Below are 57,671 nucleotides of genomic sequence, written 5' to 3' on the forward strand. Positions count from 1 at the left end.
GGCGAGGAGCACCCCGCGCACGACGTGCTCGCCGCGATCGGCGCCGCCCCGCGCACGGCGCTCGCCGAGTCCGCGGGCCTGGAGCTCGCCGACCGCGCGCACGGCGGCGGCATCGCGGTCGACGCCTCGCTGCGCACCTCCGACCCGGACATCTACGCGGCGGGGGACGTGGCGGCCACCGCCCACCCCCTCTACGGCGACCGGCTCCGCGTGGAGCACTGGGCGAACGCGCTGAACGGCGGCCCCGCGGCGGCCCGCGCCATGCTCGGCCAGGACGTCACGTACGACCGGGTGCCGTACTTCTTCTCCGACCAGTACGACGTCGGCCTGGAGTACTCGGGCTGGGCGCCCCCCGGCTCGTACGACCAGGTGGTGGTCCGCGGCGACACCGGCAAGCGCGAGTTCATCGCGTTCTGGCTGCGCGACGGGCGGGTCCTCGCCGGGATGAACGTGAACGTGTGGGACGTCACCGAACCCATTCAGGAGCTCATCCGAAGCGGCCACAAGCCCGATCCGGACGCCCTCGCGGACCCTTCCACCCCCTTGGCTTCGCTCCTGGCGTGAAGGCACGGGCAGGAGTGTCACAGGGGCGCCGTAGTATTCCTACGTGGCCGGCAGGATCAATGACGAGGACGTGAAGGCGGTTCGGGACGCGGTCCCGATCGACGCCGTGGTCTCCGACTACCTCCAGCTGCGCAACGCGGGCGGTGGAAACCTCAAGGGCCTGTGCCCCTTCCACGACGAGAAGTCCCCGTCCTTCCAGGTCAGCCCGAGCAAGGGTCTCTTCCACTGCTTCGGCTGCCAGGAAGGCGGCGACACGATCGCCTTCGTGATGAAGATCGACCACCTCACGTTCTCGGAGACGGTCGAGCGCCTCGCCGCCAAGGCGGGCATCACGCTGCGGTACGAGGAGGGCGGGTACAACCCCAGCCACCAGCGCGGCGAGCGCATCCGCCTGGTGGAGGCCCACAAGATCGCCGCGCAGTTCTACGTGGACCAGCTGGAGAGCCCCGAGGCCGAGATCGGCCGCGCCTTCCTCGCCGAGCGCGGCTTCGACCAGGCGGCGGCCGCGCACTTCGGCGTGGGCTACAGCCCGGCGGGCTGGGACCACCTCACCCGCTTCCTGCGCGGCAAGGGCTTCACCGACAAGGAGCTGACCCTCTCCGGCCTCTCCCAGGAGGGCCGCCGCGGCCCCATCGACCGTTTCCGCGGCCGCCTGATGTGGCCGATCCGCGACATCGGCGGCGAGGTCGTCGGCTTCGGCGCCCGCAAGCTCCGCGACGACGACAACGGTCCGAAGTACCTGAACACCCCCGAGACCCCGATCTACAAGAAGGGCCAGGTGCTGTACGGCGTCGACCTGGCCAAGAAGGACATCGCCAAGACCTCCCGCGCGGTCGTCGTCGAGGGGTACACGGACGTCATGGCCTGCCACCTGGCCGGCGTCCCCACCGCCATCGCGACCTGTGGCACGGCCTTCGGCGGCGACCACATCAAGATCCTCCGCCGCCTCCTGATGGACAACGGCTCGGCGCGGGTGATCTTCACCTTCGACGGCGACGCGGCGGGCCAGAAGGCCGCGCTGCGCGCCTTCGAGGACGACCAGAAGTTCGCCGCCGAGACGTACATCGCCATCGCGCCCGACGGCATGGACCCCTGCGAGCTGCGTCTCGCCAAGGGCGACGAGGCCGTCGCCGATCTGGTCGAACCCCGTACGCCGCTCTTCGAGTTCGCGCTCCGCCAGATCGTCTCGCGCTACGACCTGGAGACCCCCGCGGGCCGCGCCGCCGCCCTGGACGAGGCGGCGCCCGTGGTGGCCCGCATCAAGAACAGCGGCGCGCAGCACGAGGTGGCCGTACAGCTCGCGGGCATGCTCGGCATCCTGGACACCCAGTTCGTGGTCAAGCGGGTCGCGCAGCTGGCCCGCTGGGCCCGCGACCGCGGCGGCCGGGGCCCCGCCCCGCAGCAGAGCAGGCCCCAGCAGGCGTACGGGGAGGGCCCGCCCGCGCCCAGCGGCCCCGCGCTCACCCTGCGCAGCCCCGCCCACCGCACCGAGCGCGAGCTGCTCAAGCTGGCCCTGCAGTACCCGCAGTTGGTCTCCCCGGCCTTCGACGCGTACGGCATGGACGAGTTCACCGCGCCGCCCTACGCGGCCGTGCGCCAGTGCGTGGAGGAGGCCGGCGGCGCCGAGGCGGGCATCGCCGAACCGCAGGCCTATCTGGGCCGCGTGCTCGACGCGGCCCCGGACGACACGGTGCGCCGCATGGTCACCGAGCTGGCCGTCGAGGCGATCCTGCGCAAGACGGTCGACGAGATGTACGCGGGCATCCAGCTCGTCCAGGTCCGGCTGCGCGCGGTGGACCGCCGCATCCGGGACGTCCAGGGCAGCCTGGCCCGGCTCGGCGCGGGCGGCGATCCGCAGCATCTGGCCGCCGTCCAGAACGAGTTGTGGGTCCTCCAGCAGTACGGCCAGGCACTGCGCGAACGGGGTTCCGACGCCCTCTGAGGCGTGACGCTCGGGCCAACGGTTACCCGTCGGGTAATCACGCGGTCACGGAACGGACTCAAAAAGTCACCGCACGCCCCTCGTGGCGGCCGCGTGTCGTGCCCCACACTGGGTTCCGGTGCCTGAGTCCTCGGAGCGCGGCCGGCCCGCTGACAGCGGATCCGACACCCCCGCGGTTCCACACATCGTGTCCGGGACGGACAGCGGCGAGGCCGTCGTCCCTCTCCCGTTGCCGCACGCCTCAGCAGCGATCACCCTGGAGGTCGCCCCCGTGCAGACCCAGACCCTCACCCAGACCGACACCGCCGCGCGCGCGGATGCCGACGCGGACGTCCTGGAGGCAGTCCCACCGCAGAGCCGGGCCACTCGGCACCCGGAGGTCACGGCGGTGCAGGAGACACAGGAGACACAGGAAACGCAGGAGCCGCCGGAGACACAGCCCTCCGAAGAGGCCGATGCGCCGGGCCCGCAGGACGTCCGCGAGACGCTGGAGCCCGAGACCATCGAGGTCCCGGTCCCGCGCGGCCGTGCCGACACCGGCGGCCCCTCCTCCGACCTGTTCCGTCAGTATCTGCGCGAGATCGGGCGGATTCCCCTGCTGACCGCGGCGGAGGAGGTGGAGCTCGCGCGCGGCGTGGAGGCGGGCCTCTTCGCCGAGGAGAAGCTGAGCAACACCCCTGACCTGGACTCCCAGTTGGCCCTGGACCTCGACAAGCTGGTCGTCATGGGCCGGATGGCCAAGCGCCGCCTCATCGAGGCGAACCTGCGCCTGGTCGTCTCCGTCGCCAAGCGGTACGTGGGCCGCGGGCTCACCATGCTCGATCTCGTCCAGGAGGGGAACCTGGGCCTGATCAGGGCGGTAGAGAAGTTCGACTACGCCCGGGGCTACAAGTTCTCGACGTACGCGACCTGGTGGATCCGTCAGGCGATGTCCCGCGCCCTGGCGGACCAGGCCCGCACCATCCGCGTCCCGGTGCACGTCGTGGAGCTCATCAACCGGGTCGTACGCGTCCAGCGCCGCATGCTCCAGGAGCGCGGCTACGAGCCCACGCCCGAAGAGGTCGCCGCCCACCTGGACCTGCCGCACGAGCGCGTCAGCGAGGTCCTGCGCCTGGCCCAGGAGCCGGTCTCGCTGCACGCGCCCGTCGGCGAGGAGGACGACGTCGCGCTCGGCGACCTCATCGAGGACGGCGACGCGACGTCTCCCGTGGAATCAGCGGCGTTCCTGCTGCTGCGCGAGCACCTGGAGGCGGTCCTCTCCACGCTCGGCGAGCGCGAGCGCAAGGTCGTCCAGCTCCGCTACGGCCTCGCGGACGGCCGCCCCCGCACCCTGGAGGAGATCGGCCGCATCTTCGGCGTGACCCGCGAGCGGATCCGCCAGATCGAGTCCAAGACCCTCAACAAACTCCGCGACCACGCGTTCGCGGACCAGCTGAGGGGCTACTTGGACTGACGGGGGAGCGCCCCTAAGGGGCGCGGGGAGCTGCGCGACCAGCCACGACGAACCGGCACGCGCAGACCCCCCAACACCCCAACGGCGCTAGTCGACTTCGGCCACGGCCTGCGCGAACTGGGCGGCATACAGACGCGCATACGCCCCGTCCGCAGCCAACAGCGCGTCATGCGTGCCCTGTTCCACGATGGACCCGTTCTCCATCACCAGGATGGTGTCGGCGTCACGAATCGTGGACAGCCGGTGCGCGATGACGAACGACGTTCGCCCATGCGCGAGTCGAGCCATCGCCTTCTGGATGAGGACTTCCGTACGCGTGTCGACGGAGCTCGTCGCCTCGTCGAGCACCAGGATCACCGGGTCGGACAGGAACGCCCGCGCGATGGTGATGAGCTGCTTCTCGCCCGCGCTGACCCCCGTGCCGTCGTCGTCGATCACGGTGTCGTACCCGTCGGGAAGCGTCCGTACGAAGCGGTCGGCGTGGGCGGCGCGGGCCGCCTCCTCGATCTCCTCGCGGGTGACGTCCTTCGCCGCGCCGTACGCGATGTTCTCCGCGATGGTGCCGCCGAACAGCCAGGTGTCCTGGAGCACCATGCCGATCCCGGAGCGCAGCTCGTCGCGCGACATCTTGGCGACGTCGACGCCGTCCAGCGTGATGCGCCCGCCCGTGACCTCGTAGAACCGCATGAGCAGGTTGACGAGCGTCGTCTTGCCCGCGCCCGTCGGACCGACGATGGCCACCGTGTGCCCGGGGTCCACGACCAGGGAGAGGTCCTCGATGAGCGGCTTGTCCTTCTCGTAGCGGAAGGACACGTGCTCCATCTCGACCCGCCCGGTCAGCCGGTCGGGGCGCTCGCCGGGCACCGGGTCGGCCTCCTGCTCGTCGGCGTCGAGGATCTCGAAGACGCGTTCGGCGGAGGCGACGCCCGACTGCACGAGGTTGGCCATCGAGGCGACCTGCGTGAGCGGCATCGAGAACTGCCGGGAGTACTGGATGAACGCCTGCACGTCGCCGATGGACAGCGACCCCGACGCCACCCGCAGACCGCCCACCACGGCCACGAGCACATAGTTCAGGTTCGAGATGAAGAACATCAGCGGCTGCATGACACCGCTGTTGAACTGGGCCTTGAACCCGGCCTCGTACAACTGCTCGTTCTGCTCGGCGAACGCCTTGGCCGACTCCTCCTGGCGCCCGAACACCTTCACCAGGGTGTGCCCGGTGTACATCTCCTCGACGTGCGCGTTCAGCTGGCCGGTGGTCTTCCACTGCTGCACGAACTGCGGCTGCGACCGCTTGCCGACCTTGGTCGCCACGAAGAACGACAGCGGCACCGTGACCAGCGCGACGAGCGCGAGCAGCGGCGACACCCAGAACATCATCACCAGCACGCCGATGATCGTCAGCAGCGAGTTGATGAGCTGGCCCATCGTCTGGGTCAGCGTCTGGTTGATGTTGTCGAGGTCGTTGGTGGCCCGGCTCAGCACCTCGCCGCGCTGGCGCTTGTCGAAGTACGACAGCGGAAGCCGCGACAGCTTCGCCTGTACGTCGCCGCGCATGCGGAACACCGTCTTGTTGATGGCGTGGTTGGAGAGCCGGGTCGCCACGGCCATCAGCAGGCCCGCCGCGAGGAACGTGCCGAGCGCGAGCAGCAGGACCTCGCCGACCGCGTCGAAGTCGATACCCTTGCCCGGGGTGAAGTCGACGCCGGAGAGCATGTCGGCCATGCCGCCGTCGCCCTTGTCGCGCAGGCCCTTGATGGCCTGCTCCTTCGTGAGGCCCGCGGGCATGTCACGGCCGACGATGCCCGCGAAGAGCAGGTCGGTCGCCTTGCCGAGGATCTTCGGGCCGACCACGGTCAGCGCGACGCTGAACACACCGGCCGCGAGCATCCCGAGCATCGTGGCGCGCTCCGGCCTGAACTGCGCGAGCAGTCGCTTGCCGGAGTTCTTGAAGTCCATCGAGCGGGAGTTGGGGCCCATCATGGCCCCGCCGTGACCAGCCATTACGCGGCCTCCGCTTCCGTGAGCTGGGAGAGCACGATCTCCCGGTAGGTCTCATTGCTCTCCATCAGCTCGTGATGGCGCCCGGTGCCCACGACGCGGCCCTCGTCGAGGACCACGATGCGGTCGGCGTCCCGGATCGTGGCGACGCGCTGGGCGACGATGACGACGGTCGCCTCCGCGGTCTCCCTGCCGAGGGCCGCGCGCAGCGCCGCGTCGGTGGCGTAGTCGAGTGCCGAGAAGGAGTCGTCGAAGAGGTAGATCTCCGGGCGCTGGACGAGCGTGCGGGCGATCGAGAGGCGCTGGCGCTGACCACCGGAGACGTTCGTGCCGCCCTGGGCGATCGGTGCCTCCAGACCCTCGTCGAGGCCCTCCACGAAGCTCTTGGCCTGGGCGACGTCGAGCGCGTGCCAGAGCTCCTCGTCGGTGGCGCCGGGATTGCCGTACCGCAGGTTGCTGGCGACCGTGCCGGCGAAGAGGTACGGCTTCTGCGGCACCAGGCTCACGGACCGCGCGAGCAGCGCGGGCTCGACGGTGCCCACGTCCACGCCGCCGACCAGGACCTGGCCCTCGGTCGCGTCGATGAGCCGCGGCACCAGGCTGAGCAGCGTCGACTTGCCGCTGCCGGTCGAGCCGATGACGGCGGTCGTCTCACCGGGCCGCGCGACCAGGTCGACGGCCTTGAGCACGGGCTCCTCGGCACCGGGATAGCGGAAGCCCGCGCCCCGGATCTCCAGGTGGCCGTGGCTGCGCAGTTCGTGCACCGGGGCGGCCGGGGGCACCACGCTGCTCTCGGTGTCCAGGACCTCCTCGATGCGCTCGGCGCAGACCTCCGCGCGCGGCACCTGCATGAACATGAAGGTGGCCATCATCACGGACATCACGATCTGCATCAGATACGCGAGGAACGCGGTGAGCGCGCCGATCTGCATGCCGCCGCTGTCGATGCGGTGCGCGCCGAACCACACGACCGCGATCGAGGACACGTTCACGACCGTCATGACGATCGGGAACATCAGCGCGAGCAGCTTGCCGGTGCCGAGGGAGACCTCGGTCAGGTCGGCGTTGGCCTTCCGGAACCGGTCCTTCTCGTAGGTGTCGCGGACGAAGGCGCGGATGACGCGGTTGCCGGTGATCTGCTCGCGCAGCACCCGGTTCACCGCGTCCAGGCGCACCTGCATGGTCCGGAACAGCGGCCGCAGGCGCCGCACGATCAGGCTGACGCTGATGGCGAGGACGGGCACCACGGCGACGAGCACGGCGGACAGCGGCACGTCCTGGCCGAGCGCCATCACGATGCCGCCGACGCACATGATGGGCGCCGTCACCATCAGCGTGAACGACATGAGGACCAGCATCTGCACCTGCTGGACGTCATTGGTGGTGCGGGTGATCAGCGAGGGGGCGCCGAAGTGGCCCATCTCGCGCGCGGAGAAGGACTGCACGCGGTCGAAGACGGCGGCCCGGACATCACGCCCGAGGGCGGACGCGGTCCGCGCGCCGTAGAAGACGGCACCGATGTTGCAGACCATCTGGGCGATCGTGACGGCGATCATGATGCCGCCGAAGCTCAGGATGTAGCCCGTGTCCCCCTTCACGACACCGTTGTCGATGATGTCGGCGTTGAGGGTGGGCAGGTAGAGCGCGGCGCAGGTCTGCAGGAACTGCAGCAGCACCAGCAGGGCGATGGGTTTCTGGTACGGACGCAGGTGCGTCCGCAGAAGTCGTATGAGCACGCTCGGTCTCTCGAGGAGTCGGGTGTCGGCCGGTGGGCGAGGTCGCCCCCATACTCCGACACCCGACCGGTCGCCGTGCAACCGATTAACCCATGACCGGGTCAAATTTCAGCCCGGGTACAGAACTGGGCTCACTTAAGGATCTACGTCGATCCGCGCGCCTTACGCCGATCCGTGCGCCTCAGGAGGCGGGCGGTGCGAAGGCTCCGGGATGGGACTGCTCCCGCACCGTCGAGTACTGCTGCCGCACCGCCTGGCCCACCGCGAGCTCCTCGCCCGGTTCAAAGACCTGCGCCGCCGCCCCCTGCCAGTACGGCAGCCGGCCGGTCAGCGCCCACGCGGCCTGCCGCGCGGCACCGATCGCCGCGTAGTCGGCGGGCTGCGGCACCACGACCTGGGTGCCGAGCAGCATCGGCGCCGCGGCCTGCACGGCCGGCAGCTCGGCGGCGGCCCCGAGCAGGAACACCCGCCGGACCTCGACACCGCGCCCCCGCAGTACGTCCAGCGCGTCACCGAGCCCGCAGAGCATCCCCTCGAAGGCGGCCCGCGCCAGGTGCTCGGGCTTCATCGACTCGCGCCGCAGCCCGGTGAGCGTGCCCGCGGCGTGCGGCAGGTTCGGCGTCTTCTCGCCCTCCAGGTAGGGCAGGAACACCAGGCCGTGCGCGCCCGGCGTCGACTTCATCGCGAGCGCGGAGAGCTCCTCCAGGTCCGTGACCCCGAGCATCTCGGCCGAGCCGCGCAGCACCCGCACGGCGTTCAGCGTGTGGACCACCGGCAGGTGCATCCCGGTGGCGTCCGCCAGCGAGGTGATCATCCCGCCCGCGTCGGCGAGCGCCTCGTGGTGCACGGCCATCACGGACCCCGAGGCCCCGAGCGAGACCACGGCGTCGCCCTGCTGCACCCCGAGCCCGAAGGCCGCCGCCATCGTCTCGCCGGTGCCCGCCGAGATCAGCAGCCCCTCGGGCGTGGTCCCCGCGGCCTCCGCGGGACCGATCACCTCGGGCAGCATCGCCTGGTGCCCCAGGGCCAGTTCGACGAGATCGGGCCGGTACGTACCGGTCGCCGCCGACCAGTAGCCGGTGCCGGAGGCCCCGCCGCGGTCGGTGGTGCGCCGCGCGGGCCTGCCGAGCAGCTGCCACACCAGCCAGTCGGGGGCCTGCATCAGGGAGGCCACGCGCTGCGCGGCCTCCGGTTCGGTCCTGGCCAGCCAGCGCAGCTTCGTCACGGGCAGCGCGGCCTGCGGCACACAGCCCACGGCCTGCGCCCAGGCCTCCCGGCTGCCCAGCCCGTCGACCAGGTCGACGGCGGCGACCTGCGCCCGCCGGTCGTTGCCGACGAGCGCGGGACGCACGGTGTTGCCGTGCTGGTCGAGCGCCACGAGCGCGTTCTGCTGCGCGGAGACGCCGATGGCCTGGACGCCTTCGAGCAGCCCGCCGCCCGCGGCCTCGCCGAGGGAGAGCAGCCAGGCCTGTGGATCGACGTCGACCGGCCGGCCGCCACCCTCGGTGCTCTCCAGCGGATGCGGGGCATAGCCCTGCTTGAGTACGGCGCCCGTGTCCGTGTCACAGACCACGATGCGCGTGAAATCGGGCGAACTGTCCAACCCTGCGACTATCCCCATGCCTGGGATTCTGCCGCACCGCGAGACGTAAGCCGTACCCCTGTTCCCGTCGGGCGCCTCCCTCGGGTGCTCACCTCAGGCGTTCCCCTCGGGCGTTCCCCTCCGGCGTTCCCCTCAGGTGTTGCTCGTGCCCCAGTCGTCCTCGGCGTCGCCCTGTCCGCGCTGGCGCAGCGAGCGGACCCGCTCGGCCACCGAGTCGGGCATCTTCTCCCCGACCTTGTCCGAGACCGAGTGGAAGGCCTTGCCCGCCACCTCGCGGCCCTGCTGCGTCGCGGACTCGACGGTGTTGCGCACGGCCGGGTTCTGGGAGATCTCCCTGGCTGACTTCTTCAGCTGCTCGTAGCGCTCGCGTCCGGCCCGGGTCCCGAGTACGTACCCGAGAGCCAGTCCCGCGACGAATGTGAGCCGGTAGCGCATGACTGCACCCTTTCCTTGCGTCGACGTCGCTCGTCTGTCGCTCGTCTGTCGCTCGTTGTTGATCGGCTGGCGATCGGCCAGCGGTCGGCCGGGGGGATACCGATTGGCGGAGCACCCCCCTGCTTGCGCTAATGTATGTGTCGCAGCGAACGCCCGCCGCCTGGAGAGTTCCCAGGTAGGTGCGTTCGATGCGAACGAGACGATCCCCTGTAGCTCAATTGGCAGAGCAGCCGGCTGTTAACCGGCAGGTTACTGGTTCGAGTCCAGTCGGGGGAGCTCGGTCTCCTGTAGCTCAATTGGCAGAGCAGCCGGCTGTTAACCGGCAGGTTACTGGTTCGAGTCCAGTCGGGAGAGCTGTGACGAAGGGCCCCTGAGATGACTCTCAGGGGCCCTTTTTCGTGCCTGATGGAACCATGCGGGCAGCCCTGCGGTCCTCATGGTCGAGCGATGCCGACCATCCGAAGCAGGAGATCGTATGAGCGGCTATGCTGCGGCAGACGGCGCGCACAAATGTGCGCGACGCGCCGTTAGGGGCGGTAGCTCAGCCGGTTAGAGCAGCGGACTCATAATCCGTCGGCCGTGGGTTCGAGTCCCACCCGCCCCACCTCAGCGTCGTGGCGCAGGAACGATTCCACCTGCGTCAATCGCGCAAACCCGTAGCCTCTCCTCGTTCGAGTGGCGCTCGGGTGATCGATGGCTCGGCCGTCGCGGGCCCTCCAGGTACCTCTCCAGGGATCGTTCTCGCGGGCGAGCGGGCGAGCGGGCCGCGGCAGAGGCGCGGACACGGGGCGTCGACCTGGCCGGGCTCCTACAGCTGGTGTGCGCTGTGTGCCCTCACTCATCCCGGACGGCCTCCCGCGGCTCGGTCCGTGTTGCCTGGAGCTCCGTGCTCTCGCGCTCCAAGCCGTGCCCGGCGTTCCTCGGGGCACTCGGTCTGCGTGGTCACCGTTGGGCTCCGCTGAGGGTGGCGCTGCCGGTGACGATGAGGCCCTCGACGGTTTGTGGCTCGCAGAGGTCGCCCTCGAACCGGGGGCGGACGGCCCAGTACGTGCCGGGTGGTCGGGTGCGGGTGAGCTTGGGTACGCCGAGGTGGGTGTCGGCGCTGAGGCGTGGGGCGATGTCCTGGAAGCGCCACGCCTGGTGGGTCGGTCGGGTCAGGGCGTAGTAGGTGCCGCCCATTGTGCGGCCGTCGTAGATGACGGGACCGGAGAGGAACTGGCCGAGGCGCCAGGCGATCTCGTCGGGGACGGTGGAGCTCACCGCGGCGTGGACGAGATGATCGGGCATGCGTACCGCTTCGAAGCGCCGACCGAGCGGAAGCAGGGCCACTCCGCGCTCAGTCCACTCTCGCCGTGCCTGCTCGGGCACTTGGAGTGCGCGCGCGAACCAGTCGGTGACGGCGCTCACGAGCACCGGGGATGCGCCACTTCCCGTGTCGGGCAGGGGCCCCGCACTGTCGGCCATGTCGGCTCCTTCTCAGTCGGCCGTGCCCCGGGGCCGTTCGCACGGTCGCCGGGGTGCTGTCCTCCCATCGAAGTGCGTCGTCAGTACGGGTGGAGGGGCCCGCTAGGGGCCAGTCGGCCAAGTAGCGTTACGGGGAGGAGGCCCCCTGCATGGACGCGACGACGGCACGGCGCACGTTCGGCGCGCATCTCGCTGCCCTACGCAAGCGGGCCCAGCTCTCACAGTCGCAACTGGCCGCCCGTCTCTGCTTGCTCAGCGGCACGGCGACTCTCACCCGCAATGAGATCTCGCGCTGGGAGCGCGGGGAGCGGTTGCCCGATGCGTGGCTGGCCGCTCTGGGCACGGTGCTCGCGGTGCCGCCCGGCGACCTGGAGCGAGCGGCCGCGGTGGCGCGCGGCGAAGTCGGGGAGCAGCGGGACGACCATCCACACGCTGTGGTGCAGGAGCGGGCAGGGTGGCTGCTCGCCTACGACAATGCCCACGGCGGTGACCGTGTCGCGGACGCGGCGATCCAGGTGTGGCGCTCAGAGAGGGCCAAGATCTCCGGCGACGACAAGGCTCAGCTGGCCGTAGTCGCCGAGATCGCCGAGATCGCCGGATGGTTGCTGTTCGACGCCGCTCGCTTCGAGGAGGCCCGCGCCGCGTGGATGGAGTCGGTGCACCTCGCCCGTGCCGCAGGGGACTTGACCATGCAGTGGTTCGCCATGGACTTGCTCGCGATGGAGGCCGCGGAGAGCGGGCGGTACGGTGAAGCGCTCGCGCTCTGCACGGAGATCACCGGCCGCGGTGTACCGCCGCGGGTGGCGTTGCTCACCGAACTCAGGCGCAGCCGGGCGCTGGCCGCGGTCGGCGAGCGTGAACGGGCATGGCAGTCCATCAGCAAGGCCCGCGGCAGCCTGGAGAACTCGTTGCACCCCCGGGACCCCCGATGGTCGTGGTGGGTCAACGACCTTGAGGTGACCGGGCACGAAGCCGAGGTGGCGCTCCTGTTGCAGGAGTCGGCGCAGGCGGTCCCGCGGTTCGAGCGGGCTCACGAGCTGGTGGAGAAGAGCAATCCGACAGGGCGGGGCGCCCTGTACTACTCGACCGCCCAGCTCGACGCGCTAGTACGGCTCGGTGCGTGGCGGGAAGCCGAGGAGCCGCTTGCGCGGCTCGGTCCACTCCTCGGCAACGTGTCCTCCTCCCGCAACCGCAGACGGCTGCGCAAGGTGCTCCGAACCATCGATCGCGACGGCCCTCGCTGGCTGGCGGACACTGCCCGCGAAGTGATGGCCGGCTGACTCCGGGCGCGGTGAAAGGACCCCGCTGCCCGAAGGCGGTGAGGGCTGCGTCACACGTGCCAGGGCGGCGGGTCGAGTCCGGCCGGTGGTTCGGGGGCCGGGGGCCTCGCACGCGCGGGGGCCACGCGTGCAGCGCCCGCATGAGCACGGCGCGGCCGGGACCACCCCCGCACGCGCGGGGACCACGAGGGGACCGAACTGGTCTCGCCGCAGGCCCTGGGACCACCCCCGCACGCGCGGGGACCACCCGAACTGGCTCGCGCCCCTGACCTGCCAGTCGGGACCACCCCCGCACGCGCGGGGACCACACGGTTCCGCAACATCACCGGAAGAAGAACGAGGGACCACCCCCGCACGCGCGGGGACCACCCGAGGACGGGATCGCAGTTCCGGCGCGGGTCGGGACCACCCCCGCACGCGCGGGGACCACGCCCTGGCCGAGGAGCTCGCCGACATGGGCGAGGGACCACCCCCGCACGCGCGGGGACCACTGGACGCTCGCCGGGTCAAGTGCCTTTGTGCAGGGACCACCCCCGCACGCGCGGGGACCACTCGCTGAACTCGCGTCGTACGGGCCAGCCGTGGGGACCACCCCCGCACGCGCGGGGACCACTCCCATGTGCGGAGAGTAGAACCGCCTCAAGAGGGACCACCCCCGCACGCGCGGGGACCACGCGGCGCGTCGAGTCGCCTCCGCCTGGCGGGAGGGACCACCCCCGCACGCGCGGGGACCACTCGATGCCGACCGTGCGCCACTTCGACTTGCCGGGACCACCCCCGCACGCGCGGGGACCACATCGAGATCAATAAGGGCAAGCATGCCGGACAGGGACCACCCCCGCACGCGCGGGGACCACTCGGCGTATGGCACGTTCGTGGCGCCGACGAAGGGACCACCCCCGCACGCGCGGGGACCACGCTCCGCGAGGAAGCCGACGACCAGACCGGTGAGGACCACCCCCGCACGCGCGGGGACCACACGCCGCCGACGGGCCTGCCGCCGCCGTCACGGGGACCACCCCCGCACGCGCGGGGACCACTTCGAGCGCGTTTTCGTCGTGGTACTTGCCTGGGGGACCACCCCCGCACGCGCGGGGACCACCCGACGCGGATGTCGTCGGGGTCCTGGAGGCCGGGACCACCCCCGCACGCGCGGGGACCACCCCGCCGAAGAACTCCACACCGCCGCGCAGAAGGGACCACCCCCGCACGCGCGGGGACCACTGGCGCTACCAGAGCGCGAGAAGCCAAGCCAAGGGACCACCCCCGCACGCGCGGGGACCACTTCGCGGGGTCGACGATGAAATGATCCTGGATGGGACCACCCCCGCACGCGCGGGGACCACAGACCAAGCCGGGGCAGCTGCTACAGCCGCAGGGGACCACCCCCGCACGCGCGGGGACCACAGACCAAGCCGGGGCAGCTGCTACAGCCGCAGGGGACCACCCCCGCACGCGCGGGGACCACATGACCATGCTCGCCCGGTCAACCATCCACCGGGGACCACCCCCGCACGCGCGGGGACCACGCCGTACACCAGAGATCCAGTTCTGCCTCCGGAGGACCACCCCCGCACGCGCGGGGACCACGTCGCCGAAGGTCTTGCGCAGCGCCTTGATCTCGGACCACCCCCGCACGCGCGGGGACCACAGCTCCTCGACCCCTCCCGGGGCGCCGAGGACGGGACCACCCCCGCACGCGCGGGGACCACATGGGCAGCCACTCGTCGACGATCCGAGCCGAGGGACCACCCCCGCACGCGCGGGGACCACTGTCGACCACCTTCGACAGCGATGGGAACCCGGGGACCACCCCCGCACGCGCGGGGACCACGGTCACCGATGCGCGCCTTTTTGGTGCTGATGGGGACCACCCCCGCACGCGCGGGGACCACTTCGCAATCTGCCGCGCCTGATCCTTTTCATCGGGACCACCCCCGCACGCGCGGGGACCACGCGAGTCCTGCGGCGATGCAGTGGGTGGTGAGGGGGACCACCCCCGCACGCGCGGGGACCACAAGTTCTGGCACCACGGCGGCGAGAAGACCGTGGGACCACCCCCGCACGCGCGGGGACCACCCTGGGAGCGCGGCTCGGGCACCGTCCGGGTCGGGACCACCCCCGCACGCGCGGGGACCACACTCTCATCCGGGGGTTCAATTTCGCGGACCAGGGACCACCCCCGCACGCGCGGGGACCACAGGCGCCGACCAGCAGGTCTACGGCCGCAGTGAGTCAATTTTGCTTACTTGAGGAGATACGGGCATAGGTCGCAATTAGTTCCAATCCGGGCAGTGTTGATGCTCATTGACCGTCCTAACGTCCGCCGAACCGACGTCGTTTCGACGCCTTGCTCCAACCCTGGCTCGGAGGCGTGGGCTGTTTGTCGGGGGTAGGGCGGGGGCCGGTGGATGGGCGGTGGAGCAGGGTGAGGCCCTCGTGGTCGATGGGGTGCCAGGCGTGGTCGTGGGTCTCGAAGGCGAAGCCCTGCTCGTTGTCGGTCTGGTAGGCGAGCAGGGCGCGGCCCTGGCCCGAGTACTGGCGGACCTCCGCCCAGAGGACGTCGCGTACGCGGGAGCTGGGAGCGCCCAGGAAGACACCCGGGGAGATTTCCAGGAGCCAGCGGGTGAGGAACCCACGCAGTCCTGGAGGACAGTTGGCGAGCACGATGACCGTCACCAGATCGGCTCGTCCGCGGCGTAGTTGCGTCCGCTCGCAACCTGCGCTCCGCTGTCCGACTGCAGGCTCATGTGATCGTGCTCCGCTTCTGGCGTGTCACGTGCTCCTGAGCAGCCCAGAAGTTCCTTGATGTCCCGCACGCAGCGGTCGAGCAGGCTCGTTTGGCTGATGCGGTCACGCAAGGCCCTGCGGGTGCGGGAGGCGACATCATCGGGGCCAGCGGCAGCCGCGTCGAACGCTGCCGGGATCGCGATCTCCGTTTTGTAGAGGTCGGCCACGTCGAGAACGAAGGACCGCTCATGGCCGGAGTGCACGAACCCGAGGGCCGGTGAACAGCCGAGGGCGGCGACGACGGAGTGGGCGACGCCGTACATGCACTGAGCCGCTGCGGTGACCGCCTGATTGGGCGGGTCTCCGGCGGAGAAGTCGTCGCGGTTGTACTCGCGCCGCCGCCAAGGGACGCCTGTGCGGGCTGATTCACCGCGGTAGCAGTCCTTGAGCCTGCGCCCTTCCATGCTGAGGAGTTGTTGCCGGGAACAGCCGAGGGGATCCTCGTCGGGGAACCTGAGCCGGTACATCCTGCGAGCGACCTCCAGGCGCGTACGCAGGTTTGCCCACGCCCCGGCCTGGGCTTCCGCCAGGGCCGAGGAGCGGGTCAGTGAGCGTCCCCCGGCGTAGAAGCGGACGCCGTACTCGCCGACCCACACCACCCCGGCGCCGCATTCGCCGAGCAGCGCCATGGCCTGATGGGTCACGCGGGTGCCGGGGCCGAGGAGAAGGGTGCCGATGGTGGCGGACGGGATGTGAGTCACTCCGTCCGCATCCGTCGCGGTGATGGCGTTGTCGTCCCGGTGGACCGTGCACCGTTCCAAGTAAAGGAAGGACAGGCGGTCTCCGATCCGGCTGAGTTCGCGAGGAGTGGAGGTCGGCCTGCGGCCTACGGTGCTCACTTTCCGCTCACGGGCACGAGCGTCATCAACCCACATCCGTATGCTTTCGCCTTGCCGAGGCCTTGGGTGAGCGTGCGACGGAAGGCCGCGGAGTCCGTGATGCGCAGGCGCCCTTCGTACGTCACACGGGTGATCTGCACCTCTTGGTGGCGCCGTGGTGAGTGCTCCCGGCCGAACCGGAGAGGGGACTGGTCATGGACGATCAGTTCGTGCTCGTCCCCGAACTCCGTCAATTGTTTGTCGGTGGGCTTACGGACCACTTCGAAGCCCGCCTTCTCCTGTCGCTCGAGGAGCCAGCGCAGTTGATTGCGTGGGGTGCGGTGGGCGGTCCTTCGGGTGCGGGCGCCCGGCTCGTCCTGAGGCATGCGGATGTTGTGCACAGGGTTGGCCGTGAGCCGAAAACCCCACGTGTCACCAAGGGCCAGCGCGTCGAGGAAGACACCGTACGAGAAGGTCGCCCAGCCGGGCTCGTCGAGGGTCGGCCAGCCGGCCTGCTCGACAAGGTGGGTCAGGTCAGGCCGGTGCGGGCTGACGATGTAGAGGTGGGTCCGCACGGGCTGGTCGCGATCGACGCGCCACAGCACGCGCGGCCCCTGGCCGTCGCGTCCCGGCAGCTGTGGGAACGACATGTTCACGGCCCCGTGCAGGAGATGAGGTGATCCGAGCAGTCGCCGTGCGCCGGAACGCGCGGTGTTGAAGCGGAATCGGGTCAGGTACATCAGTCGATCCTCGGCAGTCCGGATTCCGGCGGCGTCGTGTCTGTGGTGCCGGAGGGCAAGGGCGACGAAGGCGAGCCGGTGGCCGGCGGGAGCACGCTCGTCGGATCGTGCGGCGCGGCCTGCGGCGCGGAGCGCGGCGGACCCAGGCCTGACCGGCTGCCGCGTACGCCGCGTGGGCCGAACCGGCGGTGCCGTGGGTCGAAACTCAGAGGGACGTCGCGCAGTGTGAAGTCGGGTGCGTCGGTCGGTGCGCAATCGATCAGGATGTCCAACTCCGGCCCTGGAGACGCTGTCTCCCGCGCGCCCTCGCGCGCTCTTCGTTGCTCTGCGTACCAGCGAGCTGCCTGCCAGGCCGTCTCGGTCAGTGCCTCTTCGAGCGTCGCCTCCTGGGGTGGGCCGATGGTGACGGGACGCGACGGGGGGCACGATCGGCGGCCGAGGTACGGCAGGAAGTGCGGGGCGAGGAGTGCCTCGTAGAGCTGCTGGAGCAGGCGTGCATCGCCTTCCACGGCTGCCAGGAAGACCGCGTCCGCCAGATAGAAGCGATCGGAGAGAGGCATGGCCCGGTTCGAATCGGCATGGTGCGCCGTGTGGAAGTCGCGCAGGCGCATGCCGGGTTGATCGATGCGTACCCCGAACCTCAGCGCCGCCAGGTCGGAGACGTCCCCCTCCCGTCCACGGCCCGACGCCGCGGCGAGCAGACCCACGACACCGCTCTTGGTGGGTGCGTTCTCCGTGCCGCGCCGGGCGAACCGGGAAGCGGAGCCCCAGGCCTGAAGGGGGCCTGCCAGCCGTAGGAGCAGCACACTCACGGGGCGGACCCCACCGATTCCAGCCGTGTCGCGACGGCGTCCTCCACGGCCTTGGTCAGCACACTCAAGCTCACCTCGGCACCGAGGCCTTGGAGCGATCTTGTTTCGCTGCCTACGCGGAAGAGCCAGCTCGGCTCGTCGTCGGGCACACCGTACTGCCGCTCCAGATCGGGAACGTAGGCGGCGAGGCGCTTACAGCTCTCCCGGACGTACCCGCCCTCCTCACCACGGCGTACCGGCTCCTCGAAGGCACCGACGAAGCTGATGGGCCGCTTGGTGCGGAGCTTGACGATGACGGCGGCCGGGAGTGTGTGATGACCGAAAGTGTTGATCTTTCCCGTCGGCAGCGAGGTGATGAACGCCTCCACGAAGGCGCTCGCCGCTTTCTGTGCGGGAGTGGTGGGCGGCTCGTCGTCCTGGAGACCGGAGCCGAGGTTCCGGTGCAACTCGTCGATGTCCACGGCGGCGAAGCGGTAGAGCGTGGCCGAGCTGAAGTCGATGGATCCGATCATCCCGGCGCCGGACTCGTCGTCGGTGCTCCGGTCGTCCACCGCGGTGTAGTAGTCCGATTCGAACTCGGAGTGGTGCACGCCGATCGCATGGGCGACCTGGGTGGCGCCCTCGACGTTGAGCCCCGGTGAGTCGGCGACCATACGACCGAACAGCGCGATGTCCACGGAGTGGCCGCTGTCGACGGCCTTCCTGATGCGCGACTTGAAATCGCTCTTCTTCGAGGCAGCGGACTCTTTGAACGCCTTGAGGTCTCCGCCGGGGCCACCCTCCAGGGCGAGGGCGGCCAGTGCGTCCAGCTGGCGGCCGCTGAGGAACATCAAGTACGCCGCTTCAGGGCTCGGGTCCTTGTCATCGGCCGATGCGGACTTGCTCCGCCGCTTGGGTACGTCGATCTTGGAGCCCGTTGCGGTCCGCATGGCTTCGGCCGCCAACTCCAGGGCCGCGGGCTCCTCAACTGTCGGATCCAGCACGGTGATGCGCTCCGCCAGGGCATCGGCGACTCGCTTGGTCCGTACCCCGAGTTCGGAGGCCGGGAGCAGGCCGGCGAAGGCTTTGCGGGTCGCCCGTTTCCACGCCTGGCTGGAGACCCTGGCCCTGCGTACGCCACCGTAAACGGCGGACTTGGGCGTTCCGGTGTCGTCGCGATTGAGGTTGCTGGGTGGAACGGATTGGAGGATGTGCACTTCGAGGATGGTGCGGCTCAACGGATGCCTCCTTGGTCGGTCGATCGAAGTAGTGCCGGTGGACAGCGGGGGCGGTTGCCATCGCGACGCCGCTTCAGTCCTCGGTGGTGATGTCGTCGTCCGTGCCGATGCCGTCGCCGCTGTCGTCGTCCCGGCCCTCACCGCCGCTGTTGCCGCGCTGAGCGGCCAGGTGGAAGTCGCGTCCCCAGGCACGGCGCACCTCGGCCTGGCGTGCGACGTCCTGCCAGGTGCAGACCTGATCGGCCAGGAGGGCGTAGTCGAGGGGGACACGGGCATCCCGGAACAGCAGCACCAACTCGCGCAGCCTGATGCCGAGCATGTCGAACGAGGCGGAGGTGCCGACGCGTACGAACCTCTTCCGCAGGGCCTCGCCCACTTCCAGGTCCGATGCGGTGCCCGACCCTGGCCTCGACCGCGGGGTGGACTGCTGCTCCGGTTGCGGCAGGCGTGCGCGGGCCAACTGCCGTACCGAGCGGCCCAGTCCCCATCCGCGTGCATGCATGTTGGCGTCTCTGACCGACTGCTGATGGACGGACCAGAGCGTGATGGCCAGGAAGACCGCCCTCTCCTCCGCCAGTTCACGCCGCTCGCTCGGCCCCCCGGACTCGGCGGAGGCGAATGTCCCCCGTTCGCGGGCCCACTCGTCCTCGGCGGCGGACCGCCGCTCCGCGCGGACCGTGGCCAGCTCCTCCAGCCCGTCGTTGCCCCAGCTCTCGGGCGCTTCGTGCACCTCTTTGCCGATGCAGCGCCGGAGCAGGGCGAGCGCGGCAACGGCGCTTGAACGGTCCTGCCGGTAGAGGGATTGCAGTCGTCCGAGGCAGCGGTCCGTTGCCTGTCCCGCCACGTGGAGGCCGGGACGTCGCCGCTCGCTGCCCGAACCCGCAAGCGGCTGGTTTCCCGGTGATGACGATGCGGCGATGCTCATTCAGCTACCGTCCTTCGAGCCGTGGGGCGCGGGTGGCAGAACGTGGTTCAGACGCTGCCTGAACCAGATCTCCGCGCGGGCGTCGTCGACCCATCGAGGTCCCGCTCCAGGCATTTCGACGAGCCGTCCTTCGGACGCCGCGCTCCCCGCCGAGTCGAGCAGCATCTGGCCGAGGCGGGTGATCTCGTGCCGGACGGTGGTCTGCCAGACCGTTCGCGCCTCTTGGGGGTCAGTGCCCGGCCGGAGCCCGGTCAGCCATTCCCGGTAGGGCCCGTCGAGCGCTCCGAATCCGAGGTCGCGCGCGGCGTCGTCGGCCGGGGCGGAGGCGGAACCGACCGCGCGGGCCAAGTTCGCGGCGAGCTGCCCCAAAGCCGTCACCGCGTGCTGCGCGTCGTGCACGGCGTCGACGGCGGTGGCTCCGAAGTCCGGGTTCTCCTCGTGCAGCAGGACCACCGGCAGAACCACCGAGTCGTCCACGACCTCGTCGATGACGGATTGCTGGGTGCCGTAGACCGCGCCCACGACGCGCAGGCGGATCAGCGCTCCCTGGTCGATGAAGCCCTCCGTGATGAGCATGGAACACCAGGAGACGACGCCCGCGGGCAGGGATTCGGGAGTGCCGCGCCCAGTGTCGTCGTGGCTCGAGCGCCGTGCGGGAAGCAGGGCGCCGAGACCGCGCCAGGCCGCCCGGTTCGGGTCGTGCTGACGCGGCATGTAGACCACTGGCCTGCTCTGCTTCTTCTCCTGAGCCGCGCTGCGCCGCCACCCCGACATGGGCTCCAGCTTCCAGTGCGCGTGAGGGGTCAATGGGTCCCCGTATCCCAGGACCACTCCGGTGATGCCCCCGTCGCCCGGCTGGAGCCGCAGCCGTCGCGACTGCCAGGTGTACAGATCACGTGGTCCAGCGGGTCCCTGCGCCAAGCGGGTTTCGTCGGCTGCTTCCGAAGTGGCGGGGGCCCGGTGCCAGGCAGGCAGGTCGCTGTCCGCCGGGCGGCCGCTGTCGATGATGCCTTCGTCGCGCGCGATCAAGTTGAGAAGGAGGGTTTCGCGGAGGGTGTCGCCCTCCGCGGAGAGGCCGCCGAGCCCGCCCGCGGAGCCGACGCCCAGGGGATAGACCTTGCCGGACCTGGCCCGGAGGTCACCCACCATCCCGGACTTGATGCCCGCCGGATCGAAGGCGTGCGCATGTACGAGCCAGCGGGCGGCCTCGGCACAGGTCAGCTGCGTGATGCCGGTGCGCATAGTGAAGAACGGCTCGCCATTGGGCACGTCTGCCACGAGCCTGTTGAGGGGTGCGACCTCGTCCTTTGCCGTGCGCAGTCCTGCCACTTGAAAGAACGGGGCCTCGGCGTGCAGCAGGTCGAAGCGGTCCTTGTGCCGATCGAGATATTCGGGAACGGCCGCGAAGGGCTTCTCCGACTCCCACAATTCGCCCCAGTCCTCCAACTCCGCCGGTCCATCCACGGCGTCGTGCAGGATGGCCAGCAGCAACCGCAGAAGGGCGAAGTCCTGGGTCGGCAGATCGCCGACGAGGCGCCGTACCTCGCGGGCTCGGGCGAACACCTCCAGGAGGGACAGTTCGGCCGCGCCTCCGTCGAGTAGTTGGGCCGGAAGCCATGGGGAGGTGATCAAGTTGAAGGTAGGTGGCTCTGGGGCGGCCGACTCGGGCTTCAATGTGCGCCGCCTCTCGCGTGGTGCGGCAGGAATCCCTTCTTCCGCCGACTGTCCATGACCGCTCTCCTCCGCTGATTCGATCTCGCTTGCTGGAGCTGGAGCTGGAGCCGGTACGGCACGGGACACCTCGTGGCCGCTACGGACCCGAAGCCCGTCGGCGGGGCTGTACATGAGCTCGAAGCCCGACAGCCGGGCCCGCCCTTCCTCATCGAGGACGAGCAGCAACTCACCTGCCAGCCAAGGGCATTCCTTCACCTGCCAGGCAGGCACCAGCAGCCGCTCCAGTTCAGCGATGGTCCGGTCGATGACACCGGGGTGTGTGAGCAACTGCGGGAGCGCGATGGCACTCGCGGCCACGGCCTCGGCGGTCCAGCGGTTCGGCGGGAAGTCCATCGGCAGCGGAAGTCCACCCCGACCTCGCGACAACCAGGGCACGGTGGCGAGCGAACCGTCACGCAGCCGCTGGACGACAAGTACCTCCAGGCCTTCCTGGCTGTCGCGTACCTGGGCGCGGCCTGCCCGGTCGTCCTCGGCGTCGCCGACGTTGCCTCCGAGCCAGCCGTAGACCGGACGCCCGGCTCGTCGGACCGGACCGAGCAGGAACGACTCCGCCTTCTGCCGCTTGTCCGAGAGGAGACGCAGGTGTTCGGTCCGCGCCGCGTCGAGCTCCTCCGCCCAGGCGGGTGAGCCGACAGTTGTCTCTCCGTAGGCCGTCTGAACGAGAGGACTGATGTGGTCGGGAAGCAGGAGCGGCTCGCCGTCGAGATGCGGCCCGAGGACTGCCAGGGACCGCAGCAGAGCGTGCCGACGGTACACGGTCACCGAGCCGCGTACGGGCTGTGGTGGATCCGTTCCCCACGCGGCACCCGTCACGAGGCAGCGCGCCGCGGTCAGCCGGGCCGGGCGTGACCGCGGGTGCCGGTGCAGTCGTCCGATGCGCTGGAGCAGCAGGTCCACCGGCGCCAGATCCGTCACCAGAAGGTCGAAGTCGATGTCGAGCGACTGCTCCACGACCTGGCTGGCCACCACGATGTGCGGACCGGCGGGGCGTTTGCCGGACGGCCCGAAAACGTCTCGCAGCCATGCGTCCTTGACGGCTCGGTCAGCGGCCAGGAACCGGGAGTGCGTGAGGGTTACGCCGCGTTCGCCGAACCGCTCACGCAGCGCGTCGCCCGCGTCGAGGACACGCTGGACGGTGTTCCTGACGACCAGCGCGCAGCCGCCGCCCTGGAGCTCGTGGGACAGCCGGTCGGCGAGCTGCTCCACGTCGTCGTCCAACCGCTCCAGGGTTACGGTCGTGCGGCGCCCTGAAGCGGCGGTGGGGCGTGCGGACAGGGTGGGGCCGTCTGGCGCGACGGCTGAGATCAGTGGGTAGGCGGTGAGGTCCGACTCAGCGGTGGGAGACGTCCCAAGGTCGCCGCTCGTGTCACAGGAACCTGTGGAACCGGCGTAGGCGACCATGAGGGAGCGTCGGCGATCGGCGGGAAGGGTCGCCGAGAGGATGATCACCGGGACTCGGTACGCGGCCAGCCACTCCAGAACGCGGTCTAGGTACCGGCCCATGTACGCGTCGTACGCGTGCACCTCGTCGATGATGACGACCTTGCCCGCCACTGCCAGGTGCCGCAGGGCCAGGTGCCGGCTCTTGAGGCCGGCGAACAACACCTGATCGATGGTCCCGACAGCGAACGAGGCCAGCAGTCCCTTCTTCCGCCCGCGCAGCCACTGGTGTGCCTGTAGCCCGGCGGGTGTGGCGGGCGTGGGGGAGGAGTGCCGCGCCCGTCTCGGTTCCTCCGCCCGGTCGAGCTCCACGGCTGCGATCGTGCGCTGTCCGCGCCGCAGGAAGCCCGACCACTCTTCGTCCAGGGCGGCCTTCGCATGCGCGAGCACCACGGACCAGGAACCGCTGTCAGGCTGCCGATTCAGCCAGTCCAGCAAGCGCGGAAACATGGCGTCGCTCGTGGCCCGCGTGGGAAGTGCCACGAGGCATCCACCGGCTCCACTTCTGGCGGCCAGGACCTCCGCCGCCGCGAATGCCGCTTCCGTCTTGCCCTCTCCCATGGGGGCCTCGATCATGAGCAGCCCAGGAGACGGCATGTGACGGGCCAGTCGTACGGCCTCAGCCAGTACCGGCCTGATCTGGGCTGCCTCGGGAAGGCCGAATCGCTGAGTGAACATCAGCTCGGCCGGAAGGTCCGGCTCGGCGGGGGCCCATGGACCGGGCAGATCCAGGCCTTTCCACGCCGCGTTGAGCCGTCTCGCCTCTCCGGTCGGACCGCTTGGCTGCCAGGAATCCGGATCGTAGGGGAACAGGTCTGTGGAGCTGGCCACCCAGTCAGAGATGATCGTGATGGCCGTCAGGAGTACTTGAACCGGTTGAGTCAGGCGCATGGATTTCCACGCGGCCAACTCGTCTGTGATATCGGCTAGTTCGGCGCACCCGTCCAGCAACTCGCGCTGCACGTGCCGCCATAGGCCTTCGGTGGAGCCCGGGTGCCGCAGAAGCCAGGGGCGGGACTGCAGATCGTGAATCTGCTGGTGTTCCGGCGGCGTTCCGTGATGTCCACCGACGACTACCGCGAATTGTCCGGACGTGCGTGAGGTTATGGCGTACCGATCGCCGAGCCATTCCTGTAATAGAAGTTGACCGGCGAGCCCGTGCGGAGCCAGACGCCGATCGGTCCCGTACTCCGCGAAGGTGCGCATCTCCAGACCGGCGGTCCGCATGCGGTCGGCGAGGGCATCGACCTGGCACGCAAAGGCGCAGGTTGCCTTGCCGATGTCGTGAACTCCCGTGAGGAACACGGCGATCCGCCGCGCCGCGGGCTCTCCTCCCGGCACGTCTTCAGCGATGAGCGACTTGATCCCGACGGGCAGCCACTCGTCCCAGAGCTTTCCTGCCACGCCGGCACTGTCGGCCATGTGCCGCCACAGGGGCAGGTGACTCTCGGTGTCGCGATCATGCTTGGCCCAGGCGGTACGGGCTGCAGGGGAGAGGGGTACGAAGGGAGCGTCGCGTGCGGGGGCTTCTCGGACCACGGGACCATGAGACATGTCTGAGGCCTCAACGCGGCGCTATATGCGAGAAGTTGGGGCAGTGGTGGTGAGTGGGGGCTATGAGGGCCCCAGGCAGACGCCTGAGGCCACCTTGCTGAGGGGTCATCACGACGCTGCGCAAGCGGGGTTCTTCATCCGAGGGGTGTCAGGTCTGGCTCGGCTGAAGCCTTTGGGCTACCCCTGTACGCGCGGGGACCACGACGACACCCGCGAGGAGGGGCCCGAGAAGGGGGGACCACCCCCGCACGCGCGGGGGCCACACCCCCCGGGTCTCGGCGGAAGAGGCAGCCGAGGGACCACCCCCGCACGCGCGGGGACCACGGCAAAGGCGGCATCGGCAAGAGCACGGACGCGGGACCACCCCCGCACGCGCGGGGACCACGCCGACACGATCACCGACGACGAACTCGACCGGGGACCACCCCCGCACGCGCGGGGACCACCCACAGCCCGTGCCTCAAGTTCGCGCAGGCTGAGGACCACCCCCGCACGCGCGGGGACCACTGGGGCGAAGAACAGGGGGCGATCTGCCTCGTGGGACCACCCCCGCACGCGCGGGGACCACGAAGCCGTGAGAGAGGGGGACGTCATGGTGACGGGACCACCCCCGCACGCGCGGGGACCACACCGTGGGCCGGTCGGTCGAAACCGCCGCGGCGGGACCACCCCCGCACGCGCGGGGACCACCAACGGTCACCGTCTCGGCCTCAACGACCCGCGGGACCACCCCCGCACGCGCGGGGACCACACGCTGCCCCTGAGCGAGTTTCAGGCGGCACTGGGACCACCCCCGCTCGCGCGGGGACCACGCCCCGACCGGTTGCGGGCGGTGGACGTCTCCGGGACCACCCCCGCACGCGCGGGGACCACCTCAGCGTGGTGAGCGCAGCCCGCGAGTGGGTGGGACCACCCCCGCACGCGCGGGGATCACACCTGGCCAGGCGGAACTTGGTCTCGGGGAGCGGGACCACCCCCGCACGCGCGGGGACCACCCGTTCGGCGAGCTCCTTGCGCAGCCCGTCGCGGGACCACCCCCGCACGCGCGGGGACCACCAGATCCATCACGAGCTGGGCAGCACTCGCCAGGGACCACCCCCCGCACGCGCGGGGACCACGAGGAAGGCGCCTTGGGTGGGCGGGGTCGCTCGGGACCACCCCCGCACGCGCGGGGACCACGACCCGATCCGCGGCCGCTTCGGGTTCGGCCGGGGACCACCCCCGCACGCGCGGGGACCACTCCGAGTTGACCTAGGCGACCAGCGTCGTCGGGGGACCACCCCCGCACGCGCGGGGACCACGGCCCAGTCACCTTCGACCGGATACGGGTGGCGGGACCACCCCCGCACGCGCGGGGACCACCAAAACGCCGGGGACTGCACATTCACCCGCATGGGACCACCCCCGCACGCGCGGGGACCACGTTGTCGCACGAGCTTTTACCCATGTGCATGGAGGGACCACCCCCGCACGCGCGGGGACCACGTCATCAGGGACAGGTCGCGCACGCCGGACAGGGGACCACCCCCGCACGCGCGGGGACCACGGCACTTTTCACCGATCTTCCCCCCTCCCTGGGGGACCACCCCCGCACGCGCGGGGACCACAGGAGCTGACCTGGTGGCTTGCTATTAGGTGGGGGCGTTTTTGCTCAGCATCGTTGAGTCCGGCATTTGCCGTACATGGGTTTTGGAGGCGGTAATCGGACTCTCCTGTGCGGGCGTTGATCGAGATTCGTGCTCCGCGGGGCAACGGGCGTGGTGGGTCGGTGCGCGGTGCGGCCTTTGGTGAATGTAGTTGGTCGGGCGCGGCCTCGTGCGGTGTTGGGCGTGTGGGCGCCATGTCGCTGCTCGGGGTGAGTGTTGGGGCCTGCGTGCGGAGGGAGTGAGGTGGGGCTCCGCTGGTCATGCGCAGGGAGGGAGCTGTGGCCTCGGGTGGCTTCGCTGGGGGGCGTCTCAGTCCCTTTAGGGGCGTTGTCGGCAGCCGTTTGGTTCGCGGTGGAGCGGCGGTGGAGGTGCGGGCTGTCGCCTCGGACGTGTGTGGCGAGGCCGAGCGGGGGCCGTTGGGGGATCCTCCAATGTGGGTCGCATCTGCGATGGAGTTCCGTATCAAGTTTTTCAGATGCGAGGCCATCGGCCGTATCTTGTCGCATATGCAGTCCTACACGATTGGGCAGGCCGCGCGTCTGCTCGGTGTCAGTCCCGATACCGCTCGCCGTTGGGCGGATGCCGGGCGGGTCGCCACACATCGCGATGAGGGTGGGCGTCGGCTCATCGATGGGCGGGATCTCGCCGCCTTCTCCGTCGAGGTCGGGCAGAACGGGGGCGGTGCGGGGGAGGACGACGTCTCGTACACCTCCGCGCGCAACGCCTTTCCCGGCATCGTCACCGCCGTGAAGCTCGGCGACGTGGCCGCCCAGGTGGAGATCCAGGCGGGGCCGCACCGGCTGGTCTCGCTGCTGACCCGGGAGGCGGTGGAGGAGCTCGGCCTGGAGGTCGGGATGCAGGCCACTGCCCGGGTGAAGTCCACCAGCGTGCATATCGACAGGGCTTGAGCCGGGCGGTCGGGCGGCCGGGCAGTCGCAGCCTTTCGTCGCTGGGTGCCGGTGCTTCCGGCCGTCCCCGTGTCTCCCCCCCCCCCGCGTCCCCACCCCTTCCTCTCAGCTAGGAGTCCCACCTCATGTCCCCGAAGTTCCCCGCGCTCACCGCCCGCCGCGGTGCCGCCGCCGTCGTGACCGCCGCTCTGCTCGTCCCGCTCGCCGCCTGCGGCAACGATGACGACGACGCGAGCAAGAAGGACGGGGGTGGCAAGGACGTGAAGCTCACCGTTCTCGCCGCCTCGTCGCTCACCGACGTCTTCGCCACCGCCGAGAAGGCGTACGAGAAGGAGCACCCCGGCACCAAGCTGACGATCTCCCCGGCCGGGTCCCAGGAGCTCGCCGCGCAGGTCAAGCAGGGGTCGCCCGCCGATGTCCTGGTGACCGCCGACACCAAGACCATGGACGGGCTCAAGGGTGAGACCGGTTCGCCGACCGTCATCGCCAAGAACCGGCTCGTGATCGCCACGCGTGAGGGCAATCCCGACAAGGTCAAGGGGTTGAAGGACCTTTCGAACAGCAAGCTGAAGGTCGTCCTCGCCGATGACACCGTGCCCGTCGGGCGCTACAGCAAGCAGGTGCTCGACGCCCAGAAGATCACCGTGAAGCCCGTCTCCAAGGAGGCGAACGTCCGGTCCGTGCTCAGCAAGGTCGAGCTCGGTGAGGCCGACGCGGGCATCGTCTACAAGACGGACGCCGCCACCGCGACCGACAAGGTCGACGCCGTCGAGATCCCCGACGACCAGAACGCCGTCGCCTCGTACCCGGCCGCGACCCTGAAGGGGTCGAAGAACGGTGCCGCGGCCGCCGCGTTCGTGAAGTGGCTCAGCACGCCCGAGGCGCAGAAGATCCTGCGGGACGCGGGCTTCCAGAAGCCGTAATCGCCATGCCCCGGACCCGCCTTCGCCCCCGCCCCGACCCGCTCGCCGGGTCGGGCCCGAGCACACGTCCGAGTGCGCGGACCCGCCCCAGGACGCGTCCGCCGCTCACGCTCGCCGTGCCCGCCCTGCTCGCCGTCGCGTTCCTGCTGATGCCGCTCGTCGGCATCCTCGCGCGGACCGAGTGGGGCCAGCTCGGCACGCATCTGACCACGCCAGGAGTCACCCAGGCGCTCAAGCTCTCGCTCCTGGTGTCCTTCTGGGCGCTCGGTCTGTCCCTGCTGCTCGGGGTGCCGCTGGCGTGGCTGCTCGCGCGGGTCGACTTCCGGGGGAAGGCGCTCGTACGGTCCCTCGTGCTCCTTCCGATGGTGCTGCCGCCGACCGTCGGCGGTGTCGCGCTGTTGCTCGGGTTCGGGCGGCGCGGGGTGCTCGGGCCCTGGCTGGAGAACACCTTCGGGATCGTGCTGCCCTTCCACACCTCGGGGGCGGTGGTCGCCGCGACGTTCGTGGCGATGCCGTTCCTGGTGATCAGCCTGGAGGGGGCGCTCGGCGGGCTGCGGCCCGGTTTCGAGGAGACGGCGGCGTCGCTCGGGGCCTCACCGGTACGGGTGTTCCTCACCGTCACGCTGCCGATGGTCGCCCCCGGGCTCGCCGCGGGGGCCGCGCTGACCTGGGCGCGGGCGCTCGGCGAGTTCGGCGCCACGATCACCTTCGCGGGCAATCTGCCGGGCACCACGCAGACGCTCCCGCTCCAGGTGTATCTGCTGCTCCAGGACTCGCCGGAGGCCGCGACCTCGCTGTCGCTGCTGCTCCTCGCCATCGCCATGGCCGTGCTCGTGGGGCTGCGCGGGCGGTGGACTGCGGGGCCCTCGGTACGGGTGCGGGCCGCGGTGCCCGACGCCCCGGCCGACGACGTGACGGCCGAGCCGGTCCGTAAGGGCGCGGCCGCCGAAGCGGCCGCCGAAGGGGCGCCGCGCGAGGCGCCCGACGAGCGGGAGAAGTGGGCGCTGAGCGCCGTCGTCACCGGCTACAACGAACTCACCCTCGACGCCGAGCCCGGCACCACCATCGCCGTGGTCGGGCCCAACGGCGCGGGCAAGACGACGCTGCTGCGCGCCCTGCTCGGCCTGACGCCGCGGGCCGGCGCGGTGCTGAAGCTCGGCGAGCGCGAGGTCACCTCGCTGCCGCCGCACCGGCGCGGGGTCGCCTGGGTGCCGCAGGAAGGCGCGCTCTTCCCGCACTTGACCGCGCTCGGCAACACCGCCTACGGGCTGCGCGCACAGGGCGTACGGCGTGCCGAGGCCCGTGCGGCGGCGCAGGAGTGGCTCGACCGGCTCGGCGTCGGGCACCTCGCGCACCGCAGGCCCGCCCAGCTCTCCGGTGGACAGGCCCAACGGGTCGCGCTGGCACGGGCGTTGGCCGCGCGGCCCCGGCTGCTGCTCCTGGACGAGCCGCTCGCCGCGCTCGACCAGACCACCCGGGCGCACGTCCGGCACACCCTGCGCAGGCACCTCGACGGCTTCGGCGGGGTCTGCCTGATCGTCACGCACGATCCCGTGGAGGCCGTCTCGCTGGCCGACCGGGTCCTCGTACTCGACGAAGGGCGTACGTTGCAGGACGCGCCGCCCGCCGAGGTCGCCAGGCACCCGCGGTCGCCGTGGGTGGCGCGGATGCTCGGCCGCAACGCCTGGCCGGGCACGGCGGACGCCGAGGGGAACCTGGCGCTCGCGGGGGAGGGGCGGCTCGTCGTCGCCGATCCGCTCGGCGTGGGGACGCGGGCGCTGGCGGTCATCGCGCCCGAGGCCGTGTCCGTGCACCGCGCGAAGCCGGAGGGCAGCCCGCGCAACGTGTGGCCGGGGACGGTGCGGGAGATCACGTCCGCCGGCAGCCGGCTGCGCGTCCTGATCACCTCGGAGCAGGCGCCCGACCTGGTCGCCGAGATCACCCCGCAGGCCGCGCTCGAACTGGGGCTCGTGGACGGGGCCGAGGTGTGGACGAGCGTGAAGGCTACGGAGGTCTCGGTGGTGGAGCTCTGAGTCGTCGTCCCTCACGGGGCAGGTCGTAGGAGCCCGTCTCGATCATCAGGGTGTCGATGGTGGGGTGCGCCCAGAGGACCGGTGTGTAGAGGGTCGAGGGGCGGCGCGGGTCGGCGTGGCGCGTGCCGTCCGGCTACAGAGGGGCCTGCCAGGTCACCGTCGTGCCCGCCTCCACGCCGTCCGTGGCGCCGTCGTCGTACACCGTCAGGCGTACGCCCGTCCTGCCGTCCGGCAGCGTCGCCCGCGCGTCGACCGTGACGTCGACGCGGCCGACGCCGGTGCGGCGCGACGTGGTGGCCAGGGCGCGGCGCAGGGCCGCCAGGAGGTGGCCCGCCACCGGCTCCGTGACCTGCGTGTCGACGGCCCCCGCGAACTGCGTCGACGGCTGGATGCCGAGCACCGCGGCCGCGCCCGCCGTCTCGCGCAGGACCTTGCCGCGGAAGGTGGTCGGGGCGTCGGCGGGCGGCTGCTGGAGCGCGAAGATGGCCGTACGCACTTCCTGGATGGTCGACTCCAGCTCGTCCACGGCGTGGTCGAGCGTGGACTCGACCGTGGCCGAACGGGCCCTGCGGCGGGTCGACTCCAGCATCATGCCGGTGGCGAAGAGGCGCTGTACGACCAGGTCGTGCAGGTCCCGCGCGATGCGGTCGCGGTCCTCGAAGACGGCGAGGCGCTGTCGGCTCTGCTGGGCGTCCGCGAGGACCAGGGCGAGGGCGGCCTGCGAGGCGAACTGGGTGGCGAGCAGGCGTTCGGCGGCGGTGTAGGCGGGCGCGCCGCGCCGCCGGGGCAGCGCGAGCGTCCCGATGAGCCGTCCGCCGGCCCGCAACGGCAGCATCATGCTCGGCCCGAACCGGGCGCGCACGTGCGTGGTCATGCGCGGATCGGTCGCCGAATCCTCGATGAACACGGGCTCCCCGCCGAGCAACTGCTCCAGGACCGCGCTGCCGGGTTCGATGGTGGTGCCGATGAGGTCGTTGGGGCTGGTGGCCAGGGGGTTCCCTGCGGTGGTGGCGCCCCGGGTGGGGGCGCCGGCTGTCTCGGGGGCAGGGTTGGCGGGGGTGGGCTCGGGCTGGGCGGTGCGAGGGGTGCCGGGGGGCCCGCTCGGGGCGGGGGCGTCCTGCCGGGCCGTGCCGGCGGGGGCGCGCTTGGGCTGGTCGGTGCCGGGAGTGCCGGCGGGCCCGGTGGTCCCGCTCCGGGCGAGGTCGTCCTGCCGGGCCGTGCCGGTGGGCCGGGGGGCTTCTCGGTGGGCCGCGCCGGGGGCATCCGCACCCCGGGCGTCCCGCCGCGCGCCCGCGTCGTCCCGGGTCTGGGGCGGGTCGTAGGTGGGCACGGCTCGGGGTGTGCCGCCCGGCTGAGTCCCGGCGAGAGGGTCCTCGGGGTGGGCGGCCTGTGGTGTCCGCGTGTCGTCCGGGCTTTGGGGCGGGTCGCTGGTGGGCCTGGCTCGGAGGGTGTCGTCGGGGTGAGCCCCGGCGAGCGGGCCCTCGGGGCGGGCGGCCCGTGGTGTCTCCGCACCGTCCCGGGTCCGGGACGGACCGGCAGGGGCCGCGTACCCGTCGAGAGGCTCCGACGGGGCAGCGGCGGCGGGTGTTCCGGCTTCGGGGCCGGGGGACTCGGGCCGTTCGGTGGGGGCGAGGGGCTTCTGTGGTCGGGCGCCCCGCCAGGATCTCGTGCCCCAGCCGTGCGGCGCGCCGTCCGTGGCCGCCGCGACGATCGTCATGCCGCCCGCCTCCGTGGGCTGCAGGATCACGCCCGCCGCCGCGCCCGCGAGGATGCGCGCCCGGTCCGCCACCGTCATCAGCGCGTCCGCCGCCTCCTCGCCGGTGAGCAGGGCCGTGGTGACCGCGGCCGCGCCCTCGATCCAGCGTTCGCGCTGGCGGGCCGTCTCGAACAGGCGGGCGTTGCCGATGGCGATGCCCGCCTGGCCCGCGAGCACCTTCAGGAGCTGCCTGTCGTCGTCGGTGAAGGCGCCCCGCTCCTTGTGCGCGAGCAGGAGGTCGCCGAACACCTCGTCGTGGACGTGGATCGGCACACCGATGACGTCCCGCGCCGGCGCCCTCGCGCCGGTCACGAACAGTTCCGCCGGGCCGCCGGAGCCCGCGGCGCCGACCGTGAGCGTGCCGTACCCCGCCCCGGTCAGCCGGGCCGCGCTGTCCACGATGTGCTGGAGCGTGGCGTGCAGCTCCAGGTCGGTGCCGACCGTGAGGACGGCTTCGAGGAGTGGGGGGATCGACGGCAGCGGTGTTTCCGCTCCTTCGGGCATCTCGGTTGCGTACTCCGTGTCGGGGTCTGGCACGTGCGCGGTGCCGGTCAGCCGGACAGCGGGTCCAGGACCAGCGGTTGGATCTTGCCCTCCAGCATCGCACCCAGCCCGAGGACGGCGCACACATCAGGCCGTTCCGCGATATGTACGGGCATTCCGGTCGCGTCCCGCAGCATCTGGTCGAGGCCAGGAAGCAGCGCGCTGCCGCCGACCATCATGATCCCGCGGTCCGCGAGGTCGGCCACCAGATCCGGCGGGCAGTCGCGAAGGACCTTGCCGATGCCGTCGAGCACGGCCGTCAGCGGGGTGTGGATCGCGTCGCGTACGGCGGCCGTGTCCACCTGGACCGAGCGCGCCAGGCCCGTCGCGACGTCACGGCCGTGGATCTCCGTGGACTCCGGCCCGTGCGGGGTCAGACCGTTGCCGCTGAGCGCGAGCTGGAGGGGACGTACCGACTGCGAGGGCAGCATCAACTCGTGCTGGTGGCGCAGGTGCTGCACGATCGCGTGGTCGATGGCCTCGCCGCCCACGGGAATGCGCTGGGCCGTCACGATCGAGCCGAGCGAGAGCACCGCGACCTGGGTCGTCGCGGCCCCGCAGACCAGGATCATCGTCGCCTCCGGCCGCTCCACGGGAAGCCCGCAGCCGACCGCCGCCGCGATGAGCGTGTCCACCAGTTCGACCCGGCGCGCGCCGAGCCCGACCATCGTCTCGACCGCGGCGCGCTGCGCGAGCGGGTCCGCGTCGTGCGGCGTGCAGGCGGCGGCGCGCAGCCGCGGCTTGCGGCGCAGGGTGCGGCGGAGCTTCTCGCCGAGGAGGTGGCGCAGCATCCGCTGGGCCATCTCGATGTCGACGACCGTGCCGCCGGACACGGGCCTGACGACCCGGATGTAGCCGGGCGTACGGCCCGTCATCTGCTCGGCGAACTGGCCGACCGCGATGAGCGCGCCCGTCCGCGTGTTCACGGCCGCGGCGCTCGGCTCGTCGACGACGAGCCCCGCGCCCTTCACGAACACGCGCGTGCGCGCCGCCCCCAGGTCGACGGCGATATGGCAGCGGCGCAACTGCTCCAGACTGACGGTCATGGCAGATCCTCCCGAGAGCGCAGACCGTACGGACCGTCGGACGGCGGTCCTGTTCTCGCATCGTGCGGGGGGCGCGGGCGGCGCGCGCGCTGGGATGAGCCGGGCGGGGTGCCGCCGCACGGGTGGTCTTCCAGGCGTCGCAGCCGGGGCGGACCGGCCCCGCCTGCGGACGAACCCCCTGGCGGGGAAGGCCCCCTGACGGCGGCGCAGCCGAACCGAAGGACGTGGCCGCGGCCGAAGACGGATTCGAGACGGACGGCCCCCCGATAACTCCCGATACCTCCGATATCCCCGGTACCCCCGATACCGACGGCTCCCCGATCCCCCGGTTCCAGTGGACCCCGACGGCTGCGTGGCGAAAAGGCGGATACTCGCCGATGTGCCGCCTTTGCGTACGCCGATGTGAGGTCTTTCCGTACGCCCTGCGGGGTCCCGCCCGCGCGCGTCCGGGCGGCGGCCGCTGGCGGGAAGGTGCCCTGGCGGCTTCCCGCCACTTCCCGTCAACTCCCCTGCGACAAAAGGACCCTGACACTCTTCGCAGCACTCGGGCATCACCCCCGCCCGGGTCCGACGAAGAGAGGCAGCCCCATGACCAGAGCCCCCGCGCGGCGAAGAGCCGGGCTCGCGGCCGCCGCCGGTCTCGTGTTCGCCCTGCTTCCTGCCGGGCAGAGCGCCACCGCCGACGCAGTCCCCGACGGCTCGGCGCAGGCGCCCCCGGCCACCCGTACCGGACGTGCCGCCCAGACCGTCACCCTGATCACCGGCGACCGGGTCACCGTCCACCCGCTCCCCGGCGGCAAGCAGTCCGTCACGGTCGAGCGGCCCCGGGGGGCGAGCGGGGCCGTGCGCAGCCGGATAGCCGACGGGCACATCACCGTCGTGCCCGACGAGGCACGGTCCGCGCTGCGCGCCGGCACCCTCGACGAGCGGCTGTTCGACGTGACGGAGCTGATCCGGCAGGGCCTCGGCACTCCCGGGACGGGGGCCGAGGCCGGGGGAGCGGCCCCGGCGCTGCCGCTCATCGTCACCTACGACAAGGGCGCGGGCCGGTCCGCGCGCGAGCTGCCGCGCGGCACGGAGAAGGTGCGCTCGCTGCCCAGCGTGGACGGCGCCGCCGTCAGCGCGGAGCGGCCGGAGGCGCTGTGGAGGTCCCTGCGGGACGAGATCTCCGGCACCGGCCGGGCGGCGGGCGGCGGTGAGGCGTCGGGCACGGGCAAGGCGTCGGCTGCCGGTAAGGCATCCCGTGCCGGTCAGGCCCTCGGCGTCCGGAAGGTCTGGCTCGACGGGCGCGTCGAGGCCGACATGGCGCGGAGCAACGAGCAGATCGGCACCCCCGAGGCGTGGCAGGCCGGGCTCACCGGCAAGGGGGTGAAGGTGGCCGTCCTCGACACGGGGGTCGACACCGGCCACCCCGACCTCAAGGACCGCGTCGGCGAGACCAAGAGCTTCATCGCGGGCGAGGAGGTCGCCGACCGCAACGGCCACGGCACCCACGTCACCTCGACCGTGGGCGGCAGCGGCGCCGCCGCCGAGGGCAACAAGGAGAAGGGCGTGGCGCCCGGCGCGACGCTCGCCGTCGGCAAGGTGCTCAGCAACGAGGGCTTCGGCAGCGAGTCGGAGATCATCGCGGGCATGGAGTGGGCCGCCAAGGACATCGACGCCAAGGTCGTGTCGATGAGCCTCGGCTCGCAGGAGGCGAGCGACGGCACCGACCCGATGGCCGCCGCCGTGAACTCCCTGACCAAGGAGACCGGCGCCCTCTTCGTCATCGCGGCGGGCAACACCGGCGCGCCCACCTCCATCGGCTCGCCCGGCGCCGCCGACGCCGCGCTGACCATCGGTGCCGTCGACGCCGCGGACACGGCCGCGTACTTCACCAGCCAGGGGCCGCGCCTCGGCGACCACGCGCTCAAGCCCGATCTGTCGGCGCCCGGCGTCGACATCCTCGCGGCCCGCTCGCAGCTGACCGAGGGCGAGGGGTACTACACCGAGATGAGCGGCACGTCGATGGCGACCCCGCACGTCGCGGGCGTGGCCGCGCTGCTGGCCGAAAAGCACCCCGACTGGACGGCCGCGCAGCTCAAGGACGCGCTGATGTCCACCTCGAAGCGGCTCGACGCGTCCGCGTACGAGCTGGGCGCGGGCCGGGTCAGCGTGCCGGACGCGATCGGCGCGCAGGTCACCGCGAGCGGCAGCGCGGACTTCGGCTTCTACGGCTGGCCGTACGAGGACAACGAGCCGGTCACCAAGACCATCACGTACTCCAACTCGTCTGACAAGGCAGTCGAGTTGAGCCTGAGCGCGCAGGGCGCCGCCGACGGCGTGGTCTCGCTCGCCGACGCCACCCTCACCGTCCCCGCGCACGGCACCGCGTCGACCACCGTCACCGGGGACGGCGCGAAGGCGCCCGTGGGGAACACCACTGGTCGGGTGGTCGCGAGCGCGGGCGGCAAGGAGGTCGCGCATACCGCGTTCGGCCTGGTCAAGGAGGAGGAGCGGTACACGCTCACCGTCCACGTCAAGGACCGCGACGGCGCCCCGAGCGCCGCCGACCTGGTGGTGCAGCAGCTGGTGGAGAACACCGACCCCTTCCCGGCGGCCGTCGGTGACTCCGGCACGCTGGAGCTGCGCCTGAAGCCGGGCACGTACGCGCTCACGTCCTTCCTCGACGTGCGCGGCGCCGGGGGCAGGGACTCCCTCGGCCTCGGCTTCCTCGCCGACCCGCAGGTCAAGCTCGACCGGGACCGCGAAATCACCCTGGACGGGCGGAAGTTGCGGGAGATCAAGGCCGAGGTCGACCGGCGCACCGAGACCCGGCAGCTCCTCATGGAGTACGACAGGAAGGCCGGTGGCGCCGATCTGATGGGCGCCGTCCAGGTGCCGGTGAAGTACGACAGCATCTTCGCGGCGCCGACCGCGAAGGTCACCGAGGGCAGCTTCGAGTACCGCACCGTCTGGCGCCTGGGCAAGCCGCTCGTGGACGTGAAGGGCGTGCGGAACGCCGTGGCGCAGCCCGGCGGGACGATCGCCGAGGGGCGCCACGGCTGGGCGCTGGTGGACGCCGGTGACGGTACCCCGGCCGCGTACGCGGGCAAGAACGTGCGCGGCAAGGCGGCCGTCGTGCGGCGTACGGGGGACGTCACCCCCGCGCGGCTCGGGCAGGCCGCGCAGGACGCGGGCGCGAAGGCGCTGTTCGTGACGGACGATCAGCCGGGCCGCCTCAACGCCTGGTTCGGCACGGACGACAACACCGACCGGCCGCTCCAGATCGCCACGGTCGACGCCGCCGACGGCGCGCGGCTGCTCGCGGCGGCGGGCGCGGGCCGCAAGGCCGAGAGCACCGGGACGGTGAACACGCCGTACGTGTACGACCTGTCCGACGGCCACAAGGGCGCCGTGCCGAAGGACCTCACCTACCGGCCCACGAAGCGTGAACTGGGCGTGGTGGACAGCAAGTTCCACGCGGTGAAGCCCGCGCCGGGCGGCGAGTTCCGGTACTCCATCACCGACTCCTTCCCGGTCGGCATCGGCTTCCAGGAGAAGATCGACTACCCGACCGAGCGCACGGAGTACGTCTCCACGGGCACCGGCCAGCTCTGGCACGAGTCCGTGTCCACCGGTCCCGGCGCCCTGGAGGAGCGCAGCGGGCTCGTCGCCTACCGGGGCGGCAAGCACACCGAACTCGACTGGTTCAAGCCGGTGTTGCACCCCTGGCTCGGCACCGGACTCGGCTGGGGCCAGACGCGCACCGGCAACAACCTGGAGTTCAACGTGCCCGGCTGGGGCGACTCGGGTCCCGACCACACCGGCTTCGGCGACGTGTGGAACGAGGAGTCCATGACGCAGAACAGCGAGGTCTTCGTGGACGGCGTGAGCGCCGACCGGCGCAAGAGCTCGGCGGTGTACGTCTGGGACGCGGACCCGGCCGAGCACACCTACAAGGTCGTGACCGACACGGCCCTCGACCGGGAGCGGTGGGTCCTCGGCACGAAGGGGCACGCCGAGTGGACCTTCCGGTCGAAGGAGACGGCGGCCGACAAGAAGACGTATCTCCCCTTGCTGAACCTCGGGTTCGACGTGGACACGGACCTCTCCGGCGAGGTGCGGGGCGGGCGGACCGTGCGGGTCGGGATCTTCGCCGAGTACGTCGAGAAGGCGGTGGGCACGGGGGTCGTGGGGGGCGGTCAGTTGTCCGTCTCGTACGACGAGGGGAAGTCCTGGAAGGCCGTCTCCCTGGACCGGGACGGCAAGAAGGCGTCCTGGGGTGGGAAGTTGAAGGTTCCCGGTGACGCCGCGTCCGTGTCCTTGCGGGCGTCTGCGACGGATTCCCGTGGGGGGTCGGTCTCTCAGGAGATCATCCGGGCCGTCGGGGTGAGGTAGCCCTCCGGGCGGAGCCTCGCGTCTGTCGGTGACGCGGGGCTCCGCCCCGGACCCCGCTCCTCAAACGCCGGAGGGGCTGAATACTTCTGCCGGAGGGGCTGATACCTCTCAGCTCGAAGAGCCCGCGTCCAGCGACCGCTTCATGATCTTGCCCATGTCGTTCCGCGGCAGCGCCTCCAGGTACCGCACCACCCGCGGCCGCTTGTGCGGTGCCAGGCGTGCTGCCACGTGTGAGGCCAACTCCGCGGTGGACGGGCGGACTTCAGGGTCCTTGGGGACGATCCATGCCACGATCCGCTCGCCCAGGTCCGGGTCCGGCTCGCCGGTGACCGCCGCCTCCCGTACGCCCGCGTGCTCCAGGAGCGCGTTCTCGATCTCGCCCGCGCCGATCTTGTAGCCGCCGCTCTTGATGAGGTCGGTGGCCTTGCGGCCGACGATGCGGACGTAGCCGTCGGGGTCGCGGACCGCCATGTCGCCGGTGCGGAACCAGCCGCCCGCCGCGAAGGCCGCCTCGGTCGCGTCGGGGCGGTTCAGGTACTCGGTGAAGAGGTTGGGGCCGCGCACCTGGATCTCGCCGACCGCCTCGGGGCCCGCGTCCGTGAGCTCCGTGTCCGTCTCGTCGACCAGGCGCAGTTCCACGCCGGGCAGCGGGACGCCGACCGTGCCCGCGCGCGGCTCGCCGTCGGCGCGGACGCTGGTGTTCATGAGGGTCTCCGTCATGCCGTACCGCTCGACGACATGGCGTCCCGTGGCGTCCGTGATCCGCTCGTGGTCGTGCACCGGGAGCGCGGCCGAGCCGGACACCAGGAGCCGGGCGCCCGCCAGTGCCTTCGCCAACTCCGGGGAATCCGGCAGTGCTTCGGCGATGCGGTGGTGCATGGTCGGTACGCCGAAGAGCATGGTCGCGCCCGAGCCGAGTTCGCGCGCCACGCCCTCGGTGCTGAAGCGGCCGAGGTGGCGTACGGAGCCGCCCCGGCGCAGCGGGCCGAGGATGCCGAGGATCAGGCCGTGCACGTGGAAGAGCGGCAGTCCGTGCACGAGGACGTCGTCGCCGGTCCACTGCCAGGCGTCCTCAAGGGCGTCCAGGGTCGAGGTGATCGCGCGGCGCGGCAGGACCACGCCCTTGGGCGGGCCCGTGGTGCCCGAGGTGTAGACGATCAGGGCGGGCGTCTCGGGGTCCGGCTCGGCGGGCAGGCCGCCCGGGGCGTCCGCGGCCGCCGCGTCCACCCGCACCTCGACGTCGTGCCGCGGCAGCTCCGCGAGCGCCGACGGCAGGGGGACGCCCGGCTCGGCCAGGACGAGCGACGGCGCGCTGTCGCCGAGGATGTGCGCCAGTTCCGAGTCGCCCGACTTCGGGTTGAGCGGCACGGCGGGCACCCCGGCGAGCAGCGCGGCGACCACGCCGACGGCGGTCTCCAGGGAGGGGGTCGCCCACACGGCCACCCGTCCCGCGTCGCGCAGCCGGTGCGCCAACGCACCCGCGACGGTGCCCAGTTCGGCGTAGGTCAGGGAGCGCTCGCCGAACCGCAGGGCCTCGCCGCGTGCGGTGGTCAGGGCCGGGAAGAGGGGGTCCACGTTGTCGTACTCCTCAAGTTCTTTTCGTCGTCGGTGCGTTGTCCGAACGGTCCGTGCACGGTCGGTGCAGTCTCTGCACCGGCGCGTAATGAGAGCGTTACGCCGTTGAAGGTGCGGTGTCACAGTGATCGCTGAGGCTGATGTGGCCGATTGCCCGAGTACGAGTACATCAGCGATCAGTAGTCCGGTCCTCCCCCCACGATCCGAACAGGATGGGACCACCTTCATGTCCGACGTTCTGCGGCGTTCCGACGCCCGCCGACAGGTGTTCATACCGCACCAGTCCACCACCTCCGATCCCGCGCCGCCGGGCCACCCCCATGTGCTCGCGGTCGGACCCCCGGGTCCCAGCAGGGAACTGCTCACCCGCACCCTCCGGCTGACCGGCCACGAGGTGACGCACGCCGTGCCCGGCGACGTGCGCCGCCAGGTCAGGCAGGCCACGCCCGACGCCATCGTCGCCCTCGACGACGGTCCCGACGGGCGGCGGCAGGGCACCGACGTCATCAGCGAGGTCCGCGCCGACCCGGCGGGGCAGGCGCTCCCGCTGCTCATGGTCACCGCGGCCGAGGCGCCCGCCACGGTCGCCGAACTGCTGCGGCACGGCGCCGACGACTGCGTGCCCGAGGCGTCCGACCCGGTCGAGCTGTCCGCCCGGATAGCGGCCAAACTGCACCGGGTCCCCGTCCCCTTCGACCAGTTGCTCCTCGACCCGCGCACCGGCCTGTACTCCGCCCCGCACTTCATGGCCGAGCTCGACCGTGAACTCCAGCGGCCCGCGGCGGCCCGGCGCGGCGGTGTGCTCGCCGTCGTCCGCGTCGCCGAGATGGCGGCCCTGGAGACCAGGCTCGGGCCGCGCGTGCGCCGCGAGGTCGCCGAGCGGCTCGCCCAGGTCGGGGAGCGGCTCGGCAGCGTGTGCGACCGGCTCGGCTGGGACGAGGAGGGCCGCCTCCTGGTCCTGATGCCGGGCGTCGACGAGGAGACGGCGGCCGCGGGTCTGCGGGAGTTCGCGGCGGCCGTAGCGGGAACGCGGTTCGTCGTCGCCGACGAGAACGTCCGGCTCACCCCGGCCGTCGGCTGGACCTCCCTCTCCGCCCGCACCGGCGGGACGGCGGGCGCGCGCGCCGCAGAACAGGCCCGGGACGCAGCCGAGGAGGCCCTGCGCCACCGCGATCTGCGCCCGGTGCGCTACGAGCCGTGGATGCGCGCGGCCGCCCCGCACGGCCACCGCCGCACCAGGCCGGGACCGCGCGCCCTGCTCGCCGCGCTCACGCCGCTGCTCTCGCCGGTCCTGATGCTCGCGCTCGGCGTGGGCGTGCCGTTCCTGCTCTACCGGCAGGCGTACGCGATGGGCTGGGACGTGGCGGCGGCCGCGTACTGGGTCGTGGTCGCGGGCCTGGTCACCTCCGCGCTGCTCATCCTGCTCGAATGCCTCTTCTCGCTCGACGCGGAACAGCGCCCCGAGGCCGCCGCGCAGCCGTACCCGGCGGCCAGCGCGGTCATCGCCGCGTATCTGCCGAACGAGGCGGCGACGATCGTCGACACCGTCGAGTCGTTCCTGCGCCTGGACTACCCGAACGAGCTGGAGATCGTCCTCGCGTACAACACCCCGCACCCGCTGCCCGTGGAGGACACCCTGCGGGACATCGCGCGCCGCGACCCGCGCCTGGTGCTCCTGCCCGTGCCGGGCAGCACCTCCAAGGCGCAGAACCTCAACGCGGCCGTGACGCGGGTGCGCGGCGAGTTCGTCGGGATCTTCGACGCCGACCACCATCCGGCCCCCGACGCCTTCCGGCACGCCTGGGACTGGCTGTCCAACGGCTACGACGTCGTGCAGGGCCACTGCGTCATACGCAACGGCGAGAGCTCCTGGGTGGCGCGCCTGGTGGCCGTCGAGTTCGAGGCGATCTACGCGGTCAGCCACCCCGGCCGTACGCGGCTGTACGGCTTCGGGGTCTTCGGCGGTTCCAACGGCTTCTGGCGCACCGACCTGCTCGCCCGCACCCGGATGCACGGCTCGATGCTCACCGAGGACATCGACTCCACGATGCGCGCCCTGAACGAGGGCGCCCGCATCGCCATGGACCGCACCCTCATCTCGCGCGAGCTGGCCCCCACCCTGCTGCGGCCGCTCTGGAACCAGCGTTCGCGGTGGGCGCAGGGCTGGCTCCAGGTCTCCCTCGAACACCTCTGGCGCGGCCTGCGTTCGCCCGTTTTCACCCGGCGCCAGAAGGCCGGGCTCTTCGTGCTGCTCGGCTGGCGCGAGGTCCAGCCGTGGCTGACCCTGCAGATCCTGCCCATCCTGCTGCACGCCGCCTGGCGCGCGGGCGGCGCGGACCGGCTCGACTGGGCGGTGCCGGTCTGCCTGATCGCGGCGGCGGTCACCCTCTCGGCCGGACTGGTACAGGCGGCCTTCGCCTGGCGGCTCGCCGTGCCCGAACTCCGGCTCCACAAGGGCTGGTTCTGGCGCTACCTGCTCGTGTCGACGTTCTTCTACACGCACTTCAAGAACATGGTGGCGCGGGCCGCGCACCTCAAGGAGGTGCTCGGCGACCGGCAGTGGCGGGTGACGCCGCGGGCCGCCGCGGCGGCCGGTCCCGTCGGGGCCGGGGCCGGGGGCGGCTCGTGACCTCGCCCGCCCCGCGCGGCCGGGCGCTCGAACTCCAGGGCCTGCGCGGTCTCGCCGCGCTCAGCACGGTCGTCTTCCACGTGTGGCAGCAGTACTACCGGTACGACGCCGGGGGCGCCCACGCACCCGTCGACGACCCCTACCTCGGGGCGCTGGTCTCGCTCGAAGTGATCGACCTCTTCTTCGTGATGTCCGCGTACCTGCTCACGCTGTCGTACGCGCGGGCCGCGATCGACGGCAAGGAGGGCGCGGTCAGGCCGGGCCGGGTGTTCCTCTTCCGGCGGGCCGTGCGGATCCTGCCGCTGTACTTCCTCGCGGTCCTCGTCGTCTGGTCGACGCGCAATCCGACGCTGCCCGGTGACTGGCGCGACCTGCTCGAACACCTCACGTTCACGCACGTCTTCGACCGGGAGCGGATCTTCTACACGCTCGGCCCCTCCTGGTCCCTGTCCCTGGAAGTCGCCTTCTACCTCACCCTGGTGGTGCTCGGACCGCTCGCCGTGCGCGCCTGCCGGCGGCGGGCCACCCGTGGGGCGCGGGTGGCGCTGTGTGCGTCGGGCTGTGCGGCGCTCTTCGCGCTGCCCGCGGGCTGGATCGCGTACGCGCACTACGTGCTGCGCGTTCCGCACACCGACTGGCCGGTGTACTTCGGCCCGCAGGCCCGCTTCGGCGGATTCGCCGCGGGCATGGCGCTCGCCGTGCTGCTCACCGCGCTGGGCGACGAGCGGGGCAGGATCGGCGCACGCACTGCCACCGCGCTGTCCGTCGCGGCGTTCGGCGGCCTGTACGCCCTGTCGTACCTCTCCGCACCGGAGAACTTCGCGCACACCTTCTACCACCCGCTGGCCGCGCTGCTCTGGGCCGTGCTGCTGTACGCGACGCTGCACGTCCGGCGGCGCGAGCGCGAACGGGTGCGCTGGCACGGCCTGTTGCGGGCCCGCTGGGTCACCGCCGTGGGGCTGATCAGCTACAGCCTCTACATCTGGCACGAGCCGGTGATGCTGGAGCTCGACGCCGCGGGGCTGCTGCCCGCCGCGCAGGCCGGTTTCCCGCTCGCGGTGCTCGTCGTGGTGCTGGTGGCGCTGGCCGTCGGCGCGGCGAGCTACTGGCTCGTGGAGTACCCGGCGAGCCTGCTCGGCAGGGCGAAGGACGGCGGGGGAGCGGCCCGGGACTTCTACCCGGCCGTCACGGCCGCCACCGGCGCCCCGGCCCGTCCGGACGCCGTCGCCGCCACCCGCTGAACGCGGCGGCGCCGCCTCTCCGTGGGACGGGGAGAGGCGGCGCCGCTGCGGACTACGGGTGACGTCAGACCAGCCAGCCGACGAAGTGGACGAGGCCGGCGAGGACGTCGGTGATGAGGTTCATGGTGGCGCTTCTCCTTGGTGCTTCCGTGTGGGACTTTCGGGACCAACTCCCCGGCCCTGTATGGGACATGGACCGGGTGCGCGGTTACGGTCTGCAGCCCGTCGCTTGCGCAACGTAAGCATCGTCAATCGCAGGGGCCCCGCGCAATCCCTGACGGAACGATCACCTGTTCCAGGGAACAACTGCCCAGTCGTTCCCATCCGTTGTTCGGATCGCCGCTCCGTGGCCGATCCGTGACGGCTTCCGTTGCCGGTGTCCTTACCGGTACTCCGCGAAGAACTCCCTGATCTCCGTGAGGAGCAGGTCGGGGGCCTCCAGGGCCGCGAAGTGCCCGCCCCTGTCGTAGTCGCGCCAGCGCACCACGTTGTTGGCCTTCTCCTCGTCGCGGCGCAGCGCGATGTCCTGCACGGTGAACTGCGCGACGCCGAGCGGTACGGACGACGGCTCCTGCTCGCCCCAGCTCGCCGCCTCCTCGTAGTAGACGGCGGCGGAGGAGGCCGCGGTGTTGGTCAGCCAGTAGATCGTGACGTTCGTGAGCAGCGCGTCGCGGTCCACCGCCTCGTCGGGAAGCTCCTTCTCCAGGTTCGTCATGTCCCTGAACTTGTCCACGATCCAGGCGAGTTGGCCGACGGGTGAGTCGCTGAGGCCGTACGCGAGGGTCTGCGGCCTGGTCGACTGGATCGCGATGTAGCCGCCCGCCTCGCTCATGAACTCGTTCATGCGCCGCACCCTGGCGCGTTCGCGGTCGGTGAGCGAGGGGTCGTCCTCGGCGGCGCTGGGGTAGGTGGTGCCGCCGTTCACGTGGAGGGCGACGACGTGCTCCGGGTCCACGACGCCGAGCTCGCGCGTGACACCGCTGCCGATGTCGCCGCCCTGCGCGCCGTACCTTCCGTAGCCGAGCCTGCGCATCAGCTCGGCCCAGGCGCGGGCGATGCGACGGGTGTTCCAGCCGCTCTCGCCCAGCGGTCCCGAGAAGCCGAAGCCGGGCAGCGAGGGGATCACCAGGTGGAAGTCGCGGGAGAGCGGTCCGATCAGGTCCAGGAACTCCACGACCGAGCCGGGCCAGCCGTGCGTGAGGAGCAGCGGCAGGGCGTCGGGGCGGTCGGAGCGGACGTGCAGGAAGTGGATGTTCTGGCCGTCGATCTCGGTGGTGAACTGCGGATGCGCGTTCAGTCGTGCCTCCCACGCGCGCCAGTCGTAGCCGTCGGCCCAGTACGCGGCGAGCTCCTTGAGGTAGTCGACGGGAGTGCCCCGGGTCCAGCCCTGGCCGGGTGTCTCGGGGGCCCAGCGGGTGCGGGTGACGCGGTCGTTCAGGTCGTCGAGCTCGGCCTGCGGGACGTCGATGCGGAAGGGGTGGATGCCCGTGTTCGTCTCCATGCCCCACACGGTAGGAGCCCTTGCGGACGACTTCTGTCCGCAAGGGCTCCCGATGTCGAAGAGGCTCAGTACGTCAGGACCACGCCCACGTACGAGATCCCGGCGATCACGCCCCACGAGCAGAGCCCGAGCGCCGCGACGCGCCCGCCGGTGCGGGTCAGGGACGGCAGGTCCACCGCGCTGCCCAGCCCGAACAGGGCGGCGGCGAGCAGGAGTTCCTGCGCCGTCTGGGCCGCGTCGATGGCGCCGTCGGGCAGCAGGCCCGTGGTGCGCAGGGCCACCATGGCGAGGAAACCGGCGACGAAGAGCGGCACGAGCGGCGGGCGCTTGGCCGCTCTGGCGGGCGCGTCCCCCGTGGCCCCGGCGGTCCCGACGGCGGCCGTGTGCCGCGAACGGGCCCGCACCGAGAGGGCCACCGCGGCGACGAGCGGCGCGAGCAGCGCGACGCGCATCAGCTTGACCAGGACCGCGTCGCCGAGCGCGCCGGCGCCCGCGGTCTGCGCGGTCGCCACGACCTGCCCCACGTCGTGCACGCTCGCCCCCACCCAGCGCCCGAACTCGGCGTCGGTGAGCCCCAACGGGTGCTGGAGCAGCGGGAGTACGGCGATGGCGAGGGTGCCGCAGAGCGTCACCAGGGCCACCGAGGTCGCGGTGTCCCGCTCGTCGCTCTCCGAGACCTCGCTGACCGCGCCGATCGCGGACGCGCCGCAGATCGAGTAGCCGGTGGCGATGAGCAGCGGCTGGTCGCCCGGCAGGCCCATGCGGCGGCCGAGCCACCAGGTGCCGAAGAAGGTCACGGCCACCACGCACAGCACCATCGCGACCGACGCCCAGCCGAGGCCGAGCACGTCGTCCAGGCTGAGCTTCAGGCCGAGCAGCACGATGCCGACGCGCATCAGGCGCTTGCCCGCGAACGTCAGGCCCGGCTTGCCGGTGCCGCGCACGAACGTCCGCGCCCGGCCCGGGAGATGGGCCGCGACGATGCCGAGGACCACCGCGGCCGTGAGCATCGGCACGCCGGGGAGCAGCAGGTGCACGCCCCAGGCCAGCGCGACGCCGAGCGCGGCGAGGAGCAGTCCCGGCGCCTTGCCCGGCTTGCCCGTGGGCCGTACGAGGGAGGAAGTGACGCTCCCCGTACGGGACTTGGCGCGCTCTCCGAGCAGCGCCATTACCGGTCGGCCGGGAGCTCGTACACCCGGCGCACGCTGCTGCCGAGGCGGGCTATGTCCGCGCCGTAGATGTGCAGGGATATCGCCCGCGAGCCGCACGCGTTCCACACCCGGTGGATGTCGCCGGGCGGCGCGAAGCCGCAGACCGCGCCCTGCGGGTTGACCACGTCCTCGGTGGCGAGCAGCCGGGCGGGGCCGCCGCTCTCCTCCGCGGGCACGAGCCGGTAGCGGCGCTCGTGCTCCTCGCCCTCGTGCACTCCCGTGACGCACCACGACACGTGGTCGTGGATGGAGGTGCGCTGCCCCGGCAGCCAGACCAGCGCCACGATGGAGAAGCTGCCGTCCTGCTCGGCGTGCAGCACGTGCTGGCGGTAACACTCGGGGTCGCCCTCGCACTGCTCGTCCGTGAGCAGATCGGCGGCGCCGAGGTGCGGCGCCAGGCGCTCGCCGACCAGGTACGCGGTCAGGTCGGGCGGCAGGCCGCGTCCCACGGCCTCGCGCACGTCGGCGACGAGGGAGTCCAGGCGTGCGGTGGTCCGGGCGGCCCGGTACGCGGTCGTAGTGGTCATACAGGCAGCGTCGTGCCGCCTCGTCCATCACGTCCAACGACAGTTCTTTCGCCGTACTGAAACTTCTGCTTATGGATGGGTCCAAGGGTGGGCCCGGGGGCGAGGCGGACGGGCGCCCGCGGCCCTTCCCCCGTTCAGCAGCCGACGCGGTTGGCCGCCACGGTCTTCAGTACGTCGACGACGAGCGCGGTGGCCGGAATGCGCAGATGGTCCTTGAGGACGTACGCCGACACCTGCCGCCGGGACGCCGGGTCGAGGGCGCGGCCCGTCACCTTCCGGTGGCAGAGGAAGTTCAGGACGAGCCCCGGCATCATCGCCACGCCGAGCCCCTCGGCGACCAGGCTCTGCACCACCAGGTTGTCGTCGGTGGTGAACGCGATGTCGGGCGCGAAGCCGAGTTCGGCGCACTCGTGCAGGAAGTTGGCGCGGCAGCGCGGGCAGCCCGCGATCCACCGCTCCTGCGCCAGCTCGGCGAGCTTGACCGAACGCCGTCTGGCCATCGGGTGCCCGGTCGGCATCAGGACCGTCAGCTGGTCCTCCATGAGCGGGATCTCCACCAGCTCGTCCGGCACCTCTTCGCGCAGGCCGGGATAGGTGAAGGCGAGTGTCACGTCGCACTCGCCGCGCACCACGCGCCGCAGCGACTCCGGCGGCTCGTCCTCCAGGAGCTCCACGCGCACCCCCGGATGCCCGGCGGCGAGGGCGGCGAGCGCCTCGGGGATGAGGGTGGCGTTGGCGCTGGGGAACGCACAGAGCCGCACCCGGCCCGAACGCAGCCGGGTGATCGCGTTCATCTGCTGCTGCGCGGTGGAGATGTCGGCGAGGATGATCCCCGCGTGCCGCGACAGCGCCTCACCGGCCTCGGTGAGCCGCATGCTGCGCCCGACCCGCGTGAACAGCGGGGTCCCCACGGACCGTTCGAGCGCCTTCATCTGCTGGGTGATCGCCGGCTGCGTATAGCCGAGCGAGCGGGCGGCCGCCGAGTACGACCCGGCCCGGACCACTTCGTGAAACGTCTTGATGTGCCGTGAATCGAACACCGCTGAATCATAAGCAGATGTTGGAAGGGCCGAACAAGGCCGGGGTTCGGGTTTGAGGTGGCCGTCACGGGTCCGGCAGGAGGGCCTTGCGGGAGAGGATCAGCTGGGCGCGGGCCAGGTCGACCATCAGGACCTCGGTGGTGACCTCGTCGCCCACGCGCAGGACGTCCGACGGGTGGTCGATGTGCTCCCGGGCGATCTCCGGCAGCCGCAGCAGGCCCTTGGTGCCGTTGACCGTCACGAAGGCCCCGAACGGCGCGATCGCCGTGACCGTGCCCTTGCAGATCCGCCCCCGCCACAGCCCGCCCAGGGCGGGTTCGGGGCCGATGCCGTGCGGCGCGGGGGCGGTCATGCGGGCAAGGGTGCCACGGACGGGGTGCGGCGTGCGGCGTGCGGGGCGGGGCGGAGTCCGCTCCCGTGCGCCGGTTACGGGACGTGTCTGATCCGCTACTTTTGGTCACTCAAGTGGATCGCGGCGGGAGCGGTCCACGTGGTGGAGGGGTACACGCATGAGGCGACGACGCATGACCACGGCGCTCGGGGCACTCGCTGCGGCCGCGGCACTGGCACTGTCCGTGCCGAGTTCGGCGTACGCGGCCCAGGGGGTCCTGGTCGTCAACGGCGCGGCGTACGAGGACCCGAGCGGCTGCTACCCCGTGGACCGGTTCCCGTCCGCGGTGACCAACCACACCGACGCCATCGCCGAGGTCCACACGGGACCGGGCTGCACCGGCCAGGTCGAATGGCTCGTGTACCCGGGCGAGACGTACCACACGGAGACCGCGCAGAGCGTCTTCGTCCTCTGAGATTCTCCGAGCGGACGCACCCGGCGCACCGCCCGGCCTTGGCGCCGGGGCGGGCGGTGCGGCGCGGTGCCGCCGCCTCACGCGTCGGGCAACTCCGTCCGCTGGAGCAGCCCCCACGTGAACTCCGCGACGCAGCGCCGCCGTTCACCCCCCGCGTCCGGCGCGCTGAACGCCAGCCGCCAGCGCGTCGGCGCCGTCCCCTCCATGGGCCGCGCGGGCGCGAAAGCGCGGGCCGCCTCGTCGACCGTGCACGACCACGGCGTCAGGTCGTCGAGCGTGCGCAGGACCGGGCCCGCCGCCCCCGGAGCCCGCACCAGCCACTCGTTCCACACCGCGCCGTTCGGCGCGAGCAGCACCTCGAAGCGCAGGCCGGGCCAGAGCGGCACCGGCCAGAGCAGCGCCTCGCACTCCAGATCGCCGATCGGCCTGCGGGCGGTCGACTCCGGGGCGCCGAGCACCGAGCGGTAGCGGGCGGCCGCGCCCCGGGACCTGGCCGATCTGGTCATCGCCTGCCAGCGCCGGTTGGCCTCGCGCATCTCGGCGATGGAGACGCCCAGTTCGTGCCGTGCGCTCTCCACGAGGTCCGGGTTGTGGTCGGCCATGCGGCGCAGCAGGACCAGCTGGAAGTCCAGCGGGGTGAAGGGACCGGGGGACGCGGCGGGGCTAGCGGACATGTGCCCCATCGTCGCGCACCGCGCCCGCTCCCGGGCGGCGGCCTTCGGGAAGGAAGAGCACCGAGTTGACGTACCGCGGGCGTCTCGGCGTGAGCACCCGGCGCAGCAGCCCTTGCGACACGACGTAGGAGGTGTCCCGCTGGTGCGCCTCCAGGTCGAAGGCGGCGAGCGGCAGCCAGGTGTCGTGCGGGAGGACCCAGCCCCGGTAGCCGTGGTGGCCGGTCAGGAGCTCCACGATCGGCTGGATCGGCTGGATCCGGGACTCCAGCTCGATGAAGATCGCCGGGCGGTCGCGGTCGATCAGCTCCCGCGCGCCGCGCAGCACCGGCAGCTCGTTGCCGTCCACGTCGATCTTGACGAAGTGGACGTCGCGCAGGCCGAGCCCGTCGAGGGTCACGCACGGCACGTCGACGGCGGTGGCGTGGATGTCGCGGCGGACCAGGGAGGAGACCCCCCGTTCCCCGCGGTCGCCCCGCGGCAGCCAGAGCCGGGCGGTGCCCGGCCGGTCCGTCGCCGCGCCGCTGACCACGCGCACGTTGCCCGGCGTACTGGCGTCCAGGAGGCGCGCCAGGTGCGGCACGGGCTCCACGGCCACCACCCGTTCCGCGCGCGCGGCGAGCCGCGCCGACCAGGGGCCGTACCAGCCGCCGACGTCCACGGCGGTGCCGCAGTCCGGCGGGCAGAGGTCGGCGAGACGGGCCAGCTCCGGTTCGAAGCGCGGATAGACGAGCCGGGCCAGGGCAGCGACGAGACGGTCGGGGACGTAGGGCGCGACGCGCGCGGCGAAGGTCATGGGGCCCCCGTCACGGTGAGATCCGTTTGAGCAGCCGCTCGTGCTCGTCCTCGGGGACCTGCTCGCCGGAGGACGGCAGGAGCTGCGGGACCCCGTCGACGATCGGATAGCGGCGCCGCAGCCGGGGGTTGTACAGGGCCTCTTCGAGGACCGGCTCGGCGCCGAGCGGATCGGCCGGGCTCAGCAGGTGCAGCGGGCCCTTGTCCAGTGGGCAGGCCAGGATCTTCAGCAGCGGGTCGTCGGGGTTCATCCGCTCGTCAACTCCTTGGTGGGGGGCGTGGGTCGGGGAGCCGTGCCGTCGTGCTTCGGCATGGCGAGGAGCACGCAGACCGCGAGGACCGTGCCCGCGATCCGCAGCGCGAGCCGCACCGGCTCGTGCGGCAGCGCCTCGCCGAACGCCAGCGTCCCGAGTACCGCCGTGAACAGCGAAGTAACCGTCGTGCACACCGGGACGATGAGCGAGGCCCGGCAGCGCTGGAGCGCCGCCTGCGACATGACCAGGCCGAACGCGCCGGTGAACAGGAGCAGATACGGGTACGGGGAGCGCAGCAGATCAAGCAGCGCGCCGCCGATGCCCTCCGTCGTCAGATAGCTGGACACGCCCTTGATGGCCAGCGAACTCACGCCGTACAGCAGGCCCACCGCGACCCCGTACTCGACGCCCGCCGTCGGCTGCCGGTGCCGGTGCTTGGAGCGGCGCTCCGCCGAGCCGTACAGCCAGACGCCCGCCGCGAGCGACGGCAGGCACACCGTGAGGACCAGCGGCACGGGCGCGCCGTGCCCGACCGTGTCGGAGTTCTCGCTCAGCGAGAGGACCACCATCAGGAGCGCCAGCAGGATCGCCCCGACCGCGTACCGTTCGCGGCCCGACGTCTGCTCGCCGAGCAGCACCGAGGAGAGCAGCAGGAGCAGCACGAGGCCCGAGACGAAGATGCCCTGCGCCGCGGCGATCGGCAGCGTGCGGTAGACCGCGAGCTGGGCGCCGAAGCCCGCGGCGAGCGCGAGGGAGCCGCCGATCCACAGCGGGCTGCCGAGCACCTGGCGCAGCAGCCGGGCCGGATTGCGCACGCTCACCGACGGCATCGCCGTCAACGCCCGCTTCTCCAGGACGAATCCGGTGCTGTAGAGCACGTTCGCGAGCAGCGCCGCGGCCACACCCCACCACATCGGACTCAAGTCCTTCGGGCGTGCAGCAGCAGGATCGACGCGGCGCTCGGCACGGCGCAGGCCAGCCGGTCCAGGGCGCGCAGCGGGCGCGGCACGCCGTGGAAGGGGGCGCCGGTCAGGCCGGTCACGTGAAAGCCCGCCGCCGTCACGAACTCGCGCAGCGCGCGGGCCGTGTACAGGCGCAGATGCCCCACCACCTCCTTGCCGGGGCGGCCGTGGATGCCGCGCAGGCTCACCTCGGAGAACACCGGCTGCACGCCGGCCAGGAGCAGGCCCCGGTTGTACCAGGCGGCGAGGTTGGGCGTGGACAGCATGAGGTGCCCGCCCGGCCGCAGCACCCTTCTCAGTTCGTCGAGCGCGCTGTCCGGGTCGACGAGGTGCTCGATCACCTCGCTGAACAGGACGGCGTCCGCCGAGCCCGTCGCGAACGGCAGCCCGCCGTCGGTGAGTTCACCGCGTACGACGTACGGGAGGTGGGCGTGGGCGCGCTTCAGGGCGTCCTGGGACCAGTCGACGCCGATGAGGCGGTGCCCGGCCAGGAGGGGTGCCGCGGTGGCCGCCGCCGTGCCGTCACCGCAGCCGATGTCCAGGATGGTGGCGGGGGCGGTCGGTGTCGTGGGAGAGGTGGCCGGGCCGAGGGCGGCGGCCAGGATCCGGGCCTGGCGCAGCGTGCGGGCGTCGCCCGATGCCACGGGGACGGCCGGGTTCTCGTAGAAGTCCCGTAGGCCCGGCCGGTGTTGCTCGGTCGTCTGCGCCGTCACTTCGGGCCCTCCTCCGTGTGTTCCGTCGCGTGCAGGTAGTGCTCGAACAGATCACGCAGATGTGCCCCGTCGCCGTGGCTCAGCAGCGTCCTCGACCAGCGCAGCGCGAGGTGCAGCCGGCCCGCCGTCGACGCCGTCGTCACGGTCAGGCCGCGCGGCATGCGGGCGGGCGCGGAGAACCACACGGCGTGGGCGCGGCCCGCGTCGCCGAAGTCCAGGGCGTACGGGATGCGGCCGATGTTGCTCAGCAGGGTCGTGGACGTCCAGGGCGCGGCCGCCCTGCGCAGGCCCCTGGTCACCGCGGCCCGCAGGGCGACCGGGAGCACGGGGGCGGTCAGCAGCGCGGCGCCGTGGCCCAGTTGGGGGCGGGCCAGGGCCTTGAGGGCGCGGGTGCGGTCCGAGGTGCGGCGCAGCAGGTCGCGGATGGCCTCGGGGGTCCAGTCCCGGTCTGCCAACTCCTCGGCACCGAAGGGCACTTCGACCAGGCGGGTGCCGTTGCCGATCGGCATGCCGGCGTCCCTGGGCCGGTCGTCCACGGGCATCGTGATGCGGAACGGGCGCGGACCGGCGCCGTGTTCGCGGTTCCAGTGGGCGATCATCAAGGCCGTGGCGACCATGAGCTGGTCGTTGACGGTGAAGGGGGAGCCCTTGGGGCGTCGCGGCACGGGGAGCTCCACGACGAGCATGCCGTTGCCGGGCGAGGGCTCCGGGCTGCCCTTGGCCACGCGGGCGGGCGGACTCCAGCCGGAGGGGGCCTCGGGCGCGGGCGGCTGCTCCTGGGTGCCCTGGTCGGGCGTACGGGTGGGGGGCGCGGCCGGGGAGTTGTCCTTGCCCCCGTAGATCTCCGCCGCCGTGGCCAGCACGCGCAGACAGGCCGGGCCGTCCAGGGCCGTGTGGTTGATCGTCAGGAACAGGACGGAGCCGGTGGCGGGCGCCTCGTCCGCCGCGGGCCCCGTCGTGGGGTGCTCCGACGTGGAGCGCTCCGTCCCTTCCGGAGCGGGGCCTTCCGCGCGGCCGGGTTCCGCCGTCACCACCTCCAGGCGGATCGGCGGTGAGGAGGCCAGGGGCGGCGCCTGGGACAGGGCGCGTTCCCTGGCGCGCTTCAGGGCGTCCCGTTCCGGGGGCGGGAAGGAGACCGGCTCGGTGTCGGGCTCCGCGGTCAGCTCCCACTCGTAGCGGCGCCGGTACCACGGGCCCTTCGCCTCGCGCATCAGGATGCGCGGGTGGCGGCGCAGGGCCTCGTGGAAGGCGGCCCGGAGGCGGTCCGGGTCCGGGGTGCCCGGCAGGTGCACTTCTATGTGGACGGTCTCCGGCTCCTCCTCCTGGAGGCAGTGCCGGGAGACCTCGTCCACGACGGGGAACGGCACGCGCAGGGGCGGTCCTCCGCCGTCCGCCTGGTGTGCCGGGTGGTCGAGTGCGGTCATGTGTCCTTCCCCGTGTCCGGCGTGCTGGTCCGTTGCCTGCGGCGCGGGAAGCGGATCGTGGCCCGTCCCGACGGGGCCGGGTCCGGCTGTCCCGATGCGGGGCCCCTGGCCGAGACTGTGGGGCCCGCCGGGCCGTTGTCACCGCGTCTGCGCTGGGGGAGCGGGGGCGCCGCGGGGGTGCCCAGGTCCCGGTCGGGGCCCAGGTTCAAGGTGGCGGGGTTCGACGGGGCGTAGGGCGGTGGCTCCGGTGGCCGCTCCTGCTCCAACGTATCCACGGTGTGCGGGCGTGTCTGCTCCCGCACGGTCACCAGGGCCGCGAACAGGGCGATGAGCGCGAGGAGTTGGGCCGTCGGGCCGAACGCGCCCGCGTCGGACGCGATGGGCTCGCCCGCCCCGGTGGCCGCCGCGATGCCCGCGCCCGCCATCGCCACGAAGGCGATCGGCACCAGCAGCGCGTGGCGGTACCAGGCGAGCAGGGCGAGGGCCGGGACCAGCAGGGCGAACGGGCCCGCGACGACCACGGCCACGAGCGTCAGCGCCACCGCGCCGAGGACCGGGCCCGGGGCCGGCGGGGCCGGGGCGGGCGCGTCCGGGTTGGGGTCGCGGCGGCGGATCAGGACCAGGCCGATCAGGCCCAGGACCGCCACTCCGGCCAGGATCAGGCCGATCTCGTAGATCTGCGAGGGCTCGTAGGTGAGCTTGACCGTGCCGCCCTCGCCCTGCGGCACCAGCCAGGCCTGCTGCCAGCCGTCGAGCCGCAGCGAGGTCAGTTCCTTGCCGTTGAGCGTGGCCTTCCAGCCGTCGTTCACGTTCTCGTACGTGCTGAGGTACGAGGCCGCCCCGGAGCCGACCGTCAGCTCGCGGCGGTCGCCGAGCCAGTCCTTGATCTCCAGGTCGCGCGATGCCTTGTCGACCTGGCCCGGGGTGCCGGTGGTCAGCGAGGCGTCCATGACCGTGAGCGGACCCGCGTCGCCCGTCTCCACGCTGTGCGCCCCGGCGTCGAGGCTGACGGTGGCCGCCTTCCTGCCCTCCTGGCAGAGCGTGATGTCCACCGGGCGGCGGTCCGTGAGGTCCTGGACCTTGCCCTTGGCGCTGGTCTCGAACAGCTCGCCGTCGACCGACATCGTCGGGCCCTGGCCGCAGGGGAGGCTGAAGGTGTCGGTGGGGTCGGGCTGGGGCGTGCGGTACTTGTCGAGGGCGGGGACGTAGACCTCGGTGAGGCCCACGGGGAGCTGGAGGTCGTCGTCCGCCACCGGGTTGTGGACGGTCAGCGGCGCCGTCTCCGTGATGGTGATGTCCATCTCGTCGGTGGTGATCGGGGCGAAGCGGGCGTTGCCGTTCTCGTCCACGCCCGCGGTCGCCGCGCCGTCCGGCGAGCTGATCTCGATCTTCTCGGGGCGGGTCGAGAGGCCGCCCGCGGCGGGCAGCACGATCTCGCCGACCGGCTGCTTGTCCGGCCACTTGAGGTGGATCACCGGGCGGTTGGTGGTGCCCGCGATCCAGCCCGTCGTCAGGTCGCCGTCGGTCAGGTTGCGCGGGGACAGGCCGCTGCCGAGGCGTGCGGTGGAGTCCGCCGTCGCGATGATCTGCTGCCGCTGTTCGGGCGCCACCTTGTAGAGCAGCTCGTCCAGTTCCCTGCCGGGCACGGCGACCGCGCTGGCCTTCACCTCGTACTCGCCGTCCGCCGCCGTGGTGAAGCGGCGGTGCAGGCCCGACTCGGTGTTCACCTGGGAGAGGGCGCCCGGGTCGGACGAGCGGTGCAGGGAGTAAGTGGTCGACCGGGCGTCCGTCGACTTCGCGGCGTCCGTGGGGAGTTGGAGGAGCTTGGTGACGCGGACGTCGGGGAGGCTGATCTCGGAGAAGCCCGCGCCCGTCAGGCCGGGCTGGGCCTCCTGGGTGTCCAGGATCGTGATCTTGATCCACTTGGTGGAGCCGGCGACGGCCTTGACCCGCTGGGGCGTGCCGTCGGGCTGGAGGTTGCTGGTGACGCTGCCGTGCGACGTCTCCACGCGGATCCGGGTGGGCGCCGAGCGCGCGCCGCCGTCCTGCGGCAGCGGGGTGACGCGGAAGGCGGACGGCACGTCGATCGCCGCGTTGAACTCGGCCTTGAGCCATTCGCCCTTGCCCGAACCGGCGTTGCCCTCGGCCCAGGCGGTATCCGGGTTGCCGTCGAAGGCGTTCACCGGGTCGTACTGCGGCAGGTGGAAGAGCCAGTTGCCGTAGGAGGACGCCGTCACCGACTTCGCGCCGCGCAGCTCCGCCGTCGTCTGGTGCTCGATGCCCTTCGTCGGCAGGATCTGGTGCGGCTTCTTGCCGGGGTCCTGGAGCGCGTCGGGCGCGTTGCGTTCGTCGCGGCCGTACGTGTACGAGGTGTTGGAGTTGACCAGACCGAAGCGGGTGTCGGCGCGGCGCAGGCCGTCACCGACCGCCTGGAGGCCGGGAGTTCCGACGCCGGGGTGGTTGTCGCCGGTCAGGACGGCCGGGCGGTCGCGCATGGCCGGGTCGGCGGAGAGCGGCAGCAGGGACTCGGGTCCGCCGCTGACCACCGCCGTGTTCGACACCGGCTTCAGGCTCGCCTGGCCGGGGCGCTCGGCACCGGAGGCGGGGGCGTAGATCTCCACCGCGCGCTGGCGCGGATAGAGGCCCTCCACCTGGAGGGGGGTGTCGTTCGGGATCCTGCCGCCGGTCTCGGTCGGGCCGAAGCCGGTGACGCGCCGGTAGCCGGACTCCGTCAGGGTGCGCTTGACCGTCGAGGTCGGCACGTTGCCGATCTGGTCGGGGTCGAGGTCGTTGCGTACGACGACGTAGTGCAGCCCCGCGCGCGACAAGTAGTCGTGCAGGCCCGGGACTTCGGAGCCGGTCATCAGCGCCTGCTCGACGGCGTCCATCGCGCGCCGGTTGCCCGGCGTGCCGAACGGCACGTAGTCGCGCTGCGCCCAGCGGGAGTCGGCGAGCACGTCGAGCGGCTGGTCGATGGGGGAGCCCCAGGTGTAGATGCCGTGCGCGGTCGCGGGGACCACCAGGGCACGCGAGTCGGGGGAGTACTTCTCCAGCCAGTCGGCGGTGGTCTGCCAGTACGTGGGGAGCTTCTGGAACGAACCGGGCTGCAGGATCGAGCCGTTGAGGTAGGGCCAGGCGAGTCCGGGCAGCACGAGGACCGCCGCGATCAGCGGCGCGTAGCGGCGGCCGCGCACCGGGCGCGCCCCGCGGGCCTGGGCCGCGACGCCCACCAGGTGCATCAGGCCGAAGACCAGCGCGAGGGCGAGGCCCGGCTGGAACTTGTAGATGTTGCGGAACGGCACGAGCCCGCCGTTCAGCCACGACTGGACGGTCCCGTGGAAGGGGGCGCCGAACGCGCCGCCGTACCCGGCGAGGGTGACCAGGACGACCGAGAGGACGGTCAGGACCAGCCAGCGCCGCTCCGGCAGGTCACGCCGGGCCAGGCCCGCGAGGCCCAGGGCGGCGGCGAGCGCGGAGCAGACGATCGTGACGACGGCCGTCGCCACCGTCCAGCCGGCCGGCAGCCACGCCTCGCCGAAGTGCAGATAGGCGACCCAGTTTCCGGCGCCGCGCAGGGTCTCGGTGGCCGACATCGTGCCGGTCGTGGTCGCCGAATTCTCCACGTACGGAAGGAAGTTCTCGCCGTAGATGCCCAGCATCAACAGCGGGATCACCCACCAGGCGGTGGCCAGGACGACCCCGGGCACCCACCAGGTGATCAGCTTGCGCTTGCGCGGGCCGTTCGTGCGCGAAAGGAGATAGAGGCCCACGGGGAGCAGCGAGGCGAGCGTCGCCGCCGCGTTCACGCCGCCCATGAACGGGATGATCAGCGCCGAGCGGCTGGCCGCGATGCGCGCGCTGACCCGCTCGTCGGTCAGCGGAAGGAGCACCCACGGCAGCACCGCGCCGGGCAGCGCCGCGGCCGACGTCGAGCCGACCACGACGGTGAACGTCGGCCACAGCGCGTACGCCGCCGCGCCGAGCAGCCGGCTAGGCCTGCTGCCGATGCCCAGGCGCTCGGCGAGCCGCAGCGCGCCCCAGAAGGCCGCCGCCACGATCAGCGAGAGCCAGAGCCGCTCGGCCAGCCACACCGGCAGCTGCACGAGCTTGGCCAGGCCGTAGAACGGCAGCATCGGGAAGGTGTAGCCCGCGTACTGGTCCTGGATGCCGCCGAAGCCGCCCCTGTCGTGCCACAGCTGGCCGAGATCGGAGAGGAACTGCCAGGGGTCGACGGCGACACCGAGCTTGGTGTCGAACGTCATCCGCCCGGGTTTCACCGCGAGGAAGAGCACGAACACCACGGCCCAGAACCCCAGGAGCCAACGCCGCGAGCGCGGCCCCCCCGAGGGTTCAGGCGCCTGGGTGGTGGGCCTGACGGCCGCCGGGGGTGGGGCCTGGACCGTGGTCATGGACACCGCCTGAGGATGAGGAGAAGGTTCCAGGTCGCGAACTCGCGCACACCGGGGACCTTGGTGACGGCCCCGGCCAGGAACGGCCAGTAACGGGAGCGCGCCGACACCACGGCCACGTCGTCACGGCCGCGCACCTGGCGCAGGGTCGTGCCGACGTGGTGGGC

General features: G+C 71.9%; 39 protein-coding genes, 3 tRNA genes and 2 CRISPR repeat arrays (2 of these 44 running past the window's edge). Of the genes, 14 read left to right on the plus strand and 28 right to left on the minus strand.

Features of this window, described 5'->3' with window-relative positions:
• The 3 genes from ACIO9J_RS17730 to ACIO9J_RS17740 all read left to right on the plus strand — a co-directional run.
• A protein-coding gene (locus tag ACIO9J_RS17730) for an NAD(P)/FAD-dependent oxidoreductase (protein WP_401999649.1) crosses the window boundary here: on the plus strand, positions 1 to 564 show its final stretch. 699 nt of this gene lie to the left of the window's left edge; only the last 564 of its 1,263 coding nucleotides appear in the window; its start codon lies off the left edge, out of view; it ends in the stop codon at positions 562 to 564.
• A 43-nt stretch (positions 565 to 607) separates the two neighbouring features.
• A complete protein-coding gene (gene dnaG / locus ACIO9J_RS17735; protein WP_401999652.1) occupies positions 608 to 2,506 on the plus strand; it encodes a DNA primase in 1,899 nt (632 codons plus the stop codon).
• Positions 2,507 to 2,624: 118 nt separating this feature from the next.
• Positions 2,625 to 3,959, plus strand: a complete 1,335-nt coding sequence (locus tag ACIO9J_RS17740; protein WP_401999655.1) for an RNA polymerase sigma factor — start codon at positions 2,625 to 2,627, stop codon at positions 3,957 to 3,959.
• 87 nt (positions 3,960 to 4,046) lie between these two features.
• Here ACIO9J_RS17740 and ACIO9J_RS17745 read toward each other — a convergent pair whose 3' ends face one another.
• The 4 genes from ACIO9J_RS17745 to ACIO9J_RS17760 all read right to left on the minus strand — a co-directional run bounded on the left by ACIO9J_RS17745 (position 4,047) and on the right by ACIO9J_RS17760 (position 9,737).
• Positions 4,047 to 5,966, minus strand: coding sequence for an ABC transporter ATP-binding protein (locus ACIO9J_RS17745; protein WP_401999658.1), 1,920 nt, complete (start codon positions 5,964 to 5,966; stop codon positions 4,047 to 4,049).
• Positions 5,966 to 7,699, minus strand: coding sequence for an ABC transporter ATP-binding protein (locus ACIO9J_RS17750; RefSeq protein WP_401999661.1), 1,734 nt, complete (start codon positions 7,697 to 7,699; stop codon positions 5,966 to 5,968). The genes ACIO9J_RS17745 and ACIO9J_RS17750 overlap by 1 nt, the downstream gene beginning before the upstream one ends.
• Positions 7,700 to 7,880: 181 nt before the next feature.
• Entirely contained in the window at positions 7,881 to 9,320 is a 1,440-nt protein-coding gene (locus ACIO9J_RS17755; RefSeq protein WP_401999664.1) for an FGGY-family carbohydrate kinase, read from the minus strand.
• A 114-nt stretch (positions 9,321 to 9,434) separates the two neighbouring features.
• Positions 9,435 to 9,737 carry a YtxH domain-containing protein gene (locus ACIO9J_RS17760; RefSeq protein ID WP_401999667.1) on the minus strand — a complete coding sequence of 101 codons (303 nt, stop codon included), beginning with the start codon at positions 9,735 to 9,737 and terminating at the stop codon, positions 9,435 to 9,437.
• Between the two features lie 203 nt (positions 9,738 to 9,940).
• On the opposite strand from ACIO9J_RS17760, the gene ACIO9J_RS17765 reads away from it, so the two are divergent.
• The 3 genes from ACIO9J_RS17765 (at position 9,941) to ACIO9J_RS17775 (ending at position 10,341) form a co-directional block, all read left to right on the plus strand.
• Positions 9,941 to 10,013: transfer RNA gene (locus ACIO9J_RS17765), tRNA-Asn, on the plus strand.
• A gap of 5 nt (positions 10,014 to 10,018) precedes the next feature.
• Positions 10,019 to 10,091 (plus strand) — tRNA-Asn (locus ACIO9J_RS17770).
• A gap of 176 nt (positions 10,092 to 10,267) precedes the next feature.
• Positions 10,268 to 10,341, plus strand: a tRNA-Ile gene (locus ACIO9J_RS17775).
• Between the two features lie 338 nt (positions 10,342 to 10,679).
• On the opposite strand, the gene ACIO9J_RS17780 is transcribed toward ACIO9J_RS17775, so the two are convergent.
• A complete protein-coding gene (locus tag ACIO9J_RS17780) occupies positions 10,680 to 11,201 on the minus strand; it encodes a hypothetical protein (RefSeq protein ID WP_401999670.1) in 522 nt (173 codons plus the stop codon).
• A gap of 149 nt (positions 11,202 to 11,350) precedes the next feature.
• Between ACIO9J_RS17780 and ACIO9J_RS17785 the strand changes: the two genes are divergently transcribed.
• Positions 11,351 to 12,481 (plus strand): helix-turn-helix domain-containing protein, encoded by a 1,131-nt coding sequence (locus ACIO9J_RS17785; protein WP_401999673.1) that lies wholly within the window; start codon positions 11,351 to 11,353, stop codon positions 12,479 to 12,481.
• A gap of 96 nt (positions 12,482 to 12,577) precedes the next feature.
• A CRISPR array of direct repeats spans positions 12,578 to 14,682; the repeat unit is 29 nt; unit sequence GGGACCACCCCCGCACGCGCGGGGACCAC.
• A gap of 115 nt (positions 14,683 to 14,797) precedes the next feature.
• On the opposite strand, the gene cas2e is transcribed toward ACIO9J_RS17785, so the two are convergent.
• The 7 genes from cas2e to casA form a co-directional block, all read right to left on the minus strand.
• Positions 14,798 to 15,160: a type I-E CRISPR-associated endoribonuclease Cas2e gene (cas2e, locus tag ACIO9J_RS17790; protein ID WP_401999676.1), complete on the minus strand. Its 363-nt coding sequence runs from the start codon at positions 15,158 to 15,160 to the stop codon at positions 14,798 to 14,800.
• Positions 15,157 to 16,110 carry a type I-E CRISPR-associated endonuclease Cas1e gene (cas1e, locus tag ACIO9J_RS17795; RefSeq protein WP_401999679.1) on the minus strand — a complete coding sequence of 318 codons (954 nt, stop codon included), beginning with the start codon at positions 16,108 to 16,110 and terminating at the stop codon, positions 15,157 to 15,159. Before cas1e ends, cas2e begins: the two co-directional genes overlap by 4 nt.
• Positions 16,107 to 16,829, minus strand: coding sequence for a type I-E CRISPR-associated protein Cas6/Cse3/CasE (gene cas6e / locus ACIO9J_RS17800; protein ID WP_401999682.1), 723 nt, complete (start codon positions 16,827 to 16,829; stop codon positions 16,107 to 16,109). The genes cas1e and cas6e overlap by 4 nt, the downstream gene beginning before the upstream one ends.
• On the minus strand, positions 16,829 to 17,641 hold the full coding sequence (gene cas5e, locus ACIO9J_RS17805) for a type I-E CRISPR-associated protein Cas5/CasD (RefSeq protein WP_401999685.1): 813 nt from the start codon (positions 17,639 to 17,641) through the stop codon (positions 16,829 to 16,831). The genes cas6e and cas5e overlap by 1 nt, the downstream gene beginning before the upstream one ends.
• A complete protein-coding gene (cas7e, locus tag ACIO9J_RS17810; RefSeq protein ID WP_401999688.1) occupies positions 17,638 to 18,858 on the minus strand; it encodes a type I-E CRISPR-associated protein Cas7/Cse4/CasC in 1,221 nt (406 codons plus the stop codon). The genes cas5e and cas7e overlap by 4 nt, the downstream gene beginning before the upstream one ends.
• A 73-nt stretch (positions 18,859 to 18,931) precedes the next feature.
• Positions 18,932 to 19,783 (minus strand): type I-E CRISPR-associated protein Cse2/CasB, encoded by an 852-nt coding sequence (casB, locus tag ACIO9J_RS17815; protein ID WP_401999691.1) that lies wholly within the window; start codon positions 19,781 to 19,783, stop codon positions 18,932 to 18,934.
• Positions 19,784 to 24,511: a type I-E CRISPR-associated protein Cse1/CasA gene (gene casA, locus ACIO9J_RS17820; RefSeq protein WP_401999694.1), complete on the minus strand. Its 4,728-nt coding sequence runs from the start codon at positions 24,509 to 24,511 to the stop codon at positions 19,784 to 19,786.
• 173 nt (positions 24,512 to 24,684) lie between these two features.
• A CRISPR array of direct repeats spans positions 24,685 to 26,118; the repeat unit is 29 nt; unit sequence GGGACCACCCCCGCACGCGCGGGGACCAC.
• Between the two features lie 545 nt (positions 26,119 to 26,663).
• Between casA and ACIO9J_RS17825 the strand changes: the two genes are divergently transcribed.
• From ACIO9J_RS17825 to ACIO9J_RS17835, 3 genes are all read left to right on the plus strand, one after another.
• Positions 26,664 to 27,065, plus strand: a complete 402-nt coding sequence (locus tag ACIO9J_RS17825; RefSeq protein ID WP_401999697.1) for a molybdopterin-binding protein — start codon at positions 26,664 to 26,666, stop codon at positions 27,063 to 27,065.
• Positions 27,066 to 27,190: 125 nt separating this feature from the next.
• Positions 27,191 to 27,988 (plus strand): molybdate ABC transporter substrate-binding protein, encoded by a 798-nt coding sequence (gene modA / locus ACIO9J_RS17830; RefSeq protein WP_401999700.1) that lies wholly within the window; start codon positions 27,191 to 27,193, stop codon positions 27,986 to 27,988.
• A gap of 5 nt (positions 27,989 to 27,993) precedes the next feature.
• Complete coding sequence (locus tag ACIO9J_RS17835; protein ID WP_401999703.1) at positions 27,994 to 30,021, plus strand: ABC transporter permease; 2,028 nt, start codon at positions 27,994 to 27,996, stop codon at positions 30,019 to 30,021.
• Between the two features lie 133 nt (positions 30,022 to 30,154).
• Here the strand turns inward: ACIO9J_RS17835 and ACIO9J_RS17840 are convergent, their stop codons facing one another.
• Both ACIO9J_RS17840 and ACIO9J_RS17845 read right to left on the minus strand, forming a co-directional pair.
• Positions 30,155 to 32,281: a GAF domain-containing protein gene (locus ACIO9J_RS17840; protein ID WP_401999706.1), complete on the minus strand. Its 2,127-nt coding sequence runs from the start codon at positions 32,279 to 32,281 to the stop codon at positions 30,155 to 30,157.
• A 47-nt stretch (positions 32,282 to 32,328) separates the two neighbouring features.
• Positions 32,329 to 33,366: a rod shape-determining protein gene (locus ACIO9J_RS17845; protein ID WP_098242335.1), complete on the minus strand. Its 1,038-nt coding sequence runs from the start codon at positions 33,364 to 33,366 to the stop codon at positions 32,329 to 32,331.
• A gap of 588 nt (positions 33,367 to 33,954) precedes the next feature.
• Here ACIO9J_RS17845 and ACIO9J_RS17850 point away from each other — a divergent pair.
• Entirely contained in the window at positions 33,955 to 37,746 is a 3,792-nt protein-coding gene (locus tag ACIO9J_RS17850) for a S8 family serine peptidase (protein ID WP_401999709.1), read from the plus strand.
• Positions 37,747 to 37,854: 108 nt separating this feature from the next.
• Here the strand turns inward: ACIO9J_RS17850 and ACIO9J_RS17855 are convergent, their stop codons facing one another.
• Positions 37,855 to 39,321 carry an acyl-CoA synthetase gene (locus tag ACIO9J_RS17855; protein ID WP_401999712.1) on the minus strand — a complete coding sequence of 489 codons (1,467 nt, stop codon included), beginning with the start codon at positions 39,319 to 39,321 and terminating at the stop codon, positions 37,855 to 37,857.
• A gap of 226 nt (positions 39,322 to 39,547) precedes the next feature.
• Here ACIO9J_RS17855 and ACIO9J_RS17860 point away from each other — a divergent pair, with 226 nt between their 5' ends.
• Together ACIO9J_RS17860 and ACIO9J_RS17865 are read left to right on the plus strand one after the other, a co-directional pair.
• Positions 39,548 to 41,950 carry a glycosyltransferase gene (locus ACIO9J_RS17860; RefSeq protein ID WP_401999715.1) on the plus strand — a complete coding sequence of 801 codons (2,403 nt, stop codon included), beginning with the start codon at positions 39,548 to 39,550 and terminating at the stop codon, positions 41,948 to 41,950.
• Entirely contained in the window at positions 41,947 to 43,191 is a 1,245-nt protein-coding gene (locus tag ACIO9J_RS17865; RefSeq protein ID WP_401999718.1) for an acyltransferase family protein, read from the plus strand. The genes ACIO9J_RS17860 and ACIO9J_RS17865 overlap by 4 nt, the downstream gene beginning before the upstream one ends.
• 382 nt (positions 43,192 to 43,573) lie before the next feature.
• Here ACIO9J_RS17865 and ACIO9J_RS17870 read toward each other — a convergent pair whose 3' ends face one another.
• The 5 genes from ACIO9J_RS17870 to ACIO9J_RS17890 form a co-directional block, all read right to left on the minus strand.
• Positions 43,574 to 44,692 carry an epoxide hydrolase family protein gene (locus ACIO9J_RS17870; protein ID WP_401999721.1) on the minus strand — a complete coding sequence of 373 codons (1,119 nt, stop codon included), beginning with the start codon at positions 44,690 to 44,692 and terminating at the stop codon, positions 43,574 to 43,576.
• Positions 44,693 to 44,757: 65 nt separating this feature from the next.
• Entirely contained in the window at positions 44,758 to 45,861 is a 1,104-nt protein-coding gene (locus ACIO9J_RS17875) for a YeiH family protein (protein WP_401999724.1), read from the minus strand.
• Complete coding sequence (locus ACIO9J_RS17880) at positions 45,861 to 46,430, minus strand: cysteine dioxygenase (protein WP_401999726.1); 570 nt, start codon at positions 46,428 to 46,430, stop codon at positions 45,861 to 45,863. The genes ACIO9J_RS17875 and ACIO9J_RS17880 overlap by 1 nt, the downstream gene beginning before the upstream one ends.
• 134 nt (positions 46,431 to 46,564) lie before the next feature.
• On the minus strand, positions 46,565 to 47,470 hold the full coding sequence (locus ACIO9J_RS17885) for a LysR family transcriptional regulator (RefSeq protein WP_401999729.1): 906 nt from the start codon (positions 47,468 to 47,470) through the stop codon (positions 46,565 to 46,567).
• Between the two features lie 64 nt (positions 47,471 to 47,534).
• Positions 47,535 to 47,822 carry a S1 RNA-binding domain-containing protein gene (locus tag ACIO9J_RS17890; protein WP_401999732.1) on the minus strand — a complete coding sequence of 96 codons (288 nt, stop codon included), beginning with the start codon at positions 47,820 to 47,822 and terminating at the stop codon, positions 47,535 to 47,537.
• A gap of 157 nt (positions 47,823 to 47,979) precedes the next feature.
• Between ACIO9J_RS17890 and ACIO9J_RS17895 the strand changes: the two genes are divergently transcribed.
• The gene (locus ACIO9J_RS17895; protein WP_401999734.1) at positions 47,980 to 48,276 is read left to right on the plus strand and encodes a hypothetical protein; all 297 of its coding nucleotides are present in this window, start codon (positions 47,980 to 47,982) and stop codon (positions 48,274 to 48,276) included.
• Between the two features lie 77 nt (positions 48,277 to 48,353).
• On the opposite strand, the gene ACIO9J_RS17900 is transcribed toward ACIO9J_RS17895, so the two are convergent.
• The 8 genes in view from ACIO9J_RS17900 to ACIO9J_RS17935 are tightly spaced (at most 17 nt apart) and all read right to left on the minus strand, a layout consistent with a single transcriptional unit that may run on beyond the window.
• Entirely contained in the window at positions 48,354 to 48,959 is a 606-nt protein-coding gene (locus ACIO9J_RS17900; RefSeq protein ID WP_401999737.1) for a hypothetical protein, read from the minus strand.
• Positions 48,940 to 49,743 (minus strand): FkbM family methyltransferase, encoded by an 804-nt coding sequence (locus tag ACIO9J_RS17905; protein ID WP_401999740.1) that lies wholly within the window; start codon positions 49,741 to 49,743, stop codon positions 48,940 to 48,942. Before ACIO9J_RS17905 ends, ACIO9J_RS17900 begins: the two co-directional genes overlap by 20 nt.
• A gap of 10 nt (positions 49,744 to 49,753) precedes the next feature.
• Positions 49,754 to 49,993 carry a Trm112 family protein gene (locus tag ACIO9J_RS17910; RefSeq protein ID WP_401999743.1) on the minus strand — a complete coding sequence of 80 codons (240 nt, stop codon included), beginning with the start codon at positions 49,991 to 49,993 and terminating at the stop codon, positions 49,754 to 49,756.
• Positions 49,990 to 50,898 (minus strand): hypothetical protein, encoded by a 909-nt coding sequence (locus ACIO9J_RS17915; protein ID WP_402001062.1) that lies wholly within the window; start codon positions 50,896 to 50,898, stop codon positions 49,990 to 49,992. Before ACIO9J_RS17915 ends, ACIO9J_RS17910 begins: the two co-directional genes overlap by 4 nt.
• A 17-nt stretch (positions 50,899 to 50,915) precedes the next feature.
• The gene (locus ACIO9J_RS17920) at positions 50,916 to 51,671 is read right to left on the minus strand and encodes a class I SAM-dependent methyltransferase (RefSeq protein WP_401999746.1); all 756 of its coding nucleotides are present in this window, start codon (positions 51,669 to 51,671) and stop codon (positions 50,916 to 50,918) included.
• The gene (locus ACIO9J_RS17925) at positions 51,668 to 53,095 is read right to left on the minus strand and encodes a condensation protein (RefSeq protein ID WP_401999749.1); all 1,428 of its coding nucleotides are present in this window, start codon (positions 53,093 to 53,095) and stop codon (positions 51,668 to 51,670) included. Before ACIO9J_RS17925 ends, ACIO9J_RS17920 begins: the two co-directional genes overlap by 4 nt.
• Positions 53,092 to 57,504 carry an alpha-(1->3)-arabinofuranosyltransferase family protein gene (locus ACIO9J_RS17930; RefSeq protein WP_402001065.1) on the minus strand — a complete coding sequence of 1,471 codons (4,413 nt, stop codon included), beginning with the start codon at positions 57,502 to 57,504 and terminating at the stop codon, positions 53,092 to 53,094. Before ACIO9J_RS17930 ends, ACIO9J_RS17925 begins: the two co-directional genes overlap by 4 nt.
• On the minus strand, positions 57,501 to 57,671 hold the final stretch of the coding sequence (locus ACIO9J_RS17935; protein WP_401999751.1) for a class I SAM-dependent methyltransferase. The gene runs 558 nt beyond the window's last position; only the last 171 of its 729 coding nucleotides appear in the window; its start codon lies off the right edge, out of view — the gene reads right to left on this strand; its stop codon occupies positions 57,501 to 57,503. The genes ACIO9J_RS17930 and ACIO9J_RS17935 overlap by 4 nt, the downstream gene beginning before the upstream one ends.

Origin of the sequence: Streptomyces sp. NPDC087300 (assembly GCF_044744425.1) — a bacterium.
Taxonomy (GTDB): Bacteria; Actinomycetota; Actinomycetes; order Streptomycetales; family Streptomycetaceae; genus Streptomyces.

Coding starts and splice junctions, on each gene's coding strand:
- ACIO9J_RS17890 (WP_401999732.1), bottom strand. CDS start 47,822: ATGACCGCCCCCGCGCCGCACGGCATCGGCCCCGAACCCGCCCTGGGC.
- ACIO9J_RS17845 (WP_098242335.1), bottom strand. CDS start 33,366: ATGACCGTCAGTCTGGAGCAGTTGCGCCGCTGCCATATCGCCGTCGAC.
- modA (WP_401999700.1), top strand. CDS start 27,191: ATGTCCCCGAAGTTCCCCGCGCTCACCGCCCGCCGCGGTGCCGCCGCC.
- ACIO9J_RS17825 (WP_401999697.1), top strand. CDS start 26,664: ATGCAGTCCTACACGATTGGGCAGGCCGCGCGTCTGCTCGGTGTCAGT.
- casA (WP_401999694.1), bottom strand. CDS start 24,511: ATGTCTCATGGTCCCGTGGTCCGAGAAGCCCCCGCACGCGACGCTCCC.
- ACIO9J_RS17910 (WP_401999743.1), bottom strand. CDS start 49,993: ATGAACCCCGACGACCCGCTGCTGAAGATCCTGGCCTGCCCACTGGAC.
- ACIO9J_RS17840 (WP_401999706.1), bottom strand. CDS start 32,281: ATGCCCGAAGGAGCGGAAACACCGCTGCCGTCGATCCCCCCACTCCTC.
- ACIO9J_RS17875 (WP_401999724.1), bottom strand. CDS start 45,861: ATGGCGCTGCTCGGAGAGCGCGCCAAGTCCCGTACGGGGAGCGTCACT.
- ACIO9J_RS17760 (WP_401999667.1), bottom strand. CDS start 9,737: ATGCGCTACCGGCTCACATTCGTCGCGGGACTGGCTCTCGGGTACGTA.
- ACIO9J_RS17905 (WP_401999740.1), bottom strand. CDS start 49,743: ATGACCTTCGCCGCGCGCGTCGCGCCCTACGTCCCCGACCGTCTCGTC.
- ACIO9J_RS17900 (WP_401999737.1), bottom strand. CDS start 48,959: ATGGGGCACATGTCCGCTAGCCCCGCCGCGTCCCCCGGTCCCTTCACC.
- ACIO9J_RS17755 (WP_401999664.1), bottom strand. CDS start 9,320: ATGGGGATAGTCGCAGGGTTGGACAGTTCGCCCGATTTCACGCGCATC.
- casB (WP_401999691.1), bottom strand. CDS start 19,783: ATGAGCATCGCCGCATCGTCATCACCGGGAAACCAGCCGCTTGCGGGT.
- cas6e (WP_401999682.1), bottom strand. CDS start 16,829: ATGTACCTGACCCGATTCCGCTTCAACACCGCGCGTTCCGGCGCACGG.
- ACIO9J_RS17835 (WP_401999703.1), top strand. CDS start 27,994: ATGCCCCGGACCCGCCTTCGCCCCCGCCCCGACCCGCTCGCCGGGTCG.
- ACIO9J_RS17880 (WP_401999726.1), bottom strand. CDS start 46,430: ATGACCACTACGACCGCGTACCGGGCCGCCCGGACCACCGCACGCCTG.
- ACIO9J_RS17895 (WP_401999734.1), top strand. CDS start 47,980: ATGAGGCGACGACGCATGACCACGGCGCTCGGGGCACTCGCTGCGGCC.
- ACIO9J_RS17925 (WP_401999749.1), bottom strand. CDS start 53,095: ATGACCGCACTCGACCACCCGGCACACCAGGCGGACGGCGGAGGACCG.
- ACIO9J_RS17850 (WP_401999709.1), top strand. CDS start 33,955: ATGACCAGAGCCCCCGCGCGGCGAAGAGCCGGGCTCGCGGCCGCCGCC.
- ACIO9J_RS17785 (WP_401999673.1), top strand. CDS start 11,351: ATGGACGCGACGACGGCACGGCGCACGTTCGGCGCGCATCTCGCTGCC.
- ACIO9J_RS17780 (WP_401999670.1), bottom strand. CDS start 11,201: ATGGCCGACAGTGCGGGGCCCCTGCCCGACACGGGAAGTGGCGCATCC.
- ACIO9J_RS17870 (WP_401999721.1), bottom strand. CDS start 44,692: ATGGAGACGAACACGGGCATCCACCCCTTCCGCATCGACGTCCCGCAG.
- ACIO9J_RS17745 (WP_401999658.1), bottom strand. CDS start 5,966: ATGGCTGGTCACGGCGGGGCCATGATGGGCCCCAACTCCCGCTCGATG.
- ACIO9J_RS17860 (WP_401999715.1), top strand. CDS start 39,548: ATGTCCGACGTTCTGCGGCGTTCCGACGCCCGCCGACAGGTGTTCATA.
- ACIO9J_RS17930 (WP_402001065.1), bottom strand. CDS start 57,504: ATGACCACGGTCCAGGCCCCACCCCCGGCGGCCGTCAGGCCCACCACC.